60 protein-coding genes (2 of these 60 only partly in view) are annotated in these 56,573 nt (G+C 43.2%); 24 read left to right on the forward strand and 36 right to left on the reverse strand.

What is annotated here, in order from left to right; translation table 11 throughout:
• The 17 genes from SY85_RS17110 to SY85_RS17190 form a co-directional block, all read right to left on the reverse strand.
• A protein-coding gene (locus SY85_RS17110; RefSeq protein WP_066406091.1) for a hypothetical protein crosses the window boundary here: on the reverse strand, positions 1-785 show its 5' portion. Its footprint begins 178 nt before the window's first position; 785 of the gene's 963 nt are visible here — the first part of the coding sequence; its start codon is at positions 783-785; its stop codon lies off the left edge, out of view.
• Positions 763-2,124 carry an NrfD/PsrC family molybdoenzyme membrane anchor subunit gene (nrfD, locus tag SY85_RS17115; RefSeq protein WP_082886542.1) on the reverse strand — a complete coding sequence of 454 codons (1,362 nt, stop codon included), beginning with the start codon at positions 2,122-2,124 and terminating at the stop codon, positions 763-765. The genes SY85_RS17110 and nrfD overlap by 23 nt, the downstream gene beginning before the upstream one ends.
• 7 nt (positions 2,125-2,131) lie before the next feature.
• Positions 2,132-3,064 (reverse strand): 4Fe-4S dicluster domain-containing protein, encoded by a 933-nt coding sequence (locus tag SY85_RS17120; RefSeq protein WP_066406092.1) that lies wholly within the window; start codon positions 3,062-3,064, stop codon positions 2,132-2,134.
• 25 nt (positions 3,065-3,089) lie between these two features.
• Positions 3,090-3,335, reverse strand: a complete 246-nt coding sequence (locus tag SY85_RS17125) for a hypothetical protein (protein WP_066406093.1) — start codon at positions 3,333-3,335, stop codon at positions 3,090-3,092.
• A 57-nt stretch (positions 3,336-3,392) separates the two neighbouring features.
• Positions 3,393-3,797, reverse strand: coding sequence for a c-type cytochrome (locus SY85_RS17130; RefSeq protein WP_066406094.1), 405 nt, complete (start codon positions 3,795-3,797; stop codon positions 3,393-3,395).
• A 73-nt stretch (positions 3,798-3,870) separates the two neighbouring features.
• Positions 3,871-4,785 carry a DUF5777 family beta-barrel protein gene (locus SY85_RS17135; protein ID WP_082886544.1) on the reverse strand — a complete coding sequence of 305 codons (915 nt, stop codon included), beginning with the start codon at positions 4,783-4,785 and terminating at the stop codon, positions 3,871-3,873.
• 16 nt (positions 4,786-4,801) lie between these two features.
• Complete coding sequence (locus SY85_RS17140) at positions 4,802-5,191, reverse strand: hypothetical protein (RefSeq protein WP_148661230.1); 390 nt, start codon at positions 5,189-5,191, stop codon at positions 4,802-4,804.
• Between the two features lie 62 nt (positions 5,192-5,253).
• Positions 5,254-5,928, reverse strand: a complete 675-nt coding sequence (locus SY85_RS17145; RefSeq protein WP_066406096.1) for a YceI family protein — start codon at positions 5,926-5,928, stop codon at positions 5,254-5,256.
• A 698-nt stretch (positions 5,929-6,626) separates the two neighbouring features.
• Positions 6,627-7,238, reverse strand: coding sequence for a hypothetical protein (locus SY85_RS17150; RefSeq protein WP_066406097.1), 612 nt, complete (start codon positions 7,236-7,238; stop codon positions 6,627-6,629).
• A 709-nt stretch (positions 7,239-7,947) separates the two neighbouring features.
• The gene (locus tag SY85_RS17155) at positions 7,948-8,295 is read right to left on the reverse strand and encodes a GIY-YIG nuclease family protein (RefSeq protein ID WP_066406098.1); all 348 of its coding nucleotides are present in this window, start codon (positions 8,293-8,295) and stop codon (positions 7,948-7,950) included.
• Between the two features lie 13 nt (positions 8,296-8,308).
• Positions 8,309-9,220, reverse strand: coding sequence for a PLP-dependent cysteine synthase family protein (locus SY85_RS17160; protein ID WP_066406099.1), 912 nt, complete (start codon positions 9,218-9,220; stop codon positions 8,309-8,311).
• Positions 9,221-9,656: 436 nt separating this feature from the next.
• Positions 9,657-10,199: a GNAT family N-acetyltransferase gene (locus SY85_RS17165; protein ID WP_066406100.1), complete on the reverse strand. Its 543-nt coding sequence runs from the start codon at positions 10,197-10,199 to the stop codon at positions 9,657-9,659.
• A 94-nt stretch (positions 10,200-10,293) separates the two neighbouring features.
• Entirely contained in the window at positions 10,294-10,941 is a 648-nt protein-coding gene (locus SY85_RS17170) for a GldM family protein (protein ID WP_066406101.1), read from the reverse strand.
• A 90-nt stretch (positions 10,942-11,031) separates the two neighbouring features.
• The gene (locus SY85_RS17175) at positions 11,032-12,153 is read right to left on the reverse strand and encodes a lactonase family protein (protein ID WP_066406102.1); all 1,122 of its coding nucleotides are present in this window, start codon (positions 12,151-12,153) and stop codon (positions 11,032-11,034) included.
• A gap of 91 nt (positions 12,154-12,244) precedes the next feature.
• A complete protein-coding gene (locus SY85_RS17180) occupies positions 12,245-12,706 on the reverse strand; it encodes a GNAT family N-acetyltransferase (RefSeq protein WP_066406103.1) in 462 nt (153 codons plus the stop codon).
• Between the two features lie 23 nt (positions 12,707-12,729).
• Positions 12,730-13,155: an inner membrane protein YiaA gene (gene yiaA / locus SY85_RS17185; RefSeq protein ID WP_066406104.1), complete on the reverse strand. Its 426-nt coding sequence runs from the start codon at positions 13,153-13,155 to the stop codon at positions 12,730-12,732.
• Between the two features lie 80 nt (positions 13,156-13,235).
• On the reverse strand, positions 13,236-13,736 hold the full coding sequence (locus SY85_RS17190; RefSeq protein ID WP_226998867.1) for a Crp/Fnr family transcriptional regulator: 501 nt from the start codon (positions 13,734-13,736) through the stop codon (positions 13,236-13,238).
• 305 nt (positions 13,737-14,041) lie between these two features.
• On the opposite strand from SY85_RS17190, the gene SY85_RS17195 reads away from it, so the two are divergent.
• On the forward strand, positions 14,042-14,341 hold the full coding sequence (locus tag SY85_RS17195; RefSeq protein WP_066406106.1) for a GIY-YIG nuclease family protein: 300 nt from the start codon (positions 14,042-14,044) through the stop codon (positions 14,339-14,341).
• 272 nt (positions 14,342-14,613) lie between these two features.
• Here SY85_RS17195 and SY85_RS17200 read toward each other — a convergent pair whose 3' ends face one another.
• On the reverse strand, positions 14,614-15,756 hold the full coding sequence (locus SY85_RS17200; protein WP_066406107.1) for a glycosyltransferase: 1,143 nt from the start codon (positions 15,754-15,756) through the stop codon (positions 14,614-14,616).
• A gap of 218 nt (positions 15,757-15,974) precedes the next feature.
• On the opposite strand from SY85_RS17200, the gene SY85_RS17205 reads away from it, so the two are divergent.
• The gene (locus tag SY85_RS17205; protein WP_066406108.1) at positions 15,975-16,217 is read left to right on the forward strand and encodes a hypothetical protein; all 243 of its coding nucleotides are present in this window, start codon (positions 15,975-15,977) and stop codon (positions 16,215-16,217) included.
• Here SY85_RS17205 and SY85_RS17210 read toward each other — a convergent pair whose 3' ends face one another.
• Positions 16,218-17,474, reverse strand: a complete 1,257-nt coding sequence (locus SY85_RS17210; protein ID WP_066406109.1) for a pyridoxal phosphate-dependent aminotransferase — start codon at positions 17,472-17,474, stop codon at positions 16,218-16,220. It lies immediately after the preceding gene.
• A 162-nt stretch (positions 17,475-17,636) separates the two neighbouring features.
• Here SY85_RS17210 and SY85_RS17215 point away from each other — a divergent pair, with 162 nt between their 5' ends.
• Positions 17,637-18,053 carry a hypothetical protein gene (locus tag SY85_RS17215; protein ID WP_148661231.1) on the forward strand — a complete coding sequence of 139 codons (417 nt, stop codon included), beginning with the start codon at positions 17,637-17,639 and terminating at the stop codon, positions 18,051-18,053.
• 124 nt (positions 18,054-18,177) lie between these two features.
• On the opposite strand, the gene SY85_RS17220 is transcribed toward SY85_RS17215, so the two are convergent.
• Together SY85_RS17220 and SY85_RS17225 are read right to left on the reverse strand one after the other, a co-directional pair.
• Complete coding sequence (locus tag SY85_RS17220) at positions 18,178-18,792, reverse strand: ribonuclease HII (protein ID WP_066406111.1); 615 nt, start codon at positions 18,790-18,792, stop codon at positions 18,178-18,180.
• A 478-nt stretch (positions 18,793-19,270) separates the two neighbouring features.
• Positions 19,271-19,975 carry a hypothetical protein gene (locus SY85_RS17225; RefSeq protein WP_066406112.1) on the reverse strand — a complete coding sequence of 235 codons (705 nt, stop codon included), beginning with the start codon at positions 19,973-19,975 and terminating at the stop codon, positions 19,271-19,273.
• A 177-nt stretch (positions 19,976-20,152) separates the two neighbouring features.
• On the opposite strand from SY85_RS17225, the gene SY85_RS17230 reads away from it, so the two are divergent.
• The 3 genes from SY85_RS17230 to SY85_RS17240 all read left to right on the forward strand — a co-directional run bounded on the left by SY85_RS17230 (position 20,153) and on the right by SY85_RS17240 (position 23,993).
• Entirely contained in the window at positions 20,153-20,566 is a 414-nt protein-coding gene (locus SY85_RS17230; protein ID WP_066406113.1) for a DsrE family protein, read from the forward strand.
• Positions 20,567-20,599: 33 nt separating this feature from the next.
• Positions 20,600-21,664: a COX15/CtaA family protein gene (locus SY85_RS17235; protein WP_066406114.1), complete on the forward strand. Its 1,065-nt coding sequence runs from the start codon at positions 20,600-20,602 to the stop codon at positions 21,662-21,664.
• A 175-nt stretch (positions 21,665-21,839) separates the two neighbouring features.
• Positions 21,840-23,993: a patatin-like phospholipase family protein gene (locus SY85_RS17240; RefSeq protein WP_158512996.1), complete on the forward strand. Its 2,154-nt coding sequence runs from the start codon at positions 21,840-21,842 to the stop codon at positions 23,991-23,993.
• Here SY85_RS17240 and SY85_RS17245 read toward each other — a convergent pair.
• Both SY85_RS17245 and SY85_RS17250 read right to left on the reverse strand, forming a co-directional pair.
• Positions 23,929-24,825 (reverse strand): diacylglycerol/lipid kinase family protein, encoded by an 897-nt coding sequence (locus tag SY85_RS17245; RefSeq protein WP_066406116.1) that lies wholly within the window; start codon positions 24,823-24,825, stop codon positions 23,929-23,931. The genes SY85_RS17240 and SY85_RS17245 overlap by 65 nt on opposite strands.
• Positions 24,826-25,500: 675 nt before the next feature.
• Positions 25,501-25,938 (reverse strand): hypothetical protein, encoded by a 438-nt coding sequence (locus SY85_RS17250; RefSeq protein WP_066406117.1) that lies wholly within the window; start codon positions 25,936-25,938, stop codon positions 25,501-25,503.
• A 48-nt stretch (positions 25,939-25,986) separates the two neighbouring features.
• Here SY85_RS17250 and SY85_RS17255 point away from each other — a divergent pair, with 48 nt between their 5' ends.
• The 7 genes from SY85_RS17255 to glf all read left to right on the forward strand — a co-directional run bounded on the left by SY85_RS17255 (position 25,987) and on the right by glf (position 33,819).
• Positions 25,987-26,208, forward strand: coding sequence for a DUF2905 domain-containing protein (locus SY85_RS17255; protein ID WP_066406118.1), 222 nt, complete (start codon positions 25,987-25,989; stop codon positions 26,206-26,208).
• A gap of 348 nt (positions 26,209-26,556) precedes the next feature.
• Positions 26,557-28,368: a translational GTPase TypA gene (typA, locus tag SY85_RS17260; RefSeq protein ID WP_226998870.1), complete on the forward strand. Its 1,812-nt coding sequence runs from the start codon at positions 26,557-26,559 to the stop codon at positions 28,366-28,368.
• A gap of 370 nt (positions 28,369-28,738) precedes the next feature.
• Entirely contained in the window at positions 28,739-30,130 is a 1,392-nt protein-coding gene (locus tag SY85_RS17265; RefSeq protein ID WP_082886548.1) for a glycosyltransferase, read from the forward strand.
• A 75-nt stretch (positions 30,131-30,205) separates the two neighbouring features.
• On the forward strand, positions 30,206-30,433 hold the full coding sequence (locus SY85_RS17270) for a hypothetical protein (RefSeq protein WP_066406119.1): 228 nt from the start codon (positions 30,206-30,208) through the stop codon (positions 30,431-30,433).
• A gap of 125 nt (positions 30,434-30,558) precedes the next feature.
• Positions 30,559-31,662: a glycosyltransferase family 4 protein gene (locus SY85_RS17275; RefSeq protein ID WP_066406120.1), complete on the forward strand. Its 1,104-nt coding sequence runs from the start codon at positions 30,559-30,561 to the stop codon at positions 31,660-31,662.
• 61 nt (positions 31,663-31,723) lie between these two features.
• Positions 31,724-32,710, forward strand: coding sequence for a glycosyltransferase family 2 protein (locus SY85_RS17280; protein WP_066406121.1), 987 nt, complete (start codon positions 31,724-31,726; stop codon positions 32,708-32,710).
• A 2-nt stretch (positions 32,711-32,712) separates the two neighbouring features.
• A complete protein-coding gene (gene glf, locus SY85_RS17285; protein ID WP_066406122.1) occupies positions 32,713-33,819 on the forward strand; it encodes a UDP-galactopyranose mutase in 1,107 nt (368 codons plus the stop codon).
• A gap of 84 nt (positions 33,820-33,903) precedes the next feature.
• Here glf and SY85_RS17290 read toward each other — a convergent pair whose 3' ends face one another.
• A complete protein-coding gene (locus tag SY85_RS17290) occupies positions 33,904-34,821 on the reverse strand; it encodes a glycosyltransferase family 2 protein (protein ID WP_066406123.1) in 918 nt (305 codons plus the stop codon).
• 136 nt (positions 34,822-34,957) lie between these two features.
• Here SY85_RS17290 and SY85_RS17295 point away from each other — a divergent pair, with 136 nt between their 5' ends.
• Positions 34,958-35,896: a glycosyltransferase family 2 protein gene (locus tag SY85_RS17295; protein ID WP_066406124.1), complete on the forward strand. Its 939-nt coding sequence runs from the start codon at positions 34,958-34,960 to the stop codon at positions 35,894-35,896.
• Here SY85_RS17295 and meaB read toward each other — a convergent pair.
• Positions 35,856-36,764, reverse strand: coding sequence for a methylmalonyl Co-A mutase-associated GTPase MeaB (meaB, locus tag SY85_RS17300; protein WP_066406125.1), 909 nt, complete (start codon positions 36,762-36,764; stop codon positions 35,856-35,858). The genes SY85_RS17295 and meaB overlap by 41 nt on opposite strands.
• Before the next feature lie 109 nt (positions 36,765-36,873).
• Here meaB and SY85_RS17305 point away from each other — a divergent pair, with 109 nt between their 5' ends.
• The 6 genes from SY85_RS17305 (at position 36,874) to SY85_RS25700 (ending at position 41,457) form a co-directional block, all read left to right on the forward strand.
• Entirely contained in the window at positions 36,874-37,545 is a 672-nt protein-coding gene (locus tag SY85_RS17305) for an LON peptidase substrate-binding domain-containing protein (protein WP_226998873.1), read from the forward strand.
• Positions 37,546-37,641: 96 nt separating this feature from the next.
• On the forward strand, positions 37,642-38,367 hold the full coding sequence (locus SY85_RS17310; RefSeq protein WP_066406127.1) for a type III pantothenate kinase: 726 nt from the start codon (positions 37,642-37,644) through the stop codon (positions 38,365-38,367).
• Positions 38,368-38,386: 19 nt separating this feature from the next.
• The gene (locus tag SY85_RS17315) at positions 38,387-39,724 is read left to right on the forward strand and encodes a hypothetical protein (protein ID WP_066406128.1); all 1,338 of its coding nucleotides are present in this window, start codon (positions 38,387-38,389) and stop codon (positions 39,722-39,724) included.
• On the forward strand, positions 39,717-40,289 hold the full coding sequence (lptC, locus tag SY85_RS17320) for an LPS export ABC transporter periplasmic protein LptC (RefSeq protein ID WP_066406129.1): 573 nt from the start codon (positions 39,717-39,719) through the stop codon (positions 40,287-40,289). The genes SY85_RS17315 and lptC overlap by 8 nt, the downstream gene beginning before the upstream one ends.
• Positions 40,290-40,581: 292 nt before the next feature.
• Complete coding sequence (locus SY85_RS17325; protein WP_066406130.1) at positions 40,582-41,238, forward strand: phosphatidylserine decarboxylase family protein; 657 nt, start codon at positions 40,582-40,584, stop codon at positions 41,236-41,238.
• Between the two features lie 45 nt (positions 41,239-41,283).
• Positions 41,284-41,457: a hypothetical protein gene (locus SY85_RS25700; protein WP_158512997.1), complete on the forward strand. Its 174-nt coding sequence runs from the start codon at positions 41,284-41,286 to the stop codon at positions 41,455-41,457.
• A gap of 37 nt (positions 41,458-41,494) precedes the next feature.
• Here the strand turns inward: SY85_RS25700 and SY85_RS17330 are convergent, their stop codons facing one another.
• Positions 41,495-42,190 (reverse strand): YjjG family noncanonical pyrimidine nucleotidase, encoded by a 696-nt coding sequence (locus SY85_RS17330; RefSeq protein WP_066406131.1) that lies wholly within the window; start codon positions 42,188-42,190, stop codon positions 41,495-41,497.
• A gap of 181 nt (positions 42,191-42,371) precedes the next feature.
• Here SY85_RS17330 and SY85_RS17335 point away from each other — a divergent pair, with 181 nt between their 5' ends.
• Positions 42,372-43,070, forward strand: a complete 699-nt coding sequence (locus SY85_RS17335) for an SDR family oxidoreductase (protein ID WP_066406132.1) — start codon at positions 42,372-42,374, stop codon at positions 43,068-43,070.
• A 66-nt stretch (positions 43,071-43,136) separates the two neighbouring features.
• Positions 43,137-43,499 carry a four helix bundle protein gene (locus SY85_RS17340; RefSeq protein WP_066406133.1) on the forward strand — a complete coding sequence of 121 codons (363 nt, stop codon included), beginning with the start codon at positions 43,137-43,139 and terminating at the stop codon, positions 43,497-43,499.
• Positions 43,500-43,543: 44 nt separating this feature from the next.
• Here the strand turns inward: SY85_RS17340 and SY85_RS17345 are convergent, their stop codons facing one another.
• The 4 genes from SY85_RS17345 to SY85_RS17360 all read right to left on the reverse strand — a co-directional run bounded on the left by SY85_RS17345 (position 43,544) and on the right by SY85_RS17360 (position 46,668).
• Positions 43,544-44,245, reverse strand: coding sequence for a response regulator transcription factor (locus SY85_RS17345; protein WP_066406134.1), 702 nt, complete (start codon positions 44,243-44,245; stop codon positions 43,544-43,546).
• On the reverse strand, positions 44,242-45,228 hold the full coding sequence (locus tag SY85_RS17350; protein WP_066406135.1) for a sensor histidine kinase: 987 nt from the start codon (positions 45,226-45,228) through the stop codon (positions 44,242-44,244). Before SY85_RS17350 ends, SY85_RS17345 begins: the two co-directional genes overlap by 4 nt.
• A gap of 2 nt (positions 45,229-45,230) precedes the next feature.
• Positions 45,231-45,731 carry a gliding motility lipoprotein GldH gene (locus SY85_RS17355; RefSeq protein ID WP_066406136.1) on the reverse strand — a complete coding sequence of 167 codons (501 nt, stop codon included), beginning with the start codon at positions 45,729-45,731 and terminating at the stop codon, positions 45,231-45,233.
• A gap of 61 nt (positions 45,732-45,792) precedes the next feature.
• A complete protein-coding gene (locus tag SY85_RS17360) occupies positions 45,793-46,668 on the reverse strand; it encodes a YicC/YloC family endoribonuclease (RefSeq protein ID WP_193408745.1) in 876 nt (291 codons plus the stop codon).
• A 384-nt stretch (positions 46,669-47,052) separates the two neighbouring features.
• Here SY85_RS17360 and SY85_RS17365 point away from each other — a divergent pair, with 384 nt between their 5' ends.
• Entirely contained in the window at positions 47,053-47,997 is a 945-nt protein-coding gene (locus SY85_RS17365) for a UDP-3-O-(3-hydroxymyristoyl)glucosamine N-acyltransferase (protein WP_066406138.1), read from the forward strand.
• Between the two features lie 1,163 nt (positions 47,998-49,160).
• Here the strand turns inward: SY85_RS17365 and SY85_RS17370 are convergent.
• The 3 genes from SY85_RS17370 to SY85_RS17380 all read right to left on the reverse strand — a co-directional run bounded on the left by SY85_RS17370 (position 49,161) and on the right by SY85_RS17380 (position 52,354).
• Positions 49,161-50,234, reverse strand: coding sequence for a carboxypeptidase-like regulatory domain-containing protein (locus SY85_RS17370; protein ID WP_066406139.1), 1,074 nt, complete (start codon positions 50,232-50,234; stop codon positions 49,161-49,163).
• A gap of 145 nt (positions 50,235-50,379) precedes the next feature.
• Positions 50,380-51,426: an NAD-dependent epimerase/dehydratase family protein gene (locus SY85_RS17375; protein WP_099459395.1), complete on the reverse strand. Its 1,047-nt coding sequence runs from the start codon at positions 51,424-51,426 to the stop codon at positions 50,380-50,382.
• A gap of 70 nt (positions 51,427-51,496) precedes the next feature.
• Positions 51,497-52,354 carry a 3-hydroxyacyl-CoA dehydrogenase NAD-binding domain-containing protein gene (locus tag SY85_RS17380; protein ID WP_066406140.1) on the reverse strand — a complete coding sequence of 286 codons (858 nt, stop codon included), beginning with the start codon at positions 52,352-52,354 and terminating at the stop codon, positions 51,497-51,499.
• Positions 52,355-52,578: 224 nt separating this feature from the next.
• Here SY85_RS17380 and SY85_RS17390 point away from each other — a divergent pair, with 224 nt between their 5' ends.
• Positions 52,579-52,779 (forward strand): hypothetical protein, encoded by a 201-nt coding sequence (locus SY85_RS17390; RefSeq protein ID WP_066406142.1) that lies wholly within the window; start codon positions 52,579-52,581, stop codon positions 52,777-52,779.
• Positions 52,780-52,891: 112 nt separating this feature from the next.
• Here SY85_RS17390 and pheS read toward each other — a convergent pair whose 3' ends face one another.
• The 3 genes from pheS to SY85_RS17405 all read right to left on the reverse strand — a co-directional run.
• Positions 52,892-53,923 carry a phenylalanine--tRNA ligase subunit alpha gene (pheS, locus tag SY85_RS17395; RefSeq protein WP_082886550.1) on the reverse strand — a complete coding sequence of 344 codons (1,032 nt, stop codon included), beginning with the start codon at positions 53,921-53,923 and terminating at the stop codon, positions 52,892-52,894.
• A gap of 847 nt (positions 53,924-54,770) precedes the next feature.
• Positions 54,771-56,348 (reverse strand): DHA2 family efflux MFS transporter permease subunit, encoded by a 1,578-nt coding sequence (locus SY85_RS17400; protein WP_066406143.1) that lies wholly within the window; start codon positions 56,346-56,348, stop codon positions 54,771-54,773.
• 151 nt (positions 56,349-56,499) lie between these two features.
• Positions 56,500-56,573, reverse strand: the 3' end of a protein-coding gene (locus tag SY85_RS17405) for an HlyD family secretion protein (protein WP_066406144.1). It continues 1,054 nt past the right edge of the window; the window shows 74 of its 1,128 coding nt (coding positions 1,055-1,128); its start codon lies beyond the right edge, outside the window; the stop codon is at positions 56,500-56,502.

The following is a 56,573-nucleotide window of genomic DNA, read 5'->3' on the forward strand; positions in this document are numbered from 1 at the left end:
CCCCATGGCACCTTCATGACCGTTTGCATACTGCCTACCATATCATTATCATCGATCAGGGCCACTAACTCAATATTGCCACCATTATCACCAGGAAGATTGACAGGTTTGAACTCGCCTTCTGCTTTGCCCGATGAGTCGGTTGTATACGTTTCTTCGTCACTTATATTCAGGTAGCCGCCATATCTTTTCGCGGTTAGCTTAAGTTCAATATCTGGCATAGGTACCCAGGAAGTGCCTTCTTTTTTGAGAACGTGCGCTACTACCGATCTGCCAGTCTCCGTGGTAACGGTATCCAGTTCCAGTTTGGCTATCGTTACTTCTGTTGTTTTAGTGGTGGCATCAAAATCTTTGGTAGCTGCTGCATTCGCAATAAAACTATGAGCATCTGCTTCGTTCCATAATGCGGCTAATGATGGGGGCAGGCTAATAATGGATTCACCATGCGCATCTGTTATTACGTTCGCTACAAGCGCCTCCTTCACGGAATCCTTATCCAGGTAAATGCTCACCGGAACTTTTGGGGCGGACTGAAATCCTTTTTCTTCCGACTTCGTTTTGGTCTGTACTTTCAAATAAGGAACCCGGTTATTCTTTACAAAGTATTGGAGATAGACCAATGATTCCCTGGCCGAAGTTTCGGCCGAAGGATCGGCTGGTTCTTCGGCCTTTTCTTCGGCCGGTGCAGCAGTCGAATCTTCCTGGCTATACAACGCCAGCGGAAGGCCTGCCAGTAACAGGCAAAACAGATAGAAGCGCAGCTTATTGAAACGTTTTTTCCTCATTTTTTTCCATTATGGTTTCATGGATCGGAACAATAGGAAAAATGCGGGCGAGCAAAGTGATAACGAGCAAGGCCCCTGCCAGGGAGCCCATGGCGATAGCCCATTCCTCCCACGATGGGAAATAATGCTTGTAGGATTCAGGAACATCTTGCATAGGAAGAAAGGGATGCAACAAGGTAGGTGTAACAATCAGATATCGTTTAAACCACGCACCAATCACCACCATTACCCCGGCTATGAATGCCGGTATTGGCCTTCGGCCCTTTCGGAATAATAAGATCGCCATTGGGAAGATCATTCCCACCAGTATACAAAACCAGAATAAGAGGGCATACTCGCCGGCAAATAAGCCAGTGAGGTGTTCTTCCTCCGGCTTCTTCATTTTGAATGCAGGAACCAGGTACTCATTGATATTAAAATACAGGTAGATGAGCGTCAGTAAGACGACAATCCTCCCCATCTTTTCAAAATGATCTTCTGTAATATAGTTTTCTAATCGATAGTGGTTTCGGAAAACATACATAGCCACCAACATGGCTCCGCTACCTACAAGAAAGGCGCCCGATATAAAATAGGCACCGAAGTTGGTGCTGTCCCAGCCAGGCCGATAAGTGGTGGCAAATAGCCATGACGTAACAGTGTGGATCGTGAAGGCAACGGGAATGATGGTAATGCAAAGAATTTGGATAGACCGTTCGGCAATCCTGAATTGTTCAGGTGTGCCTTTCCAGAAAGAGCCTAAAAACCGGTAAATACGATTCAGAAAGGGCGTGTTCTTATTTTGATTGGCATTCAGAATTTGCAGATCAGGCAACAAAGGCAAATATAACAAGAGCAAACTAATAACGAAGTAGGTGCTAATGACAACCACATCCCAGAGTATGGGTGATTGTATACGCGGATGGGTAAATAGATGCGTGAACCGCTCGGGCCTACCCATATCTACCACAATAATGATGGAGGCAAAAATGATCGCTGATACAGCTATCATTTCCGCTATCCTGGTGAGGGGTGTACTCCACTTTGCATTGGTAAGGCGTAGTATGGCTGTAATGAGCGAGCCCACCAGGCTAATGGCAACAAAGAAGACAAAATTGGAAATGTAAATACCCCACGATACGTAATCTCTCATTTCTGTAACAACCAGTCCGTAACGGATTTGCCTGTAGTAGGCATACACACCTACAGCACAAATGAGTAAGAGTCCGAATGTCCAGATCAGGCCAGAGGTCCCGAATTTCTTTGGATAGAGATCGGTCGTGATCTGCTCATTAGCTTTTGTATGCAGTGCATTGGAGTGTGTGATCGGGTCAGTGATGTGTAGTGATGATTCTTTCATTACTATGCTACTTTTCCGAAGGTTCTTGAGGTTGACTATTTTCTAATCCTGATTCAAACGGGAAGTTTCTATTTACAGGTGGTAAATAATAAACACTAGGCTTGGTACCCAAATCTTCCATCAGGCGATAACCGGCTTTGTCTTTGATCAGCTCACTAAAGCGAAACGTTTCCGCGCCATTGGTTACCGTGTCTTCATTCATATCACCAAAGAAGAACACTCCATTGGGACAGGCTGAAACGCAATGGGGGAGCTCGCCCTTTCTGGCCATATCTGGGCAGAAATCACATTTGCCAACAGTGCCTTTCTTCTGCGGCTGACTTGTTTCGCAAGAGTAATGTTGGCTGGCAATGGGTTCTGGAACGCCCGGATCCTCCCAGTTGAAAACCCTTGTTGAATAAGGACAAGCTGCCATGCAAAACCGACAGCCAATGCAACGATCACTATCGATCAATACAATACCATCCTGCCGTTTGAAGGTGGCATCAACAGGACAAACCTTTACGCAAGGTGGTTCATCGCAATGCATGCAGGTGGTGGGTTGCCAGTAAGGGGCTGTATGCACACTATCCTGCATTTGATAGATCTTGATCCAGTTATGATCGGGATGCAGGTTGTGTGCATGATTACAGGACTCCCTGCATTTTCCCACATTCTTGCATCTGGAAAGATCGATCACCATTACAAATTTCTTTCCCTCAATACCTTTTCTTTCCTCTTCATTGCTTGGCTGTGGCAGATCAGGAACGGGTTTTAGAAAGGCCCGGTCCACTTCGATCACTTCGCCATTCATGGACAGCAATTTTACTTTTTCTCCAGAGGGTTGTACTTCCTCGGCTGTAACATGATGATGGTCCTTACCGCAAGAACAACTTGCACAGGCTACCGTGGCCAGGGCACCGGCGATAAATTCTCTCCTGCTATTGATTGGTTCATCCATAACGGGTTGACTTTTTAATGGGTTATCACTTACGTTTTACCCAGCCCTGTATCTCGCTTGTATTCAATTTTCGTCGTTGCCCTTGCAGGTGCTTCATATCCACTTCTACAAGCCGACCATCTTCTGTGAGCATTTTCACGGGCGCTTCTTTTTCCTGCTTTTGTGGAGCGCGAGGCTGCAGCTTCCAAAATAGCAATGCAGAAAAAGCGCCAGTTAGCCAGTATAGGACAGTCCGCCGATCCCGCATATTGGGTCCAGGTGAAATATTCATTTTCTTTAGTTTGAAATACTCGCCGCTATTATTTACAATCGAAATAGAAAAGGCCGATCATTTCAGCGTACGTATGTAATTAACAAGGCTCCATATATCATCCTGATCAGGGATTTTCTTTTTAAAGCTTGGCATATCTTTTCTTCCTTCCATGGTCTTATAGAATATAGAACCATCAGGTTGAGACTGGAATGCTTCCTTATGAAAATCGCCTGGATGTGTTTTTAATGTGGCGGCTTTTGTTCCATCGCCTGCTCCTGTTTTTCCATGACAAGAAGCGCAATGTTTTGCCCAAAGCGATTTACCTGTTGCTATAGAAGTGGCATCTGCTTTTACTGGGTTAGCCATCTTCATATATTTTTCAGGTACTGGCCAGGGATCATTCACTTTATGGAAGCTGAAGCCCGTAAAGAAAAGAACACCAGCCACAAGGCAGCAGATAATTGAAAGTTTTCTTTTCATAATTAAGATCTTTTTTGTGAGATATATTTTGTGTCTACTTGAGCAATGCTTATCTGTTGATTCACCCAAAGGGTCAATAATTCCAAAGCCTTGTTATATTAAATCCTATCAGCCATTGATTACTCTGATAATCATTTCGGTTATACATGTTGTTTTGCTGTGGGGATAGATAATAATACTGGCCAACAAAAAACTGGAACGCGTGAGCACTGGTACTGATCTCCAAACCAAAGCTTAGGTTGGGATGCGGGTTGCCAGATTTGTGCTTGGTAATTGGTTGATCGTAATTGGCCAGGATAGACATGGCCTCCTTCACCTTATATCTACCGCTTACAGCCACGGCAAAATGGTCGTGCTTCCGTTCTTCGCTTACTTTTCCCGGTTCACTGTAATAGCCGTTCACCACGTTAGTATGCGAAAGGCTGGGGGCCACCTGTACAGAGAACTTCTCGCTTACCTTCCGGGCAATAATGATCTGGTTAAAATAAGTCAACCGGTCACTGAAGTTTTGAAAGTTATCTGCGGGGCGGCTGTCAATGGCCATGTTGCCGTAATAGGTGATGCTTACGGGCCAGTGGTTGTCTGTCATTTGTTGTACAATGGCATACTTGGCATTGGCATCCCAAAGCATATTGTACTTGGTTATGCCTACGCCTATATACAGTTTCGGGATCGGCGCATAATTAGCGCCCAGCCGGATGTTGGAAGAAGCAAAGAGCCCGAAGAAATCCTCATAACCGTTCTCCCATGTGCCGAACCGGTGCTGTATATCCAGTTCAAACGTACCTTTTATGGGTACCATCACGGTTTGGTTATCAATGATCCAAACGCTTTCAAAAGTGTTCTTAACTGGTTTGGGTGTGGGTTTTTCAGTTCCTTCTGCAGCGGCACTATCCTGGCTATAAACAGGGCTCACGTAAAACGTGACCAGCAAAAACCAAATCACACCATAGATCCGCGCCTTATTTTTTGGGTAATTTGACTTCATGAGTTTGATTTTGGCGTTAATTATTGGGTGCTCCGTTTCGGATCCAGTCCAGGATCTTTTGCGTATCGCTCGCCTTCAATGCGCCTGTTGGTGGCATTTGTGCAGTATAACACACTACATAAATCGTACTTTGATTGGGCACTGCTGTATTCACAAATCCTCCTGATAAAAGTGCGTTATAAGCTTTGTCCGGAACCAGTGAAGGAGCATGCGCGGGTACCGCATCATGGCAGCCGCTGGTATTGCAATTGGCATTGAAAATCGGGATAAGATCGCCGCTGAAACTCACAAATTGTGGGGGCCCGTTTGGGTCTGAGCCTGGTTTGATTACGTCTTTGTAACATCCAGATATAATAACCGTTATTACAATAATCATAATCAGGCAAATTCCGATTTGTCGCTTCATACCTAATAATTTGATCGGTGTAGGAGAAATCGTATAAACATAGATTTCATTTTCTTGACTTCTTATGGAGCTATTCTGAAAGTGGCATTACATTTTACTGTTGCATTATCCCCAACATTGGTGGATACAATCAGGAAATCTGTCTTGGCCAGAAAAGAAAATTGATAGTCGAATCCTAAAACCTCTGTTGTGCCGGATAATGTTTTTCCGACATAATTCATTTTTCCAACTACTTCTTTCGTTACGCCATGGAAAGTCAGGTTGGCCTTTACATCGTAGCCCTTATCGGTAGTGCTTAATGCTACGGATGTGGTTTTAATAACTGCCAGGTTTTCAGGCTGTGTTGTATTGGTGTTATTGGTACCAAAGGTCTGTAATAAACAGCCGTCGTCGCGGCCCGGCTCGCTGGTATTAACAGTATTCAGCCATACCCAGGCTTCGAAGTTGATGCCAGCTGCATTTGATTCATCAAAATTGAAGGAGTTAAAACCAAAGTTGTCGAACCGGCCGGTCAGTAATGCCGTGGCGCCCAAATAGGCTGATGACCAATTCACGTTGGAGTGGGCCTTATCAAAGGTGTGTTTGGGATTGGTTAGCGTAAGCTTTTGTTCTCCACGCTTAATATCGGTTCCACTACTTGCCAATACTTCATCATCGTGAGTACATCCCACAACATAACCAGTAAGGGAACAAACTACAATAAGCAATCCAAGAAGCCCGTCCTTATATTTTCTCATGATATATCAATTATAGTTTTGAATAACGATACACAGTCAATAGTATATTGGTTAGCATCACCAGTTTGAAAGTTTAACTGATTAATGCAGATAGGAATTGATGGATTGTACCTGAAAGGCTTCTCTATTGGTAACAGAATATCGTTTCGTTAATACGCAGGAGATTAACGGCAGAAACAGAATGGCGATATACAACTAGTGGGCAAGCTTCAAGGAGACTGATCTGAGTTCGGATGAGTAATGAAAGCTCATCAAAGAAAGCTTCAAGGAGACTGATCATTGATTGAATGAGCGATAAAGCTCATCTGCGACCTGTAAGAATTGTAGGTGCGAAGCTAGTATTTATTTCATCAATACAAAAAATAGGTCTGCAAAAAATAAATGGTAGTGCCACTTTAAATGCGCTATGCGGGGCGTTTAGCCACATAGCTTTGTAAGTAGGGTAGAACCACTTGCATGTAAAATATTTGCTTGCCTACAGTAATCTTCGGTTGTTGACAAACGATGCTTTTACCTCATTGTTGACATTGAAGCAATGGGTATGCGTTTATACTATCAACAACTTTTGATATAGAGGTAAATGATCCAGGAACAACCCAACTGGTTTAGTTGGTAAAGCCGTCTCATCTTTTATCAGATGACTAACATCCATAACCTACTAACCTAAATGGATTATTACAGGTGTGCATATCCGGTAGTTACCATCCGCTAAACGACCAGGTACTATAATACCCCTGGGTAGCATAAAAGCTAGAGCCGCTATCTTGTTGAGTCACTGTTGCTTTTGGCTTTACCACTTCTTTCTGTAATTGTCCCTGCTCACTCACCTGCCAGGACGATAAGCGGCCAGTAGTAAGCTTTTTGCTTTTGCGTTTTGGTTTAGGTGGAGTATAAGTTGGTGGTGAAACCAATTTGGGTGCATTATCTGTTTCTACAGTCATCGTAGGGATAGTCTGTTCAACAGTTGGCTTCACCTTTCCAAACTCCTGCACCAGCAATCGCTTTATTTCATCCTCCGCCACCCCTTTGCGCAACAGTCGTACAGCCTTGCCAGTCAGTGTTCCAAACAGCCCTTGTTTGCGCACCGTCTTGGGCAGGGTATAGTACCACTTCCTTACCATTTTAGACGCCTCTTTGAACTCGCGTTTGCGCAGGCACAGCAAGGGGTAATGCTCGTCCTGGCTCATGCGTTTTTTGGTACTGGGGGTGGGTTCGCCTTTTAGGCGCATGTAGTATTTGTCGCCCATTTTGTAAAATACCATATCATCAATCGTTCCGGTAATAAAGAGGGGTCCTGCCTGTCGTGCCATAGGGTAGTTCTTTTAAGTTTAATACTAAATTATTTAGTAAAAATAACCCTTCCTTTTTATCCTTACAAGCCGCAGCCTCTTTAGTTATACACATGTAAATTGCCTTGAATGTCACACGCCGGCCCCCTCGAAGAGCAGCCCTCTTGCGCGCTCCATCCGGATGCCGGCTGTAACGCCTCTTGCTTTTGGCAGGCGTAATTTATTTCAGCAGCTGCTCTCCCTCTCCAATCAGCCATCAGCCATCCTTACATCAGCCATATTCCCGCAAATCCTTAAATCTCCCCCAATCCCGGTTCAGACATCCTCCACCTTACGTCATACTTCCTTCATAGTAACGTCTATGAAACGTCCTATAAGTCAGTAGGGAACGTGTGGGTTCACCCGTACCTCACCCGTACATCAGCCCTTCCACAGCCCTTCCTTGGCCTGTACAACGCCACCTGGCAACCGCTAAGAGTTCATTAGAGATAGTAAAGAAAAGAGGAATAAATGGAGTAGAAATAACTCTAATAGAGAAGACACTAAAGATACAAAAGCCTCCTTGCTTTCTAATCAAATTCTGATCATAAGTTCCCAATTTGCGTAATCCATCCAAATACTTTCATCTGCGATAAAAAAAGCACCCGATTGGGTGCTATAAAACATTTAATTAATTCTAGTTACTATAGGTTAGCTGTGCCTGTTAGCTTATACAGCGGCTTACAGTTGCTTAATTATACCCCTTGTCTGCAAAGGGTTTTAATTCTTCCAAATACATGGCTTTTAGCTCTTTTAATTCCGCCGTGTAGTTTATATCCTCATCTTCTTTTTGCTTGATCTCAGAGAGCACTTCAAACGAAAAGCTTTCTTCACCAAACTCTTTCCATTCCTTTTGCAAGGTTTCATTGCGGCTACTACCAAACTTTAATTCTGTACGCATGCGGTTCCAGATAGCGTCCAGGTTGGTGCTGCTGTCTATATAGATCTTGCCGTTTGCCGTGTTCTTAATTTGAAAGATGCCCATCTTCGTTTTGGCAGCTTTGTAATCGTTCTTTAGCTCTTTTTGTGTTTTCATCATTGATAACTATCTGTCATTTATACAATTCACCATTCAAATACTTAAGACCTGAATCGCATACAATAGTAACGATCTTTTTACCGCGACCAATAACTTTAGCACGTTGCATAGCGGCCCATACGTTGGCGCCGGAAGTAGCACCACCAAAAATACCTTCCTCACGGGCCAGCCTACGCGCAGTTTCATATGCATCTTCATCCGATACAGGCATAATCTCATCGGCTAGATCCATCCTGCAAATAGAAGGTATGAAGTTAGAGCCAATACCTTCCAGTTTGTGGGTGCCCGAAGTGTCGCCGCCAGAGAGCATACGCACGTTAAAGGGTTCAAGGGCAATACAGCGGATGCGTGGTATCTCCGTCTTCAAAATTTCGGCATTACCGGAAAAAGAGCCGCCAGTGCCTACACCCGTTACAAATTCATCAATATCATTACCCAAGGCATTCATGATCTCCCAGGCCATGTGGTGATAAGCGTTGCGGTTGTCTACATTGTTAAACTGGTCGGTCCAGAACGTGTTGGGCTGGGTGCTGAGCTCTTTGGCTCTTGTTATCAGCCGGTCTATAAGGTTGGCCGTGATCTTACCGCCATCTGGGTTGATCAACTCCAGGTGGGCACCAAAGGCCCGCATGGTTTGCAGCTTCTCTTTGGCAAATGCATCAGAGGTTACAAAGTGCGCCTTGTATCCTTTAACGGCACATACCATGGCTAGTGAGCCGCCGGTACTGCCGCCAGTATATTCTACTACAGTACCGCCAGGCTTCAGTTGCCCGCGGCGTTCCGCGCCTTCAATCATGGAAAGGGCCATACGGTCCTTCATGCTGCCAGTGGGGTTGCCACCTTCATACTTTACATAGATTTCGGCCCAACCGGGCTCGGTTAGGTGCTTTAATTGAATCAATGGGGTATTGCCGATTGCTTGCATAGCTTTAAAGTTAGGGCGTGTTGGAGGGAAAGTGAATGGTAGAGCTAAGATTAATAAGCTGCAAGCAGCGCGCGCCAGGGGCGCGGAGAGAGGGGAACCACAGAGGCACAGAGGGCAGGGAGGGGCACAGAGGACCGCGGATTAGCAGGATTTGAATTAGCTGATGTGAGGATGGCTGATGAAGAGAGAGAATATTGAACAAGGAATATTGAATGAAGCAGGAGGAGGGGAAGGATGAATGGGAAGTGAGGAATGAAGAAGGGAGAAGAAATTGGGACTAGGAAAAAGAAAGGGAATGGTTTATATGTGATAGAGCTGTTTAAAGGGATAAATACTAAACAGGCTACAATAATCTCCAAGATTATTGTAGCCTACGACTAGTCATATTAAGCGAGAAAAGAATTAATGCGAGACTGTGATATAAACTTGTTGCCTATCAGCCTTTGTATTCCGACCGGAGCAAGGAGAATAATACGGAGTCAACGATTTGCCCATTATGGTTATAGTGTTGTCTTAGATAGCCTTCCCTTGTAAAGTTTAATCGTTTTACCAATTGCAATGAAGCTGTATTCTCCGGGCCAATGAGCGCTTCAATTCTATTCAGGTGCATGGTATTGAATCCATAATCAATAATGGGTAGAAGGGCTTCTGTCATTAGTCCCTTGCCTTTATGCTGTTCCTGGAAAAGTCCATAACCTATTTCTGCTCGGAAATGATCGAGATACCAGGTATGATAGCCACATCCACCAATAACCGTATCGTTGCTTTTATCAATGAGCTGAAAATAAAGGAAGCTTTTGTTGTAGGTAGCCAATCCTTTTTCATGTTTTATTCTTTCTTTCTCCAATTCTTGTTCTGTGCTTAGGCCGAAGAAAGTTTTTAATTCTTCGTTAGTGTAGTTGGTAAAAACAAAATCAAAAACCTCAGGTGTTAGTTTTCTCAGTTTTAGTCGACTTGTTTCCAGTATTTCGAATGTCATGGAAGTTAGTTTGGTATAAAGCTTACCAATAGCAAACAATAAGCCTCACTAAAACAGTTTGCTGGTTGAATAAGCTTTACTGAAGATAAATGAACTATTTTATAGTGATGGAGTATGGCCACAATTTGTAGCTTCTACAACCTGGACATGTTACAGCTAAATCTTCAAAAACTAACTTGTCTCCACTTGATAATTCTTTGATAGCGTTCATTTGTTGATCTGTCAATTGGTTTCCGTCAGTAATATTAAATGCGCGACTAGCTAGGTCAGTATAAATAATAGTGAGCTTAAAGCGCATTATTACAGAGCTGTTCGTATATCCGCTATTTGGGTAGACTACATGCAGCTGAGGATTTGCCAGTATTTCAGCGATTGTTAAAGTACTGTCTTTTGTATAGCCGATACGTGCTTCCGGATCAGGAATTACCCGGGAGGTAAATGTCTTTGATAAAAGGAGTTCTCTTGGTGATTTGCTGTAATCATAAACCTCAAAGAGTGTATTGCCTATAGTGGAAACATGAATTACATATTTGGTATTGCTGAGCTTAAAAACCGATGCTTTAGGAGCGTATAAACGTAGATCCTTTTTAGTGTCTGTAGTTTTTAATTCTAAGTAGTTGTCAATTCCAATGAAAACAATATTCGAGTCGGGATGATTTACATTTAAGCTTCTTAACATTATCTGCCCGATTCCGGGAAAAGGCAGAAGTAAAAGCAGGTTTGGTAAAAGAGCTTTAAGCATTGTTAAGGGTTCTCAAACCTAAACGTTTGTTTTAATTGCTTAGTATGCAGGGAGTGGCTGAATAAAAGCAAGCAATCGTTCTTTAGCTTCTCAATATTGTTTGATCTGCACGCAAGACACATTTTTGACCTTCAGCTCCTGGCCGGTTGGGCTAAGAAGCCCTGTAAGCCCGTTTCTTTTAAAGACAGTGACACTCTCACTTACCACGTTAGTAACTATTAGAAACTGACTGCTGGGATCAATGGCAAAGGTGCGTGGGTGTTCTCCTAAAGTAGGCTGATAACCGATGTTTTTCAGCTTGCCATTTTTGGCAATAGCAAAGATGGCAATGTTATTTTCTTTGCCACGGTTAGTAGCATATAAGAACCTGCCGTCGGGGGAAATATGAACATCCGAACTTTCAAATCCTTCTTTGTATTTATCGTTATGTGTGTCGATCCGTTGAATGCTATCCAGCCTTCCTTTATCATATTTATAAACGCTTACTGCGCCACCCATTTCTTCAATGCAGTAGGCAAACTTACCATTTGGGTGAAATGTAAAATGGCGAGGGCCACTGCCTAATACTGCTTGAACAAAAGGCTTCTCTATGGCTTTAAGCGGTGCTGTTTGCGTGCTGTCAAATTGATAACAGCGTATTTTATCGGCACCCAGGTCGGGTAGGAATAGATAATCGGCATTAAGTGAGAATACAGTGGAGTGAATATGAGCACGGTCTTGGCGTTCTTTATTGATGCTGCTGTCTGTATAAGCCATGTGCTGCGTGGCAGGAAGTATTTCGCCACTTGCTGCAAGTGGGTACACCGATACGCTGGCTTCTGTATAGTTTCCATTCACCAGCCATTTACCACTTCTGTGTACCGATACATAAACGGGGTTTTCACCACCGCTTTTCTGGCTGTTTATATATGTGAGGGTTTGTTGTTGTGGGTTAAAGGAAAAGCTGCTCACACTCCCCGCATTGGGTGTTTTGCTTTCCGTGCAGGCGTAAACAAACTTGCCATCGGGCGATAGGGTAAGAAAAGAAGGGTTGTATACATCTTTTACTGATGTTGCTTTAGTAAGAAGACCCGTTTTTGTGTCTAGCTGATACACATAGATCCCCTCTGTTGTTTTGTCCCAGTTATAGGATCCGAGAAAGACAAAGGTCTTTTGTGCAAAGAGATGGAAGTTTGTAAGAAGTACGAGTGCGAGTGGTAATAAGCTTTTCATCAGGTAAGTGGGCTTCTGAAAGAGGTCTTAAAAATAGATATCCCATTTCTTGAAGAAATGGGATATCTAGTGTCTTATGGTTATAGCTTTTTTAAAGTGTTATCCGATAAACAAAAAAGCCTTCTTCTGGCTGTTGCTTTACAAAACCAATTGTTTCATAAAGGCGTTGGGCGTTATGATTGTCTGTGGCTGTTTCCAGTTGAACATACGTAGCATTGTCAGCTTTGGCAAACTCCATAGCGGCTTGAATCAGCTTTTCGCCTATTCCTTTCTTTCTGTGATCAGCGTCTACATACAGGTCGTTTAAGATCCAATTCTTTACGGCGCGTACAGATGAATACGTAGGATAGAGTTGTGTAAAGCCAACAGGAACCACATTGCCGTCTACATTTTCTAACGCTACAAAAATGGCAGACTCGTTGTTCTCTAAACGTTGTAGAATATAGTTGTCTGCTAATTTCTTATCGGATGGTTGGTTGTAAAAGACGCGGTATTGGTCAAAGAGGTCTACTACTAAATGATGTTCCGTGTGATTGATTCTCTTGATGTGCATAAGGGCTGCAAATTAGCCTTTCTTCAACTATGAAGGTGCTCATTATTTTGTTCAAATAATTTCATGTCTCTTGTATTTTTCTGAACAGCAATAGCAGCGAACAGGCTGAGGGTAAAAGCCATTGCATAAAAACCTTTTTCGCTTTTGGTAAGTGTTGCGTTCCATAGGCCAACGGTGAGTAGTATGATCGCTAAAACGGTGGCAAACCATGAAATACCATAATAGAGATTCGTTACCGGTATCCCCTCCATTTGGTCCCGTACCGCTTTTTGTACAGAGATGGCAGAAAATAAACCAAACATTAATACAGTGAAATAATATCCCTTTTCATTCAGTTCCATTTCTGCGTTCCATAGACCAATGATAAAAGCAGTAACGCCAATGATTAGCGCCATCCATGAGGCACCAATAAAGGCTGCAGAGGGTTGTCCAATTTGTTTTTGTTCCATCGTAATTATTTAATAAAACAAACCTATTGGTGGCGGCTGAGGACTTATTTGACAAATGTCAAATAATGGGATTGCCATTGTTAATACCGGCTGCGAATGCGACTGAGTGTTTCCTGGCTAATACCCAGGTAGGAAGCAATAAAGCCAAGCGGCACACGCTCTATAATATGGGGTCTTTGCTGCAATAGCTCCTGGTAACGCTCTGTGGCGGTTTTAAACTGCGCGTTTACAAAGCGCTCTTCCAGGCGGATATAATATTTTTCATACGCCGTTCTTACGAAGGTTTCTATTTCATGGTATTGTTTCATCAGGCGCGACAGGTTGTCTTTAGAAATAGACCAAAGGATACTATCTTCTAAGAGCTGTATGTTTTCTACAGCTGGCTCTTGAGTAATAAAGCTGTGAAAAGAAGTAACAAAATCATCTTCGAAGGCAAACCAGTGTGTGACAGTTTTGCCTTCCAGGTTGTAAGAACCGCGCAGGGCACCTTGTTGTAAAAAGTACAACTGCCGGCAGATCTTTCCTTCTGTGACCAGGAATTGATTTTTGGAAAGCACTACTTCGTGCAGACATTCCTGCAAGGCTTGCTGCGCTTCGGCGCTAAGCAGGCGGTAAGCGTTGATATGCTTGAATAATTGTTCGATGGGTAGGTCAATTGAGAAGTGGCTAAATTAGTAAAGGCAACCCGGTTTATTGTCATAGTCTCTGAGATCCTTTACTGCGTTAAGGATGAAGAGGTAAGAGATAATACAGATTGGAGGTTTTGTTCATGGTGTGAGATCAGATGCTGAAACAAGTTCAGCATGACAGCGACGAGTAAAAGCATTTGGGTACAGACTTTCAATAAAAGAGGCGTAGAAAAATAGCGGCTAGTTATCTTTATTACATGCCCAAACTAACAAGCTATTCGGTTTACATGCTAAGTAATGTGCATCGAAGCGTATTCTATGTTGGTGTCACCTCTGATCTAATGCGCAGAATATGGCAGCACAAAAGCGGTGAAGGCGGAAAGTTTACGTCCAGTTACAAGTGCCACCTCCTTCTCTACTACGAAGCGTATGCTCATATCAGCCGGGCCATTGAGAGGGAAAAGAACCTAAAGAACTGGCACCGAGAGTGGAAGATCAATCTAATCAAGCAGGAAAACCCCGAAATGAAAGACCTGGCAGCTGACTGGTATAATTAAAAGGGCACAAATTCTTTTCTACTATTCATGCCGCCATAGGGTGGTTGCCTTCAATAATGCATCGTCGCTGTCATGCTGAACTTGTTTAAGCACCTGATGATTGTATTGAAAGTGTGTTAGAATCTATATAGTTTTTGTAAAATAATATGAATGATGTATGCTTTCGTTAGACCGACTTTCATTATTGCAAAAGCAGATGCTGGCCCGCTTGAAAATATACTCTTTGTCATTCATCACTTCTGCAGGCATCTGCACAATCTGCTGGAAATGGATTACAAACTCTTCTCTTCCAGCTTTTCTTTTTGAGCAACTACCTGCTGCACAAACATTGTCACCGCTTGTTCTAGCAAAGTACTGGTAACGGGCTCAGAGAAATAGTAATTGAACTCTTCTGCCAATGCCAAGGCGGCTGTCAAATCAAACTGCTCCTGCTCTATACAAAGCGCCTTGCCTTGCGTGGTTAGGTGCGTGGCCAGGTATTCTTGTTCGGTTTGTCCGGGTGTGGGGATAAGAATGCTTTTCTTTTCCAGTGCCATCAAATCCATCACGGTGCTATAGCCACAACGAGCTACTACATAGGTGGCTTCTTTAATCGCTTGTTCCAGATCGGCAGCCGAAAGGTGATTTACAACCGTAACATTGGCCGGTGCGGTAATAGTAGCAGCCCCTTCGCCAGGTAGTCCTCTTACCAATAAAACAGGACCGTCATATTGGCTTGCTTGCGCTAACAGTTTCTCTTCTAATAAAGAACGCTGCGGTTCTGGTCCAGAGAGTAAGAACAATAAGTGCTTGCCTGTTTGGTGATCCTCCGCACCTTGAAAGCGTGATAAAGGCCCGATATAGTGTACGGGCACTTTGGGCTTTACGGCCGGGTGCGATAATTCGCCCGCCAGGTTAATGATTTCATCTTCCACATCGGGCACCCAGCAAGCTGTATAGTCGTTTACAAAATGGTAATTGAACTTTTGCAGAAAGCGATCGGCCTTCTCGCCCAGGTTGGTTTTAATTAATAGTTGGTGTGTGATAAAAACGGAAGGAATGCGATCGCAATACAAACCATAGCGGTTGTCGGAGATCACTGCATCTATTTGATGGCGATCTATGGCCTCTTCTAACCATTCGTTTTCCTGGTGAATGGCATCCAGGATCTTTGGTATTTGTAATAGCAGTTTGCCATATACTTCCCATTTCGTTTTGCCATAGTAAATGTTGTAACCCTTTAGGGGGATACAAGGCAATTGAGGGAACTCCTGTTGCAAAAGCGTGAGTGTTTTGCCTTCTCCCGCCAGCCATACATCACAATTATTTGTTAGTAATGTATTGATGATCGGAATGCAGCGTGTGGCGTGGCCTAGACCCCAGTCAAGTGGCGCCACCAAAACGCGTGGCTTCACCGAAGAAAAATTGGTACTCATCTAAAATTTCGTAAGTTTTTTTAGGCGGTATACTAAATCGCCCGTAAAATAGTTAATTTAGAATCATAGTATGGCAAAGCGAAATTTATACATGGCATTGTTCTTGACTTTGGTTGTGATAGCTACCAGTTGTCAACGAAATTATTATTCCGGTACAGGCAAGGGCAGCAAGTGTGGATGTCCAGGCTCTGTACGATAACAGGCTAAATTGGCGAGAAATGGAAAACCGAAATAGAGATTTATTAGTTTTACTTAAGACCCCATCACTGAGTGGTGAGGCTTTTGAAAAGCATATAGAATGTTTGCACAGTATCCTGATCCGGGTAGAAAATGAGAATGCTTTCTGCCAAGCACATGAATTAGTAGCCCGCAACAGTATTACCTCCAACAAGAAAAAAATAATAAAGGCCTCAGCACATGATGAACTGAAGCCTTTCTATTTCTTAATCAACAAGAATTAATTACTGTACTTCACGCAGGGCGGTTCCCAGTTTGTTTAACATCAGGTCGATCTCTTCTTTCTTACAAGTACCTACGCTAAGGCGGTACCAAGGTGAGTTATTGGAAGCACCAAAGGCGTAGAATGGTACTACGGCCAAGCCAGCAGCTTGTAATACATAAGAGGTTACATCGGCTTGTGTAGACAGTACGGTACCATCTTTCAGCTTTCTGCCAGCCAGATCTATTTTGATGGTCAGGTAGATAGCTGCTTCTGGTGCTACGGCATCAACAGGGAAACCTTCTTGCTTTAAGTCTATAAAGCCGGTATAAATACGGCGTAAGCGCTCTTCTACTTCTTTTTTAAAGTGCGCCAGGTAAGACTTGATATTGTCGGTCTGCAGCAGGTATTTAGCAACCGCTTTCTGCTCAGCCATAGGAGCCCAGGCGCCTACGTGCGAAAGAATGGCCTTCATTTTATTTAAAATACTGGCAGGCCCCATTGACCAACCCACGCGCACACCGGTAGCAGCAAATACTTTACTGATGGCATCAATAAATACAGTATAAGGGCGCATCTCTGGGTTAAGCGTTACCGGATCGTAATGCTCAATACCATCGTAGGTCAGCTGCCAGTACATCTGGTCGTACATAACATAGAGCTTTTTCTCACTATCACCGCGGCGTTTGTTTTCTTCCACTACCAGGTCACAGATAGCTTTCAGCTCTTCTTTACGGAAGGTAGTGCCGGTTGGGTTTTGAGGAGAACACAAGGCCAGGAAAGTAGCCGTTTGAATGTGTGGACGCAAGTCATCGGCTGTAGGCATAAAGTTGTTCTCTGCTGTAGCCTCTACTACTGTATGCTCACCTTCTACAAAATGTACATAGTGGTTGTTATTCCACGAAGGCACCGCATAAATAATCTTGTCGCCTTTGTCACAAATGGCGCGATATAAAGCATAGATCAATGGGCGACCGCCGGAAGCCACCAGGATCTCATCTGTACTATATTCTAGTCCCTGGAACGTTTTTGAGTAAGATGCAACAGCCTCACGCAGGTCCAGGTTACCCTCACCTAAGGGATAGTTGGTAAAATGCTGGCGGTAGGCCTCAACAATAGCATCTTCCAGTTCCTGTGGAATGGGGAAAATCTTGGGGTCAAAATCACCAACTGTAAAATTGTAAATCGTTTCGCCCTGGCGAATACGTTCACGGATTTCACCACCAAGCTTTACTATTTCAGAACCAATCAAGGTATGAGAAAGATGCGATAGTTTCATTGTAGACTAAATGATTTGAGCCGCAAATTTAATCTGAATGGTTTAGACGCGAGTTATAAATTATCATTAGGTCGTCAAAAAAAGGATGAGATTTATCAACAAGTGAATGCTTTTTTACGTCAATGCTAGTAAAACTATTGATTGAAAACAAAGCGTATGACTATGAAAAGACTTTTGTTGGCTGCCATACCTGTTATTGCACTTTATGCTTGTTGTAAGGAAGTGTGTGAAGATCAGAATTTACTGGTCCGTACGCAGAATATGCAGGCGGTAGATACTGATACGGTTTTTCTTATCCGATACAAACCCTATTCACGGTTCAGCGAAAAAATAGATACGGTAAAACGCTATAGTCTTGTGCCTGTGGGCGGTACTACACAGCCTTCTGCTTTTTTCGACTACCTGGATTTTAATTATGACTGGAAAATTGTAATTCCTGCTTTGAACAAGGAGTACTTTATTTCCTATATCGAAACTGAAAAGAAGCCTTGTCATTGCGAGGGTGGGAAATATAGGGCAGTGAAGCGTTTTGAGTTAAACAATGTAAAAGTAGAAGGCAGTACTGTTGTACTGAATTAAAAGCAGAAGCACCGCTTGCAGTAACGGTGCTTCCTGTTAACCTTCAACCATTCTTTTACGGCAGATCAGTAGAAATGCAGCACATGAAAAAGACAACTATAAGACCTTGAATCGCTGCATGGGTTTAATGGATTGTTTCAATATTGGGGGCAGCGGTTGTACCATAGGACAGGCGGAAAGACTGGCGGTGATATCTGGATGGGCCAAAACTGTCTAGTGCTACCTGGTGGTCTTTAGTACCATAACCCTTATTCTGTGCCCAATTGTATTGCGGGTGTTTTTTATGCAGTTCAATCATGTATTCATCGCGATAGGTCTTGGCCAATACAGAAGCTGCTGCTATAGAAGCATACTTTCCATCTCCACCTATAATGCACTGGTGCGGAATTCTTTTATAAACGGTAAAACGGTTACCGTCAATGAGCAGGAGCTGGGGTACTACACTTAGCTTCTTAATAGCCAGGTGCATGCTTTTAAAAGAGGCTTTTAAGATGTTGAGTTTGTCTATTTGCTTGTTGCACAGGTTAGCTACGGCAAAACTGATGGCGTTCTCTTCAATATAGGGGCGCAACGCAAAGCGTTGTTTTTCATTCAATTGTTTGGAATCGTTCAGCAGCGGGTGGTAAAAGTCTTTGGGAAGAATAACGGCGGCGGCAAACACTGGTCCCGCCAGGCAGCCACGCCCAGCTTCATCGCAGCCGGCTTCTAATAGCTCTTCTTGAAAATAAGGGTGCAGCAAATTTTTTTTCCAAAAATACTGACCGCAATGCTATTCCATGGGTTAAAGGCGTTAAGCCTGTTTTAAAAGCTAAAAAAATAGGAGACAGCGTCAACAGTGGCGAGGAATCGTGAAACGTGAAACGTCAAACGTGAAAGGGGAGTCCAGTGATACAGGCATCCCTTCAATAATTATTGATTAGTAATCATTGATTATTGAACGTTGAGCATTGAACATTTCCTCCTTATGCCTTGTCCCTTTTCTTCCTCCCTTCTTCCTTCAACATTCCTTGTTCCTTGTTCAATATTCTCTCTCTTCATCAGCCATCCTCACATCTGCTAATTCAAATCCTGCTAATCCATTCTAAATCCAGCCAATCCGCGGTCCTCTGTGCCCCTCCCTGCCCCCGTGCCTCCGTGGTTCCAATTCTCCGCGCCCCCGGCGCGCGCTGCTTGCAGCTTCTTCTCGCAGCTCACAGCTCATGGCTCACAGCTTTCTCTCAGCCCGCAAATACATAACCGCATCCTTTTTCCTGCGCGCGGCCCAGTGCCCATACGCCGGATGGTACTACCTGGATGCCGGGTATCAGACCCGCTGTCCAATCTTTTTTCACGTCTTCTGCCTTCATGTTCATTTTTTCAGCCATAACTGCGCTATATACTGTTAGCGCCATATTGCAGGCCAGAAACTGAACGCCGCTTTGTTGCAGCTCATTGATACCGATGGCCACATTACCAATACCCGGAACTTTAAAATCGCCAGCTTTTGGCTGCCAGAAAGGATTGCGTACGGCAGGGGCCTTGGTCATCATATCATCTGCCTTAAAGAACTCACCAAGTTTGTACTTAGCCCACATCTCATCCTTTAAAGCATAAGGAATGCCGTCGTGGCGCAGCACTACCACTACGCTGTTTTCCTTTTCAGGAGTGCCGGTTTGTTCATTGGTAACTAAAAAAATGCGGGGCCAGGCAAACGGCAACATGTCATTGGGGCGGGTAACATCAAATACCACACGGTGTTTTCCATTCACTTTTTTCATCCAGGCTTCCGGATCGTCGGGGCTGGTTTCCATGTGTTCGTTTACAGCTTTTGCGCCAGCAGAAAGGGGAGAGGCAATGGAGGCCATGCTAAAAGCGGCTGTACTGCCAGCTAAAACTCCTAAAAATGTACGCCGGGAGGTATGGCGTTTTTCATCGTGTTGCATAAAGCATTAGTTGAGGTTAAGAAATAAAGAACTGTCTCTATTAAGTTATGAAAAAGGCGTGAAAGAAGTAAGTGTTAACCGCTAAAATATCTGTAGTTGTTAATGTAATAGCGGCCTGTAACTAGGCCTGTTTCTGTGCAAATATTTTCGTAAACTTTATACTAAATATTGGAAGCCATGAAACACCTTACATTGCTTGTTGTTTTTGGCTTGGCAACACTATTATTGCAAGCCCAAACCGTTCCTTATAATGTGGTTTTTGATTTGACCAGCAAAGACACCAACGATCACAAAACGGTACTGCGGTGGATCGATGCCATTACAAAAGAACATCCAGATGCGCAGTTGGAGGTGGTATTGTATGGTCAGTCGTTAGACATGGTGCAAAAAGACAAATCAATTGTATCAAAGCAATTGCAGGATCTGTCCACAAATAAGAACGTTAGTGTAAAAGTGTGTGCAGCGGCCATGAAACGCCATGGCATAGAACCTTCTGCCTTGCTGCCTTCTGTAAGTACGGTGCCGGATGGTATTTACGAAATTATCAGTAAACAACGGCAAGGATGGGGGTATATTAAAGTTGCGCATTAAGTAATAAGCATTCCCGCGTTACCTTTGCGGGGCATGAATCGAAAAACATCTTCTCGGCCAGTGGCGATATGGTTGCTGATAGGGGTAGCCATGCTTATAGTGCAAATTATTTTAGGCGGTATTACCCGTCTAACGGGTTCCGGTTTGTCCATCACCGAGTGGGATGTGATTACAGGTGCCGTACCACCGCTGAACCAACAGCAATGGCTCAATGAGTTTCATAAATACCAGCAGACTCCACAGTATCACCTGATGAACTCCGACTTTACGTTACACGATTTCAAGTTCATTTTCTTTTGGGAGTGGTTTCATCGTTTTTGGGGCCGGTTGATCGGGGTTGTGTTTGCTATACCGTTTATCATCTTTTTATTTCAGCGCCGCTTTCGTACCGATATGGTGAAGCCGCTGATCATCCTCTTTATATTGGGCGCCTTGCAAGGTGCCGTGGGTTGGATCATGGTGGCGAGTGGACTTACCGGTGATGCGATCTATGTAAAGCCTACACGCTTAGCCCTGCACTTTGTATTTGCCATGGTGCTGCTATGTTATACGTTTTGGTTTGCGCTGAAACTATTGGTAAAAGAAAGAGAGTTTGTAACGGGTCCACGGTTACAGAAGTTTGCCTGGGGGACCATTGTGGTTTTATTTATACAATTTGTATTTGGTGCCCTGATGGCTGGTCACCGGGCAGCACCAGCAGCGCCTACCTGGCCCGACATTAATGGTAGTTTTATCCCAGATTATTTATTCAATCGTCCGCTGACATTGGTGAGTATTTTAGAAGACCGGATTGTGATTCATTTTATTCACCGTATGCTGGCGTATCTGCTGGTATTATTGGTACTGGTATGGACCGTGCAGGCTTTCAGAAAACGCGGAGGGGCGCTGTATGCTACAGTACGCACCCTGCCATTGGTTTTTGTATTGCTGCAAACAACGCTTGGCGTACTTACGGTGCTGACATCTATAAAAATCAGGGCAACAAAGTGGAACGAGTTTGAGTGGATGGCGCAACTTCATCAATTCGTGGCACTATTATTATTGCTTTCTTTAGTGTTTGCAGCGTTTCTGCTACGCCGGCGCTCTTTATATAAGTAGCGAGCTATCCGCTGAAGAAGTTGAATTAAATCCTTAAATCCAGAAACTATTGATGGCTTATTTAAGAGGCATATTTTATTCGTTACCCGTACAACTCCTCTTTCTTCATTTTCGGAAATACCAAATATTGCTTGTTTTTTGGTTGGTGTTGTTTGCGGTGGTTAACGGTTCGCTAATGAAAAGCTTTGGCGCCAATGCCCTATTTCTGGCCCCGGAGTATTTGGGAAATGTGAATGCTCTTAGTACCGCTATTGTGGGGGCTTCCATTGGCGTATTTATCATGTGCTGGAACATTACTACGTTCATCTTATTCAGCCAACATTTTACTTTCCTTGCCGCTACGCAATACCCTTTTGTAAAGTATTGCGTAAACAACAGCGTTTTACCGATCTCCTTTCTAACCTATTTCCTGATCAAAAGTTATTCATTTGCACACTACAAAGAATTGATTCCTAATATAGAGATCATCTTTTTGACCCTTGGTTTCTTAGTGGGGCTGTTGCTGATGTTAACCATTTCGTTCTTTTATTTTTTTGGTGCTGATAAAACCATCTTACGATCACTGCAGCCATTATTTAATACCACCAAGAATGTGATTTCCCATCTGCAGCCAGAGCATGTGCCTACGAACTCTAAAGTGCTGATCAACGCGGAATGGTTCCTGGATTCATTCAGGAAAGTGCGCCGCTGCCGCGATGTGTCGCACTACTCGCGCGAGTTGATGGAGACGATCTTTAAGCGTCACCACTTTGCCGCTGTTGTGTGTATGGTGCTGGCTTATTTATTCCTGATCATCATTGGTTTTTTCCTGGACTATAGAGTATTTCAGATACCAGCAGCAGCCAGTATCATTTTATTCTGTTCTATACTGATTGGGGTGTCTGGGGCCTTTGCTTATTTCTTTCAAAGCTGGAGTGTGCCAGCCCTGATTATTTTTTTGATCGTCTTAAATACGCTGTTTGAGTCTGGTTGGATTGATCCACGCAACAAGGCTTATGGCCTGGCCTACGATAAAGCCAATTGCCCTGAATATTCATTACATAGCCTGCAGCAATTAGCTAATCCTGCAGCTGTGGAGGCCGACAAGCAGAATATGTTCCAGATACTGGATCGCTGGAAGGCTAAACAAAAAGAAGACAAACCGCTGTTGGTACTGATCACCACCAGTGGGGGAGGTACCCGCAGTGCCACCTTTACCATGAATGTGCTGCAACGACTGGATAGCGTTACCAATGGTAAGATCATGGATCAAACCTTCCTGATCACCGGGGCTTCTGGTGGTATGATCGGCGCTACCTATTTCCGGGAACTGTATCGCCAAAAAATAAAAGGCACTTACACCAACCTGCAATCAACCGAGTATGTAGATGCCATAGCACAAGACCTGTTGAATCCTACGTTTTCTTCTTTTGTAGCTCGCGACCTGTTTGCACCGGAGCAAAAATTCAAAGTAGGCCCTTACAGTTATTTAAAGGATAGAGGATATTCTTTTGAATTGGCATTGAACGCGAATACCAAAGGTGTTTTAAACAAGCGCTTAAAAGATTATGAGCAGGATGAACGGAATGCTAAAATTCCATTGATCTTTTATCACAACGTGATCACCCGCGATGGTAAAAAGCTTTTGATAAGTACGCAGCCCCTGCGCTTTATGATGCAGCCGCTATCCGATAGTACACGCCCCATAAATCCGGATGCTGTTGATTATACAACTTTCTTTGCCAGCCAGGATCCGCACAACCTACGCATGTTGACAGCATTGCGCATGAATGCTACCTTTCCTATTGTACTACCCAACGTGTGGTTGCCAACAGAGCCGGTGATTGATGTGATGGATGGAGGCCTGCGCGATAATTACGGTACCGATAATGCACTGCGCTTTATGTCGACCATGAAAGGCTGGATTGAAAAGAATACCAGAGGGGTGCTGATCATACAGATCCGTGATCGTATGGATGGTGGCTGGGAAAATCCATATGAGACCCAAACCATGACAGAGAACGCTGTAAAGCCTTTCTTCCTGCTACAACACAACTGGTATAAGATGATGGAGTATGGCCAGAGTGATATGGCCTCTTACTTAATAGGCAACAGTAACTTTTCTATTCAGCAACTAACGTTTCAGTATATCCCAGGAAAAGAAGAAGACAAGGCTGCCTTGAATTTTCACTTGACCCAACGTGAGAAGCAAGATATTGGAGCTTCTTTAAACTCGCAGCAAAACGCGCAAAACTTTGGTAAAGTGGCCTTGTTGCTCAACACCTCTAAGGACAAATTAGCCGAAAACAAGATTTCAGTATACGGATCTCCAGGTGCTGCGCAGCAGTAACGGGGTCTCCATCAATATGCATGGGTGCACCACCTGCATTGCTAATGGTAAGCGATGGGGTTTGAAAATAAAGAATGCCTTTATTGGCTTTAGCTAGTTCTGGCTGCACTAAGCGATTAAAACCGCCTACCTGTAAAATGGTTTGCGCCAGCATATTCAGCTTGTTTTGTTTGGTTACTACCACAATGTCCAACAGACCGTCGGTTAAACTGGCCTTTGGTGCAATGGTAAAATTGTTGCCAAACTGATTGCTGTTAGCTACAGAAATGAAATAGGCTTCCTTTTCTAATACACTGCCATCCATAGTAAGGCTAAAGGGATAGGCTTTGGCCGAAAAGAAATTGGAAACTGTTTTTTGAATATAGGTATTCAGACCACGCTTTGGCGCCTTAGCAAAATCATGCGCCACCTGGGCGTCGAAACCAATACCACAGAGCATACAGGAAAAAGCGCCATTTACCAGGAAAGCATCCGTGAGTTGGCTTTGTCCTTTAAAAATAATAGCCAGGGCCTTTTCCAGGTTTTTGGGTATGCCAGCACTAAACGCCAGCCCATTTCCTGAACCACAAGGCAGAATACCAAATTGTACATCCAGATCTTTAAGCCCGTTGATCACCTGATTTACCGTACCATCACCAGCAGCAATGATCACATCGGTTACCTTTTCTTCTTTGATAAAGGGGTGCAGGAAACTGTAATCGCCACCAGCTACAGAGTGCTTGATGGTGTAAGGCAGGCCGGCAGCTTTTGTTTTTTCTTCAACTAATTGTTGTACAGAACGCTTATTGCGGGTACCGGATATAGGATTAATAATGTACAGAAGGTGACGCATAAACTAGGAGATTGAAAGAGGGGAAGGAGAAAAGGAGATTATAGAAAGACTCTTATCATTCCTGTTCTTAACCCAACAAGCTGCAAATGTATTCTCTTCAAAACATAATTGGGAAGCTGTACGTATTAAATCGTGAAACGTGAGACGTGAGGCCCCTCCCGGCCTCCCCGAAAGGGAGGAGTGCCAACGCACAAAACCAGAAGAACAAAACCTCTTATAAAAGAAATGCACTCCTAAAGTGGAGTGCTTTTCTTTTTAAATTGATTCTTTTCTTATTGTTTATTGAATATTGAGCGTTGAGCATTGAGCATTTCCTCCTTGTGCCTTGTGCCTTGTGCCTTTTCTTCCTCCCTTCTTCCTTCAACATTCCTTGTTCCTTGTTCAATATTCTCTCTCTTCATCAGCCATCCTCACATCTGCTAATTCAAATCCTGCTAATCCATTCTAAATCCAGCCAATCCGCGGTCCTCTGTGCCCCTCTCTGCCCCCGTGCCTTCGTGGTTCCAATTCTCCGCGCCCTTGGCGCGCGCTGTTTGCAGCTTCTTCTCGCAGCTCACAGCTCATGGCTCACAGCTTTCCTTCCCTCCCTGTCATCTGTCCTCTATCAACTGTCAGCAAACAACAGTTCACTAGTGTTGGATCAACCTAAGTTCCCCCTTCGGGGGACAGGGGCCGCTACTCCTCCAATGTCACCGTACACAAATGCATTCTTTTAATGCGAATACGGGAGGCCAGGTCAGGGTCTGTTGGTAATGCCCATGTGTAGATCTTTAGGGTTTTGATGCCTTGGTTGCGTAAGTCGCGTAGTTTTCCATTGCCGATCTTAAAGGAACTGCCACTATAGTTGATCAGTTCGTTGTCCTTGGTGTCAAAAACAGCAAACGTACGCTTCCAGTCTTTCAAAGGCTTTTCTTCATGGAAGTTTATATAAAGCTGGCCTTCTGCTTTCAGGTCGGCATCCTTGATCACAAAACTGTTCTTGGTCTCGCTCTCGCTGGTAGCCTTCAGGCGTACTACTTTATTGTGCTCTATCGTCCAGGTATTACCCTTGGGCGTTTGTGCTGGTATTTGAAAAAAGCCCATAAGGCTAAGCATAAGGAACAATATTTTCATATTAAATCGGTTAATAGTTTGACTTCAATCAATAGTACGAGTTTAAATATGCAAGGTCAATGGGGTAAATACATCATTTTGCTGGGTGGTTTGATCATAATCATTGGCATTATTGTGTATTTCCTTGGCGATAAGCTGCACTGGATAGGCCGCCTGCCTGGTGATATCAGGGTAGAAAGAGACAATTTTCGCTTTTATTTTCCCATTACCACCATGATACTGGTTAGTCTCATCCTTTCATTCTTGCTTTACCTGCTACGCCGTTTTTAGGTTTAATCTATTTCTATTCTCCGCGCTGTCTTGTTTAAAACTCACCCTTATAAAGAGACGAAATATATGTGGCATAAATAAGCCTGACAGGGGGTGAAAAAGCAAAAGTTAGGTGAAAGTAATTCGGAACCCATCTTTAAAGATGCATAGCCGATGCTCCTCTACGGCTATTTTCCTAAGCTCTTCAGTTGGTCCTTCTCATCAAAAAGTTTTTGTAAAGTCCACCATTTTAGGCCTCTGGCGGTCAGGAATAGCTTACATTTGCGCCTCTTAAAACAGCTACAAGCTGCAAGCTACACGCTAAAAACTGCGTGAAGCGTGAAGCGTACAGCGTTAAGCACGAAAATTATGGATATCAGAAATATTGCGATTATCGCACACGTTGACCACGGAAAAACAACCCTCGTTGACAAAATCTTACACGCAACTAAAGTGTTTCGTGAAAACCAGGATGCAGGTGAACTGATCATGGATAGTAACGACCTTGAAAAGGAACGTGGTATCACCATCTTCAGTAAAAACGCTGCTGTAGAGTACAATGGTGTAAAAATTAACGTGATTGATACCCCAGGCCACGCCGACTTTGGCGGTGAGGTAGAGCGCGTATTGAAAATGGCCGATGGTGTTTGCCTGTTGGTAGATGCTTTTGAAGGCCCAATGCCTCAAACTCGTTTCGTATTGCAAAAAGCTTTGGCCTTAGGTCTGAAGCCGATTGTTATCATCAATAAAGTTGATAAGCCAAACTGCCGTCCGGACGAAGTGCATGACGCAGTATTTGAGCTTTTCTTTAACCTGGATGCTACCGAAGAGCAGCTGGATTTCCCAACTTATTATGGTTCTGGTAAAAATGGCTGGTTCAACGATAGCCTGACCCAGATCGATAATATCAATCCTTTGTTGGATGGTATCCTGAAGCATGTACCGCCGCCAGCTGTTGGCGAAGGTTCTTTGCAGTTGCAGATCACCTCTTTGGACTATTCTTCTTTCCTTGGTCGTATTGCCATTGGTAAAGTAAGCCGTGGTTCGATCAAAGAAGGTCAGCCAATCTCTTTAATGCAGACAGACGGTACAATTAAGAAATCAAGAGTACGTGAGCTGTATGTGTTTGAAGGAATGGGTAAGAAGAAGGTGAGCGAAGTAGTAGCGGGTGATCTTTGTGCAGTTGTAGGTTTAGAAGGTTTCAACATTGGTGATACTATTGCTGATTTTGAAAATCCAGAAGCTTTACCGGTAATCAGCGTGGATGAGCCTACGATGAACATGATGTTCTCTATCAACAACTCACCGTTCTTTGGTAAGGATGGTAAGTTTGTTACTTCTCGTCACCTGCGTGATCGCTTAATGAAGGAAACGGAGAAGAACCTGGCCCTGCGTGTTAGAGACACCGATAGCGCTGATAGCTTCCTGGTATACGGTCGCGGTATCCTGCACTTAGGCGTATTGATTGAAACGATGCGTCGTGAAGGATATGAGTTGACTATTGGTCAGCCGCAAGTATTGGTGAAAGAAATTGATGGCAGAAAATGTGAGCCATTTGAAACCCTGGTAGTAGATGTACCACAGGAATATGCTTCTAAAGTAATTGACCTGGTAACACGCCGTAAGGGTGAGATGCTGATCATGGAAACAAAAGGCGACATGCAACACTTAGAGTTTGATATCCCTTCTCGTGGTTTGCTGGGCTTGCGTACCAATATGCTAACCAATACTGCAGGTGAAGCTGTAATGAACCACCGCTTTAGTGAATACAAACCTTGGAAAGGACCAATCCCTGGTCGTAACAACGGTGTGTTGATCGCTAAAGAAGCGGGTTCCACTACTGCTTACTCTATTGATAAATTACAAGACCGTGGATTCTTCTTTGTAGATCCAGGTGAGGAAGTATATAAGGGTATGATCATCGGTGAGAACAATAAGCCTGGTGACCTGGTAGTGAATCCAAACGAAGGAAAGAAACTGACCAACATGCGTGCCAGCGGTAGCGATGGTACGGTAAGCCTTCCTCCTAAGCGTTTAATGACCCTGGAAGAGTGTATGGAATACATTCAGCAGGATGAGTGTATTGAGGTGACACCGAACAACATTCGTATGCGTAAGACCATTCTGGATGAAGAAGAGCGTAAGAAGCAGCAGAAGCGTATGAGCGCTGAAGCGATCTAATTCTCTTTTAGATAAATTTTTAAAGCCCCGCGTTAGCGGGGCTTTTTGTTTCACGCAGAGGCGCCGGGGGCGCAGAGAAAAGGAGAAGAATTAGCTGATTAGCTTATGTGTAGATTAGCTGATGATATTGGTTGACAGGTTGATAAGTTGACAAGGAAGGAAGAAGAGTGAGTGATGAATAATCAATAATGAGTAATGAATAATGAGAGGGAAGTGTTGGAATAAGGGCTTATTAGATTGATTCCCTTGACCAGGGAAATCCATCGTTCTTGCCGGTTCATGTAGCAAAAAAGCCAATTAATGCCCCTCAGTCTTTCATTGGGTGTTTAGGGTTATTAATCTTGTGTCCGATACTTTAAACATTTTTGCAATGAATAACACCCTTTCTACTGTTATTGACCATACCATCGCATCGCAAATAAAACCCGGCACCAAAATATTATTTGCCACCTTCCCTGCAGATGGGCATTTTAACCCGCTAACCGGGTTAGCCATGCATCTTAAACAGATTGGATGTGATGTGCGTTGGTATACCGCAAAGAAATACGCAAATAAATTGCAGCAACTGGATATACCTCACTATGATCTGGTACGTGCGCTGGACTTTGCCAGTGGTGAGCCTGATGAAATATTTCCAGAGCGGAAACAACACAAAAGCCAGTTGGCCAAACTAAAGTTTGATATCATTAATGTGTTTATAAAACGTGGGCCTGAGTTTTACGATGATATTAAGGAGATTCACCAAACCTTTCCGTTTGAGGTGATGATTGCCGATGTGGCTTTTACCGGCACTCCCATGGTAAAGGAAAAGATGAATATTCCGGTGATCACGGTGGGCATATTGCCGCTGCCGGAAACCTCAAAAGACCTGGCACCTTATGGACTGGCCATTACACCCAACTATTCATTCTGGGGTAAGAAAAAGCAAACCTTCCTGCGTTTTGTAGCCGATCAGGTACTGTTTCGGAAACCTTACCTGGTTATGAAAGAGATGCTGGCAGACTATGGGATAAAACCAGATGGCAATTTGTTTAGCACACTTATCAGAAAATCTTCCCTGGTGCTGCAAAGCGGTACGCCGGGCTTTGAATACTTCCGTAGTGATCTTGGACACAATATTCGCTTTGCCGGGGCATTATTGCCGTATACTACCCAAAAGCAAACAACACCCTGGTACAACAAAAAGTTGGAGCAATACGATAAAGTGATTTTAGTTACACAAGGAACTGTTGAAAAGGATGTAGAGAAGATCATTGTGCCTACCCTGGAAGCTTTTAAAGACTCCGACTGCCTGGTGGTGGTAACCACGGGTGGCTCCAGAACGCTGGAATTGCGCCTGCGCTATCCGCAAAACAATATTATCATTGAAGATTTTATTCCTTTTGGTGATGTAATGCCATATGCGGATGTATATATAACTAATGGCGGATATGGTGGTGTAATGTTGGGTATAGAAAACCAATTGCCAATGGTGGTGGCAGGTGTGCATGAGGGCAAAAACGAGATCTGTGCACGTGTTGGATACTTTCAGTTAGGCATCAACCTTAAAACGGAGCAGCCTATTCCTGCACAAATCCGTAATAGTGTAGAAGAGATCCTGAGCAATGTTGTTTACAAGAAAAATGTGGTGAAGCTGAGCAAAGAATTTGCGCAATACAAGCCAAATGAGCTGTGTGCCAAGTACGTAGCGCAATTGGTACAACAAGAGTCATCGTCTCAGAAAGTAAATGTGGCAGCCGTCGAGGCGGTATTGGAGGCATAATGTTATTTCCCCTCAGACGTTAAAATTCCATATCCTGTCGGGTATGGAATTTTTGTTTCCTACCTTTGCTGTGCTATGAAAAAATTGCTTTTTTTGTTTTTGCTGCTGGTAAGCTTATTTGCAGTTACAATAGATGCAACAGCACAATGTTCTATTTGTACAAGAACAGTAGAGCAGCTAGGCGAAAAGTCTGCTAAGGGATTAAACGCTGGTATCATTTATCTGGCCATGACACCATTAGCTATTATTGGTTTTATTGGTTTCAGGTGGTGGCGGCGCAACCGTGATGCGTTTGGCGGCTAAGACTTTATCCAATATATAATTCTAATAACAAGCATTAAGAGATGTAACAAGAAAAGTCGAAGTATTGTCCATCTCTTTTTATTTTAATACGCCTGCTTTAATCTATTTAGGAAAAAACCAACCCGATGAAAATTAATATTCTGTTACCAGGAATTTGTCGTGTACCGACCGGTGGTGCGAAGGTAATGTTAGAATATGCCAATCGATTAGCTGCTGATGGAATGGACGTGACTTTGTTTTATCCAATAGAGCCAAAAGTGAACACTGTAAATAATCTTTCCTTGAAAAGAAAGATAAGAATGTACAGGAAGGTATTTACGAAGAAGCTTAAACAAAAATATTCCGCTCGTATTTGGTTTCCCTTACGAAAGGAGATCAAGGAACGGTTGGTTCCTTATTTAGGAGAACAATATATGCCTGATGCCGATTTTACATTTGCTACGGCATGGGAAACAGCAGAATGGGCAGTACAGTACAAAGAAGAAAAGGGAGAGAAGCTCTATCTGATTCAAGGCTATGAAGATTGGTCAGGCACCAGGGAAGAAGTTGACAACACCTGGAAGATGCCTTTAAAAAAGATAGTCATTGCTAATTGGCTAAAGAAACATGCTGACGCTTTAGGGCAAGAAGCTGTATTAATAAATAATGGGCTTGATTTTAATCGCTTTCATATTACGCAGCCTATTGAACACCGCCAACCTTTCTCTGTATTAATGTCTTACCATACCTTAACTATAAAGGGTTCTAAGGATGGGATCGCCGCTTTGGAAATAGTAAAAAAAGAAATTCCGGAACTTACCGTTACGCTCTTTAGCATTTATAAGAAACCAGAGTCTATACCTGACTGGATACGATTCGATCATAATCCTGTTTATCTTAAAGAGCTTTATAATAATTCAGCCATTTTTATTTCGCCAAGTCTTAGCGAAGGATGGGCGCTACCTCCAGCAGAAGCTATGCAGTGCGGATGTGCAGTGGTTGTAACGGATATTGGTGGCCATGGCGATTATGGTATAAATGGAAGAGATTTACTACTCACGCCTTCTGGTGATATAAAAGCTATGGCAGACCAGATCATTCAATTAATTAAAAATAATGACCGTCGTATTGCTATAGCAAAAGCAGGCAATACAATTATACAGCAGTTTACATGGGAAGCTGCTTATACCAAGCTTAAACAGGAAATGGATATAAAACAAAAGCAAAAAGAAATACTCTTGGTCCAATAAATCGTTTCAAGACGTACTTTACAGTAATAAATCTAATTGTTATCTACTTATTATTCAGTCTATGAAGAAAGGCTTGTCCATTGTTATTCCGAACTATAATGGTGTGCAGCTTTTCACTCATACACTGCCTACCGTATTTAAGGCGCTGGAACATGTGTCGCTACCATCTGAAGTGATTGTAGCAGACGACTGTTCAACGGATGATTCCATAGCGTACTTGCAAAAAGAGTATCCACAGATCCGGATTGTACAGAATACTGTAAACAGCGGCTTTTCTATAACCGCCAACAATGGTATAACAGCGGCCAGTTATAGCTATGTGCTTTTGTTAAACAGTGACGTGAAGTTGGAGCCGGATTATTTTCACAGCTTGTTCTCTTATTTTGAAGATCCTACAACGTTTGGTGTAGTTGGACGCATTGTAGGGTGGGAAGATAATATTATACAGGATGGCGCCAAGTATCCTTCCTTTCATGGTGTAAAGATTAAAACATCTGGCAACTATTTGCTGGAAGATGAGAAGGCCATGCAGTATGGTTTGTTCTCCATGTATCTTTCCGGAGCTTGTGCGCTACTGGATAAAGAAAAATTTCTGCAGTGTGGCGGGTTCAATGAATTGTTCTCACCCTTTTATGTAGAAGATTATGAGTTGTCGCTTCGAGCCTGGCGATTAGGCTGGAAGTGCTATTATGATCATCGCTCTGTATGCCGGCACAAAGTATCTACATCGATCAAATCAAAGAATAAGAAAAAATATGTGGAAACCATCTATAACCGTAACAAGATGTTTCTACATGCCATTCACCTTTCTTCCCCAAAACGTCTCTTGTGGTTTCTGCAACTAAGCGTTGAAACCTTGGCACGTTTTTTTACATTACGTTGGAGCTATTTACGATCTCTTTATCTGTTTATCAGTAGTTATCAAAAAGTAAGAGACTATCGCAAAAAGTTGCAGCGCTTAAATGGAAGTGTACCCCTGTTGTCTATTGATGAAGTGACTGCATTTATATTGAATTCAATACAGGGAAAAAAGATCAGACGATTTTAGGTATGAAGCAGTACGACTATCTCATTGTAGGCGCCGGATTGTTTGGCGCTACGTTTGCACACCAGGCAAAAAAAAGAGGAAAGAAATGTTTAGTGATTGACAAGCGCTTTCATGCGGGCGGTAATATTTACTGTAAAGAGGAAGAGGGTATTAATGTACACTATTACGGTGCACACATCTTTCACACTAACGATAGAGACATTTGGGAATTCGTAAACTCCTTTGTTGAGTTTAACCGGTATACGAATTCGCCCCTTGCTAATTACAAAGGCAAGCTGTATAACCTGCCTTTTAATATGAATACGTTTTACCAGCTTTGGGGTGTTACCACACCAGAGGAGGCGCAGCAAAAGATCAATGAACAGATTGCTTCATTGAATATTGGTGAACCACAAAACCTGGAAGAACAAGCATTAAAGCTAGTGGGCACTGATATTTACGAAAAGCTCATCAAAGGCTATACGGAAAAACAATGGGGCCGCAAAGCAACGGAACTGCCGGCTTTTATTATCAAGCGTTTGCCCGTGCGGTATACATTCGACAATAACTACTTTAACGATAAATACCAGGGTATTCCTATTGGAGGTTATAATAAGCTAACAGAAGGGTTATTGGCTGGCATAGATGTTCAATTAAACACGAACTTCTTTGATGATGTGGAGCATTTTAAATCATTAGCTGAAAAAATTGTTTATACGGGACCGTTAGACGAGTATTACAATTACCAGTTTGGTGAGCTGGAGTATCGCAGCCTTCGCTTTGAACACAAGCGTTTAGAAACACCCAACTTCCAGGGCAATGCGGTGGTAAACTATAATGAAAGGGAAATCCCTTACACCCGCATCATTGAACACAAGCACTTTGAGTTTGGTACGCAGCCACACACTATTATTACCTACGAGTATCCGGCAACCTGGGAAAAAGGTATGGAGCCTTACTATCCTTTAAATGATGACAAAAACTCTAAGCGTTTTAAGCAATACCAGGAGCTAAGTGAAAAAGAGTCGAATGTTATTTTCGGTGGTCGTTTGGCGGAATATCGCTACTACGACATGCACCAGGTAATAGGATCAGCACTGGTAAAAGCCAAACGAGAACTAGGAGATTAAATCCGAAGCGTTTGGTATATACCAAATTCCAAATACCAAGTCTTAAAGCGAGTGTGATAAAAGCTTTGTTGGTTTCCTTCTCTTTTAGGCCAAAGTTTTGCGGTGTGCAAACTTGTAGGCATACTTAAAATAAGAAAGTGAGGGGAACCGTCTTCTCTTGTAAGCAAAGACTACAGCACTATGTTTTAACAGAAAAAGGAATAGCGGGAATGAAAAGCGCTTTTCGGGGAATTCGCGATAAAGCTGTAACAGCTTTTCGCCGAATGCTTTTGCATCACCATTAATGCCTTTAATTTCAACGAGGTTGCTTAACGTAACTTGTTGCTGTTTGTAATAGTTTACCTTAGGCTTTGCGGCACCCGTAGCATTAGTGGCATGCATGCGATGCCATACCAGGATTTTATCTACAGCCAATATTTTTCCAACAACACAAGCATTTGCTACCAGCCACCAGTCGTAGTAAACAGCTGCAGGGAAAGGCAGTGCCTTTTCTAGCAAATCACTTCGAAACAACATGCTATGACCCGAGATCACATTCTTTAAATAGAAGTTGCGGATATCGTTACCGGTATAATTATTCAGGTATTTTAAGCTGCGCAAATGGGGGGCATGATTTCCTTCAAAGCGGGCAGAAATGCCGTGCACCATTACAATAGTCGGGTCGGCTTCGATAGCTTCAACCAATAATTCTATTTTACCAAGCTCCCATATATCGTCCTGATCGGCAATGGCAATATAAGTACCTTGGGCTTTTTCGCAGGCCTTGCTAAAGTTGACATTGTAACCTACATTCCGCTCGTTTCGGTACAGGAGTACTCTTTCATCATTTGCATAACGCTGCAATACCTCAAACGTGTTATCCGTAGAAGCGTCATCGGCAATAATTACTTCAATTGCCTTGTAGGTTTGATTTAAAATTGAATCGATCTGTTCCTCTATATACAGACCGCCATTATAGGTACAAACTACCACAGAGACCAATCCGCTTCTATTTTCACTCATAATTTTACACGCATGGGCGTTCAATAATATTATTGGCAAACCACTATTTATTCAGCAATTTGCAGTGTTCTCATTGATTTAGAACAAGAACGCTTTACACAAAGATATACGTTCAAATAACCTGTCCATAATCTCTATGAAGATTGTTGCTGTTGTCAATACACATAATCGACTGGCCCTTTTGCAGGAATGCATTCAGAAAGTAAAGAAACAAAGCTACCCGGTCGATAAATTAATTGTAATCAACAACGGTTCTACTGACGGAACTGAAGAATGGCTCAAAGCACAATCAGGCATCATCACCTTTACACAACCTAATCACGGAGGGGCGTTTGGGTTTCACAGGGGTATCAAAGAGGCGTATCAACTAGCGCCCGATTGGATATGGATCATGGACGATGATACTATTCCAGGAGAAAATGCTTTAGAAGCACTGGTGCAAAAACTGCAACAACTGGGCTCGCGTGAAAACGAGTTTGGGTTTCTTTCCAGTAATGTAATCTGGATTGATCAATCAACTCATAATAAGAACCGCTTACCCTTTGAGGAAAAACCCTATTCTTTCAACGGTACACCTATCAATAATTTGCACCCGGTACCTTCGGGAACGTTTGTTTCTTTGTTAGTATCGTATAAGGCGGTAGATAAAGTAGGTCTGCCGATCAAAGAATTCTTCATTTGGTACGACGACGTAGAATATACAGAAAGAATAGTGCGGTATGGGTTTAAAGGCGGTTTTGTAAAAGACAGTCTTGTATTACATAAAACAGCCGATAATCTTAATAACAATGTCTTTTCCGATGATGTGCATGCACACTGGAAATACTACTATGGTTTTAGAAACGGCCTTTACTTACGCAAGCTTCGAAAGGGTAGCGGCAGCTATTATCGTAATGTATTAAAACACTTGCTGGTTTGGCCCTTCCTGATTTTTAGTAAGCGTACTAATAACCGCTGGCGTTTTACCAAAGTAATGTGGCTGGGCACGGTAGCTTCATTAACCTTTCGTCCTAAACATGAGGTGTTTACAGGCATTACGACAGGTAATGCTGCTGAACAAAGCGGTATAAATTAAAGTTGCTGGTAGCACTTTGGTTTTTAATTGCTACCATTAGCGCACCCTTGTCTATATCGCGCATGCGCTCTTTTTGAATTAGCTGGAATGCTTTTTCTGCCAGTAGCCAGGCTTTCTTTTCATTAAAGTTTTCTTCCTGTTGGTGTTTTAAAACGGCTGTCACCAGATCATTCAGGCCTTGGTGCTGATGCGCGGTTGTTTTTATAATGGGTATTTCCTGTTTGTGTGTGGCAAAGGCTGGGGCCAGCATCAGACGTAAGTTTTTGACGAAGACATCGGCATCGGGGCGGTCGCTTTTGTTGACCACAAAGATGTCGGCAATTTCCATCAGGCCGGCCTTCATGGTTTGTACTTCATCGCCGGCTTCGGGAACTACCACTACCACAGTAGTATCTGCTAAACCGGCAATTTCAATCTCGCTCTGGCCTACACCTACTGTTTCTACAATGATAAAATCGAAAGCAGCAGCTTTCAGCAAATCGGCAATTTCTATGATCTTGGGGTGTAATCCACCCATGGAACCCCGGGTAGCCAGGGAACGAATATATACCTGGGGATGTGTGTACCAATCGCTCATGCGGATGCGATCGCCCAGAACAGCGCCCAGGTTAAAAGGAGAGGAGGGGTCTACACAGAGCACGCCTACCTTAAAACCTTGTTGTACTAACTCACGGATCAAACCATCTACCAATGTGCTTTTGCCGGCACCGGGAGGTCCGGTTACGCCAATGATCCTGGAGGCAGGGTGTAGCGGGAGCGCCTGCAAAAGTTGCTGGTAGCCGGGTTGCTCATTTTCAATAAAGGAAATGGCCCTGGCTAATGCCCTGATTTCACCTTGTTGTAACTGCTCTAGCAAAGAAGACCACATGTAGATTTAAAATTGATGGCGCACAAAAATAGCAGATTGCTTCACAGATTTAGCTGGTCATTGAAAGTCGTCATTTTCTTACGCAGAATAACAGGCGCGGCAACCGAACGTGCATCAAATTTGTGGTGGTTATTTAGCTATGACCAACTTTATTCCCATCTTCCCCCTAGGCATTGTTGTATACCCACATGAAGAAGTAAACCTGCACATTTTTGAGCCGCGCTATAAACAATTGATCAATGAATGCCATGAAACGGGTCATTTCTTTGGGATTCCCACTGTTATAGAAAACAAGTTACAAGATTATGGCACCTTGGTTTCTATAACGGAAATTACCACGGTGCATGAAAACGGCGAAATGGATATTAAGACGGTAGGTGATAAAGTGTTTCGGATATTGGAAGTGATTACACAAGTGCCAGATAAGCTTTACAGCGGCGCTATTGTTAATTATCCCAACAATCCAGAGCAGGGCAGCCCGGAGGTGATGCGGAAAGTAATGAGCAGCTTACGTGAACTGTATAAATTGCTTAAAGTGAGTAAGGATTTTAAAAAGCAGGATGAGGAGTTGCAGAGTTATGATGTGGCACACCATGTAGGTTTTACGATAGAGGAGGAGTATGAACTGCTTCACCTGCTGCATGAGCGTCAACGCCAGGAATACTTAAAACGCCATCTTATTAAAGTGCTGCCTTTAATAGCAGAAATGGAAAATCTCAAAGAAAAAATAAAACTCAATGGCCACTTTAAGAACCTCTCCAGCTTTAACTTCGACTTTTAATACGGTTGTGAAACGTGAAAGGTGAAACAATATCCGTTCTCACGTTTCACCTTTCACGTTTCACGGAATGGCCCTTATTATTATCTAGCATTCACTATGACCACTCTCTGCCTCGACTTTGGAAATACCCGCTTGAAAGCTGCGCTTTTTAAGGAGCACCAGTTAGTGCAAACCATTACACTCGCTGAAAATCCGGTAGAGCACCTGGAAGCAATACTAGAGGAATACTGTCCAACAGCATCCATTCTTTCTTCCGTTATCGATCATGCTGCTGAAATAGAAGCGGTTTTGCAAAAACATACCAAGTTTCACAGGCTTTCGCACCAATCCAAGCTACCGTTTACCATACCAGTAGGCAAGCCGGAAACGGTAGGGACAGACCGGTTGGCCATTGCGGCGGCGGCAGTACACCTTTTCCCAAGTCAGCATAACCTGGTTATAGCCTTAGGCACTTGTATCACCTACAACTTCATTAATAAAGACCACCAGTTGGTGGGCGGTTCCATTTCGCCCGGTTTGGAAATGCGCTTCCGTTCCATGCATGAGTATACGGCTAAGCTGCCGTTGGTAAAAGGCGACTGGAATGTGCCGCTGATTGGCTATGATACCGTAAGCAATATGCAGTCCGGCGTTATTTTAGGCATGGCAAAAGAAATAGATGGAATGATTGATGCATACAAGGAGCGCTTCAGTAACTTTAACGCTGTTTTAACCGGGGGCAATTTGCCCTTTTTTGAGTCCCATTTAAAAAACGAGATATTTGCAGACCCTGATTTAATCTTTAAAGGTCTGTATGCTATTAGCAAAGTCAATTATGCTTAAGAGAAAGTGTGCTAGCAGAATGGTTCAAGTCCTGTTTACAACAGCAGGATTATTATCGGTTCCTCAATTGTTTGCCCAGGACAACTCACCTTATTCCCGTTTTGGACTAGGAGATGTTGTACCTAACACCAATATTTCCAACAGGGCAATGGGAGGGATCCAGGCAGGTTATGCAGATCCTCTTTCTGTGAACTTCAGCAACCCGGCTTCATACTCCAACTTTGTTGGATATGTAACGCCTGGTACGAACAAAATGCAAAACGGCCGTGTGATACTAGATGCCGGCATCAACCTGGAAAGCCGCACATTGCGTAATCCAAACCAGGCTGATAAGTTCTCCTCTACAAACGGTCTCTTCTCCTATTTACAGGTGGGTATGCCGCTGCGAAAAGGCTGGGGTCTAAGCTTTGGTCTTCGCCCGGTAACACGCATCAGCTATAATGTAGTAGAGCGCTCCCGGATTCCAAACGAAGACAGTATCCTTACCGCAAATACCGGTAATGGAGGTTCTTACCTGCCTTCTATTGGTACCGGTGTGGCAATTAAAAATTTAAGCTTAGGCGTTAATATAGGCTATTTGTTTGGTGATAGAGAGCGCTCGATCCGACGTGCGATCATCAGCAACGAGGTAGAATATAAAAATGCCAATTTCACCACTCGTTCTTCTTATGGAAACCTTGTTTTCAGTGGTGGCGCCCAGTATAAGATCAACCTGGTAAAAACAGCAACCCGGACCACGGTGCTTCGTTTAGGCGCTTCGGGTAATATTAAACAGACATTAAAAGGTTCTCAAGATATCATTACCGAAACCTTTATGCGCGACCAGAATACGGGTGATATCCGCCTGGATAGCGTTTATGATAAAACCATCAGAAACGGAAAAGTAGAGTTCCCTGCTTCTTATACTGCTGGTTTTGTAGTAGAAAATCAGACACAGAAAGGCGGTGGATGGATGGCAGGTGCCGACTTTGTACAGACAAAATGGAGCGATTACAGCTTTTTTGGTGAAAGCGGTTCGGTACAAGACAGCTGGCAAATCCGTGCGGGTGGTCAAATTCGCCCAGAGCCAACACGTGCTTATTTTAGCAACGTAGCTTACCGCGCTGGCTTCTTTACAGGTATCGACTATATTACCTCAGGTACTAAAGACCTTCCTTTATGGGGTGTTTCCATGGGTATGGGTTTACCTGTTTTCAACTACAACCGTTTAAGTCCTGGTCAATACTCGGTGGTTAATCTAACGCTGGAGTACACCAAAAGAGGTAATAACGACAATATTTTAAAGGAAAACCTGTTCCGTGTATCAATTGGCCTGAACTTCAGTGACCTTTGGTTTACTAAACGCAAGTATGATTAATACCTCCCTATTGATAAAATATTTAGGTCAAGCAGCTATCTTTTGTAGCTGCTTGTTCATTTTGGGCTGTGAAAATGATGAGAAGGCTATTAACGCCCTGACTGATAAGGCCGTAATGGTAGAAAAAGCAAAAGACATTGATGTGCTATTTAGCCAGAGTGGTCAGTTGCGTGCCCGCATGAAATCGCCATTAATGCTCCGCTACCAGGAAGATACCCTGCGTACAGAGTTTCCCAACAGCCTCCATGTAGATTTTTATGACTCTACCCGGCATGTAGAAAGCTGGCTCGATGCACGCTTCGGGATATATTACGAAAGCCTGAACCGCGTTCTTTTAAGGGACAGTGTAAAAGTGGTTAACGTCAAAGGCGATACGCTTACAACTCCTGAGCTTTGGTGGGACCAAAATGCGCGTAGCTTTTATACAGACAGTACTGTTCGCATTACTACCAAAGACAAACGCATAAATGGTGGGAAGGGCTTAGTAGCTGACCAGGACTTAAGCGCATATACTATCCGCCAGCCAACCGGTACCGTGCTGGTGGGGGAAGAGATTAAGCTGTAAGACCAGCACACACCCCCGGCCCCTAAAGGGGAGCTCCCCCGCACAGAAGAGCAAACATTCTTTATATAACAAAGCACTCTTTATTGTAGGGTGCTTTTGCTTTTATAGTTTAATCCTTCCTGGTGACTTTGCGTGAAATTTATCCTTGTCCCTTGTTTCTTGAACCTTGTGCCTTGCATCTTCCCTTCTTCCTTCATCATTCCTTGTTCAATATTCTCTTTTTCTTCTTTCTCTCCTTTAATCTCTTAGCCTTCCACCCGGATTTCCTAAATTTGCGCCTTACTAATTGACAATGAAAATTCACAAAGAAGGCTACGCTTCCATTTTTATCTCTATTGTGGTAGTGGCCATTATCAACCTGCTAACCCTGTTTTTTGTAAGTCCAGCTTATCCCGTACTTGGATCAATTGTTACTGTTATTACGCTGGTATTGCTCATTTTTATTCTTTCCTTTTTCCGTATTCCTAAGCGTATTCATGCCGAAGGAGAGGACATCATTGTTGCTCCCTGCGATGGCACCGTAGTAGTAATTGAAGAGGTTCAAGCCGATGAATACTTTCCTGACAAACGCTTGCAGGTGTCAATATTCATGAGTCCACTTAACGTACACGTAAACCGTAACCCTGTATCAGGGGAGGTGCTGTACAGTCAATACCATCCAGGTAAGTACCTGGTGGCCTGGCACCCCAAGTCGTCTACCGACAACGAGCGCCACTCAGTAGTATACCGCCAGAATGGAAAGGAAATGCTGGTGAAACAAATTGCTGGTGCCCTGGCAAAGCGTATTGTGAACTACCTGAAGCCCGGCGACCAGGTAAAGATGGGTGAGGAAATGGGCTTTATTAAGTTTGGTTCTCGCGTAGACCTGCTGCTACCATTAGACACAGAAATTGATGTAAAGATCAATCAGAAAGTAAAGGGTGGAGTAACCGTTCTTGGAAAGTGGTAAGTTACGCAAGCATTATTGCGTAACTTAAAGAATAAACGCTTAACCATGAAAAAGTATGTATTGGTCGCTGCGGCGGGCTTACTCACCACTATTGCTGTAACAGCAACGGTGCTCTCTACGAAGGAAACCAAGAAGAGTGAAGTGAAAAAAGAGGTGAAGAAAGTAGAGAAGAAAAAAGAATGTACCCGTATGAAGTCCAACTGCTTCTTCAGTAGTTAATGAATTAAAAAGCCCCGCTTCAGAGCGGGGCTTTTGCTTATAGAATATCTTTTAGTTCTTTTAAGGCATAGACGGTGTAAGTGGGTTTGATATGTTGGTCTATGCGGTTGAAATTAACGTGTATTTGATCCATACCTACGTTCATAGCACCAAGTATATCTATATCCAGTGCGTCGCCAATCATAATGCTTTCCTTTACAGAGGCACCTGCTTTTCCTAAAGCATATTCAAAGATTTCCTTTTCTGGTTTTAGGCAGTTACTGCCTTCCGATGTAATGACTTCTTTAAAAAAGACATCAAGGCCACAGCTGCTTAACTTGCTGTATTGCGTTTTTACAAAACCATTGGTGATCAAGTGTAGATGATAGCCTTTCTCTGTCAGGTATTGTAATACTTCAATAGTATCGGGGAAGATTATCGTTCGTGTGGGAAGGAGTTGGACAAATGTCTCTCCCATTTCACGGGCCAGTTCTTCGTCGCCAATTTTAAAATCCAGCAGCGCTAATCGCATACGCTTCAAACGAAGCTCGTCTTGCCGGATCTGGCCTTTGCGGTAACGCTCCCACAGCCGTTCATTGTGTGCCAGGTAGTTGGTGTGAAAGAGTTCAAAGTCGTGCACGCCTCTTTCAGCAAGATTCAGATCTTGGTGCATTTGGTGCAGGGTAGCACGTGCATTCGCATCAAAGTCCCACAAGGTATGATCGAGATCAAAGAATATGTGTTTGTACTTCATAAAGGGCGGTAAAGTTAAGCAATGAGTAAGGAAGAGATCGTTAAAAGGCTACACGCTGCAAGCTATACGCTATACGCATTTAGACTATCTGCGTGCAGTGTGAAGCGTATAGCGTGCAGCTATACTTAAGATGCTTGACTACTCTTTCCCCCTTAGCTTTGTAATAAACAAACCATAACAAATGAATGCGATCATCACTGGCGCTTCTCGAGGAATAGGATTGGAAGTAGCAAAGATCTTTGCCCTGCATGGCTATAATTTATACCTGTCGGCCCGTAATGAAGAAAAGTTATTACAGACAGTAGAAGAACTAAAAACACAGTTTCCACATGTGACCATTGATACGAAAGCATTTGACTTAGGCAACAAACAACAGGCGCAGCTATTTGGTGAGTGGGTAGTGAATAGTGTTGATACCATTGATGTATTGGTTAATAATGCCGGCACCTTTATTCCGGGTAACATTTCAGACGAGCCGGATGGCGCACTGGAAAAGATGCTGGAGGTAAATCTTTTTAGCGCTTACCATGTTACGCGTTCGGTATTGCCTAAGATGATGGCTCAAAAGACTGGCCATATCTTTACGATCTGCTCAATTGCAGCCTTGCACGCCTATCCCAACGGAGGCGCTTATAGTATCAGCAAGTTTGCTTTACTAGGGTTTACCAAAAACCTGCGTCAGGAACTCATGCCACACAACATCAAGGTCACAGCTATTATCCCTGGTGCAGTGTATACCGACTCCTGGAAAGGTTTTGTAGAACCCGAGCGTATCATGCAGCCGGAAGATATTGCAACGCTTATTTATACCACCAGTCGCTTATCGATACAGGCCAATGTAGATGAACTGCTCATTCGGCCATTGTCGGGCGACTTGTAAAGTCATTAGTCAGTAAGTCATTGGTCATTAGGTTTTAGCTCAGTTCGTACTCCTAAACCGTAAACTATGATACCTCTTAATGAATTGGTAGTTTATAAAACAGCTATGGAAATAGGGGAGGTTGCTTGGAAGTTGACAGAAGAATGGACGCAGTTTCAAAGAGATACATTAGGAAAGCAAATAGTTAGAGCTGCTGATTCTATAGCTCTTAATATCGCCGAAGGTTATGGCCGGTTCTCCTATAAAGAAAACAAACAGTTTTGCTATTATAGCAGAGGGTCAGCATTTGAGACATTTAGTGGTCTAAACAAAGCTTATGACAGAAAGTTAATTTCTGAAGAAAACTATGTTTCTCTAAAAGTTAAGTTTGAGCAGTTCTTTAAACTGTTGAATGCCTACATCAAATCAATAGGAAATGGGGGCACTTAATTAAGTGACTAATGACTTATTGACTCAATGACTTATGACTATCCCTACTCCGCATATTTGTAACCCACACCTCTAACCGAATGGAAGTGTTTGGGGTTGCGGCTATCTTCTTCAAAGTACTTGCGGAAGTTGAGAATAAAGTTGTCGATAGTGCGGGTGGTAGGGTATACGTTATAACCCCATACGGCTTGCAGGATCTTTTCGCGAGGTACTACCTCGTTTTTGTTTTCAATCAGCAGCTTTAGCAGCATTATTTCTTTTTTGCTCAGGTCAATCTTTTCGCCTTTAGACGTAGTAGCTTGCTGGGCCTTAAAGTTGACGGTGTGGCCACCGAATGTATAAGTGTCGCCAACGGTAGAGCGATCCTGAAGTCGCTTATTCTTATTAATTAGTTTTTCTACGCGCAGTAATAACTCTTCCAGGTTGAAGGGTTTGGTTAAGTAATCATCTGCCCCCTTTTTCAAACCCAGCACACGATCTTCACTATTATTCTTGGCACTTAAAATCAGTATGGGCACTTCCGTGTGGGTTAGCCGAATGGTTTGGATAACTGAAATGCCATCTATTTCTGGCAGCATGATATCCATGATGATCAGATCGAAATATTCTTCCTGGACGGCTTTCAGGGCAGCAGCACCATCGAAGGCTGAAGTAATGGAGTATCCTTCCAGATCCAGATTTAGTTTCAGGGCTTCGTGTAGATTTTCTTCGTCTTCAACTAATAGAATAGAGGGCTTTGTGCTCATGCGGTAAAAGTTACAATAAAGGTACTACCCTGCGGCACATTATCTACAACTTTGATATCGCCTCCATGGCTTTGTGCAATCTTTTTACAAATGTATAAGCCTAAGCCTGTGCCCTTGGTGCGGCGTGTTTGTTCATTGCCCACACGGTAAAACTTCTCAAAGATCATTTTCTTCTCTTCGTCTGATATGCCTATGCCTTCATCGCTTACTTCGAGCACGATCTTATGGTCTTTTGTATGCAGGCTACACGTGATGTTGGTTTGCTTTCCGGAGTACTTATTGGCGTTCTCCAGCAAGTTGCTCACAAGCAGTTTTAAAAGCAGCGGATCGCCATAAATATGAATGCCTGCATCTATGTTTTCTATTACTTGTTTATCCGCATAGCGGTGTTTTAAATCTTCTGTAAGCTGCCGGGTTATTTCCGATAAGCTAACAGCTTCTTTGTGGGCTTTATAACCGTCATGGTCAAGTTGAGAAGAGATCAGGATGTTATTAATTAATGTATCCAGGCGTAGTGTTTCCTGTAAGGTTTTATCTAAAAGTTTTCGTTGGCGTTCTTCGTCTAACTTATGCTTTTGAATGGTCTCCAGGCTTAAGCGTGCCACCGCCAAAGGAGTCTTCAGTTCATGGGTGATGGCCATGGCAAAATTTTGCTGCTGGAGTTGTAGTTGGAATTGCTTGCGCACCAGCCGGTAGATATAAACGGCACCAAAAAGAATAAGTAATAAAAATGTAGCACCTTCTAAAAGGTATTTGGCCGAGTTCCGATTGCGCGAGCTTTCAATTGCTCCCCACTGCTTTAAGGCTACTGCTTTTGTGACAGGGTTAGTGGTATCAACTTGTGCTTGTTGCAGATCGTGTATAGCATGACTTTGTTGTTCTAAAGAAATAAGCCACCATACCAGAGCAGCAATGATATAACAAAGGAGTACCCAAAAGACAATAGTTGCACGCCGTAATTGTTTTTGGGTGGGCGAGGTCATGGTTAAGGTGTTTTTTTCTCGATGCGGAAGCCGATGTTTAAAACGTTTTGCAAGGGCTCTTCTCTCATTACATGTTCCAGGCTGAAGGTATATATACCAGCCTTTTTAAAATAGAACTGTTGGTTAACTGGGGTTAGGGCAATGCGGTGCTCATAGAGGTCGTCCATGCCGGTACCTAGCCAGCCCTTTTCGTTAGTGGCCAAAGGGAGTTCGTATTGCGCTTTTGATACTGTTCCATCGGGCGACTTCGTATGCAAGTTCACCCAAATATTATTGTAGTTATACTTTTCATTGTGGCGAAGGATAACATATAATTGATAAGGAACAGTAGTATCTTTTATTTCAAAGGAAAAAGTGGGGCGGAAAGAATTCTTCCACTCATGGTCTGGTATCGAAACGACTTTTTCGTACAGGTTAATCCGGGTACAAGAAGATATCCATACACTGCCTGCTAACAACAATAGGCCAATAAAAAATCGAAAAGTTCTTGATGATCCAAACATGATACAAATCTAAAACGGAATAACGAATACAGGTTAGTCTTACAATCAGGTAGCTCTCAGGTTACAGTACGTTCAATACCTGCTCTTTTGCTTTTTCCAATTCATCTTTCATCAATACAACACAACGTTGAATGGACGCATCGTATGCTTTAGCCCCAGTGGTATTTATTTCTCTTCCGATCTCCTGCAGAATAAAAGAAAGCTTTTTACCTTTTGATTCTTCACCTTCCTCTAGCACGCTTGTAAAATACTCACAGTGATTTTTTAGTCGCACCTGTTCTTCAGTGATATCTATTTTTTCAATGTAGTAGATGAGCTCTTGTTCCAGGCGGTTGCTATCGTAGTTTTCTTTACCTACATTTTCTTCTAACAGCTTAGTGATGTTTTCACGAATCTTTAGTTGGCGTTGTGGCTCCAACGAAATAACGGTTTGTTGTTGTTGTAAGATGTTGGCGATACGCAATTCCAGATCTTTCTTTAGTACTTGTCCTTCATTCAGGCGATGCTGGTTGAGGTCTTCAATAGCCGCCTTGATTAACTCTTCAAACTGGTTCCACTCATCGTCGGTTAATGTTTCACTGCTAGGTGTGATCACTTCCGGCAACTTGATAATAGTACTTAGTAAATCGCCTGTCTCTAAGTGCAACTCTGCTGCAAGTTGTTGTAGGGGTTTGTAATATGCCCTTGCTAAATCAGTGTTGATCGTAACAGGTTTTGCATTGCCTGTTTCTTTGAGGTTGATCATGCAGTCTACAGAGCCGCGACCCAATCCTTCTGATAATGTTTTTCGAATATTAAATTCAAAAGGCTTTAAGAAGGCCGGCATTTTTAAGTTCAATTCAAACTGCTTTCCGTTCAGCGATTTGATATCTATTAAAAAAGTTTTATCACCAACAGCTTGTTCTGTTCTACCAAAGCCCGTCATTGATTTGAGCATGCAAAGAAGTTTTAGAGATGCGTAAAGGTATTTGAAATCTTGCTTTAAACCTGCATGGGCAAAGCGTTTTGAAAAAAACAAAAGCCCCGCATTTCTGCGAGGCTAATATGTATATGGGTTAGTAAGTACAGGAAATAAAAATTTCCTTACACAATATTAAAAAGATTTTTTTCGAACTAGAAAATTTTACTCCACTTTTTATTCACATTTTTTTCTTTCTCTAAAAAATTGAGTATATCATTCTTGATGAATTGCATCGTTTTTGATGAACCTTCTCGGTGACGATTATTCACTGAAGATAAGATCGTGTTGCCTTTGATCTTTGCAAGATCTTAATAAAATGCATGTGCTTTCACTGCTACCTTTGCTTATCAAAAATTTACTATGCGCTTTGAACGTCCTGTGCCGCTTACAGAAATAGCTAGCCTAATAGGTGCTACTATTATTGGAAATAAAAATAGTGCTGCTACTGGTATCAACGAAATCCATAAAGTAGAAGAAGGCGATTTGGTTTTTGTTGATCATCCGAAGTATTATCAAAAGTGTATTGACTCTGCGGCTACTTTTATTATCATTAATCAGCCCACAGATTTTCCTTCGCATAAAGCTTTGTTGTTAGTAGAACAACCATTTGAAGCGTATCAAAAAATTGTACAACACTTCCGTCCTTTTATGCCATCCATGAAGAACGTAAGTGACAGCGCAATAATAGGAGAGCAGACAGTGATCATGCCCGGAGCCTATGTTGGTAACCATGTAACTATTGGTAACAACTGTATCATCTATCCCAACGTGGTGATCATGGATCATTGCATTATTGGTGATAACTGTATTATACAAGCAGGCACCATAATTGGCTCGGATGCTTTTTATTATAATAAGAAAACAAACCGCCCAGTGCATTATAAGAAAATGCTGAGCTGCGGGCGTGTGGTTATTGAGAACGATGTAGAAATAGGAGCGGGTTGTACTATTGATAGAGGTGTGAGTGGTGATACGTTGATTGGGGCGGGAACAAAGATGGATAACCTGGTGCATATTGGTCATGATACAGTAGTAGGAAAAAATTGTTTGTTTGCTGCACAAGTTGGAATCGCAGGTGCTACCACATTAGAAGATAATGTCATCCTATGGGGGCAAGTGGGGGTAAGTAAAACATTAACCATTGGCGCGGGAGCTGAGGTGTATGCACAAAGTGGTGTGCCAGCCAGCTTAGACGGCGGTAAAAAATATTTTGGTTCCCCGGTACAGGAAGCAGCTGTTAAGATGAAAGAGATTGTATGGATCAAACGTATTCCGGAGCTATGGAAAAAAGTAACGGGTGAATAATACAGCCATCCTTTTTTAGCTAAATAATTATAACGATACACTCAAGTGTCAATTCGCTAGACTGCTTCAATACTCTATTCTTTTTTATAGAAGCAGCAGTAGTAGACAAAAGAATCCGGAAGGACATGTTCTTGCTATTGCGTATACTTTCTTTTCAGAAAGGGTTTTTCGTTTTTCTTTTCTCCTAAAAGAGATTTGTGTATCTGTTTATTGATGAGCTTATAAGTAAGCAGATCGATGCGAACAGCGTAAAGTCCATTAAGCGAATGCCGTAGTTATTAAATAGAATAGTTATTGGGTAGGAAAGGTAAAAAGCATTGCAGGGTTCCAATTAGGATCGGCCATTTTTAATGGGGTATCCTTTCTAAAGCCAGAAAAGAACTCCTTCTTACTAAATATCCTCTCGCCAAAGGGCATCTCAAGCCTTAGTGTAGTACAATGGTTTTTTTAGAGCATCAGTTATACTTCTAATATGTACCTAAGGGAAGCCCTTAGTGACTCAAGAAAGCCCGGGCGAAAGCTTTTAATTCTGTTGGAGTCGGAGTATCTATGCTTATCCAATTTTTTGAAAGACCAGATATTCAATTTCCGAAAAACCATTATGTCCTAAATCCTATGAAAAGGCGACCATTCCATTCCGTCCAAACAATGGATTGAGCCCCGCTTCTGCGGGGCTTTTTATTGCGCTAAACCGTTATTTGGTATAGTACGTTGAACGAAACTTTATCAGCCTTTACCGACAGAAAAAAAGCCTTTGGCTACAGTGCGTTTTTTAACTCAAAATCAGATCTCAACTTTGCATCTTCTAGAAAAACACCAACCAATGCAAAAACTCTTTTCTTCTGATGCGCTGCGCAACGCTATTCGTGTACTGGCTTTAGTAATCATGCTTTTTGTGCTTGTGAATCTGTTTGGGTAAAAGCCCTACCCGGCCTCCCCGAAGGGGAGGAGACCGGCCCCGAAGGGGGAGAACACCGTCGCACAGAGGCCTGCTTAACTACGATACTTTCATTTTGCAATGAAATCAATAAACAAAAAAGCACTCTTTTAGTGGAGTGCTTTTGTTATGTAGAATAAGATTATACTGACAGAATTCCTTTCACGGTTGACGTCTCACGTTTCACAATTGCAGTCCTCCCTTCGGGAGGATTTAGGAGGGCCGCTTACTTCGGCTTGTAATCATAAGGCAATTGATCGGCGAGATTTTTCCAGCTCCAATAACCTTGGTTGATCCAGCTGCGCTGATCCAGGAAATAGCCATTCTCTTTTATTAAAATAGCATCCTTTAAATCCACGTAAGAGATCTGAACCGGTACATCTAAGGGTAGCTTCATTTGCTGCAGGTATTCCTGTTCTGGTTTGACCTTGGTATAAGTAACGCTAATGCGGTTAGGATACCACATTTCTATATCTCCGGTGGAGTCATCCACTAAATAAAAGCTGGTGTCGTAAGGATTGGCCAAGCGGTTGAACTTGTTAGGGTCATTTTGAGAAAGCATATCAATGGTAAAACCTTCCTGCTTAATGGTGCTATCGTAATAGGCATGTAAAAAATGCAGGCGGGAACCTTTATAGGTAGCCAGGCGTGTGGCCTCCCAGGCCTTTTGCTGCGCAGAATCTCCTTCCATTGGAAGATAAAAACAGTTGCCGCGATAGGTGTTAACATCCGTTTTATAATGATAGACAAACGAGTCCAGTGTATACTGGAGCGTGTAGCCTAGCGCGTTGTTAGTAATACGTAATGGTTCGGTAGCCATTACCTTCAAACGGTCTGTACGCTTGTAATAAAAAAACTTCAGGGCCTCTGGGTTTTGTAAAACAGTTTGGGCAGCATTAGGGGTAGTGCCGATAAAATGCTGAATAAAAAAGCTACCATACTTTTCCCAGCCGTCTGCTACTTCACTGGTACTTTTAATCACTACTTCACCCAGGCTTTTATCTTCTTTCTTTAACTCAATATCAAAGTTCTTATCGGCTGATGCGTCTACCGTAATACGCTCACTATTATAACCCGTAAAGGAGATGACCAGTTCGTATCCTCCGCGGGAAATAGAAAGTTTAAAACTGCCATCTGCCTTTGTAACAGCACCAATGGTAGTATTTTGAGCAAAGACGGAAGCACCTTCCAGTGGCTGCTTAGTTTCGGAATCCAGTACACGACCAGTAATAGTACTTTGCGCAAAGGCAACGATTGTAAACAAAAGCGCTGCAGCAGTAGAGAGAAGTTGTTTTTGCATAGAGATTGGTTAAGATCGAACCTGGTTCGATGAATTGACTGAAGTCATATATCAGACTACAAAAGTGTGACCTTGAAGTTGAACCTTTTCTAGAATAAAACTTTTGTAGTCTTCTTATCCTTCCGAATAAAGATACTAAAGCTTCTTACGACAAGTATCCTTTGGCCATTGCTTCCTTATATTTTTCACACGAGTTTTGGATTACGGTATCCAATGGTGTGAATTGAAAGCCAGGTAAGGCCTCCAATAAGGCTGAATTATTAAAGCGGGTTTTGCTGTGTGCTACGCGGGCCGATTCTTTAGTGAGTAGGGGCTGTCCGTCGGCAAAAAGGTATTTAAGCTTTTCTAATCGCCAGGCCAACTCGCCTAAGAAAGGAGTGGCTTTACGATAAGGCTTTCGCTTTTTAAAATGGATAGCTATTGTGTTGAACAATTCCTGGAAACTCCAGTTGTCTGCATTCACAATAAACCGTTTCTCTATAATATCTGTATTTAATAAAGCAACAACCGCCGCAGCTACATCTTCTACACCCACAAAGCCATTAACGCCTTCAGTATACCAAGGGAACTCTTTGTAAACATTTTTAAAGATGGCACTGCTGGAGTGATGCCAATCGCTATAGCCTAAGATGGTGCTGGGGTTAATGATCACGCCCGGTAACCCTTCAGCAAAACCACGCCATACTTCCAATTCAGCTTGATGTTTGGTAATGGCATAGTGTGTATTGTTAGTAGAAGGCTGCCATTTTTTTTCTTCAGTAACTTCTTCGTTGTGTGAGGTTCTGCCAAGCGCGGCTACAGAACTCACATGCACAAAGCGGTCAATATTATTTTCCAGGGCTACATTCACCACATTTTCGGTGCCTTCGATATTGGTCTGGTACATTACGCCGCGCTGCTTGCGATTAAATGAAACTACCGCAGCTGCATGAATGACCTTGTTGACGCCCTGCATGGCATCGTGCAAGGAAACGACATCCATCACATCGCCCTCTATCCATTCTACTTTTTCCCAAATGGAAGAGGGAATGAAAAATGGTGTTTTAACAGAGCGGCGTAAGGCACGAACAGGAATGTCTTGTTCTACAAGGTGTTTAATAATATATGCTCCTAAAAAGCCAGTGCCGCCTGTGACTAAAACCATGCCCCCAACCCCTAAAGGGGAGTTATTGTTGTGCGAAGTATCTTCCATTGATTTGTGCTGAATTCAATTTAACGATTTATAGAAAGCGATCTAGCTGTTCTGAAATATATACTCCCCTTTAGGGGTTGGGGGTATATTTATAGTAGCCCTTTCCTGTTTTTTTACCTAGCTCGCCTTTTTCTACTTTTTCTTTTTGAATGTAAGAAGGTTTCAGGCGCTCGGGTTGGTTTAATTGGTCGTACACGGAGCAACTTACTGCATAGTTAATATCGTTGCCAATCAAATCCATTAATTTGAAAGGTCCCATTTTAAATCCTTTGCTTTCTAAAAGTTGGTCAATGGTGGCCAGATCAACCTGACCTTCTTCCGCTAAGCGCAAGGCTTCAATATAATAAGGGCGGGCAACGCGGTTTACAATAAAGCCAGGAGCATCTTTACATACTACGGGTGTTTTGCCCAGACGTTTGGTAAAATCAACCAACGTAGTAATAACAGCATCATCGGTTTGTTCTCCTTTTACCACTTCTACCAACTTCATTAAAAACGCCGGGTTAAAGAAGTGAAGACCAGCAATTCGCTCTGGGCCTTTAACACCTTTGGCAATGGCTGTAATAGAAAGCGATGATGTATTGGAAGCAATGATGGTGTGCGGAGCATTGATGGCAGCCAGTTGGTTAAACAGGTTCACCTTCACCTCCACTTTTTCTACGATGGCTTCAATGACAATATCAGCAATGCAATCTTGAAGCTGACTGGTAAATGTGATGCGACCTAATGTAGCTTCTTTATCTGCGGCTGAAAGCTTGCCTTTTTCTACAGCGGTTTGCAGGTTGGCTGCGATACTGCTCTTTGCTTTTTCCAGTACCGTTTCATTCAGCTCGTAAAGAATGGTGGTAAAACCAGCCGTAGCTGCTACTTGTGCAATGCCGCTACCCATAGTGCCGGCGCCACAAACAGCAATGGTTTGAATTGTCATAAGCGCAAAGGTAACCGCAGATGGTCATGATTAATGACGGATTATCAGGATTATTGCCAGATCGGTTTTAAGCAGGGAAGAGAAAAGGAAGTAGTTTGGGTTGGTATTACAATCTTTCCATCTCGTCACAAGGAAATTTGTCAACAGATGTTGATTTGCATAACAGGAAAGACAATGTATAAGCTGGACTCATTTTTGCAACAGCTAGCAACAACAAGTTTGATATGAAACAGAAATTCCCCCTTCCGCTTGTAGTCGGTGTTCTGTCTGCATTGGGTGCCGGCTTAGCGTTATTGTTTGTAACCCGGAAAAAAAGTAAGCACATAGCAGAACGCCCGCCACGGAAGGCGCCTCAACTACATATTGAAAACCCTGGCACACAGGATGAATTTCCTAAGCCACCTATGGAGTCAGAAATTGGCTAGACATGTTGCTGAGAAAAGTGCATCTACTGTAAAAGTTTATTGCAAAGCGTAGTATTACCCCAAATAAAAAAGACACTCCGCAGAGTGTCTTTTAATGTATTGATGAAAGGCTTTAGACCGCCCCTTGGAATTGTCGTAAGAAACGAATATCGTTTTCACTAAATAAGCGCAGGTCGTTAATGCCATAGAGCAGCATAGTGATCCGTTCGATACCCATACCAAACGCATAGCCCGTATATTTCTCGCTATCAATTCCACAATTCTCCAACACCTTAGGGTGTACCATGCCACAACCCAGTATCTCTACCCAGCCGGTGTGCTTACATACACGGCAACCTTTACCTCCGCAGATAAAACAGCTTACATCCATTTCTGCACTAGGCTCAGTGAATGGGAAGTAAGAAGGACGGAAGCGCACTTTTACATCTTTGCCAAACAATTCCTGTACAAAGAAGTAAAGGGTTTGTTTCAGATCGGCAAAGGATACATGCTCGTCAATATAAAGACCTTCTACCTGGTGAAAGAAACAGTGCGCGCGTGCTGAGATCGTTTCATTGCGGTACACACGGCCCGGACAAATAACACGGATCGGTAATTGACCTTTTTCCATTTCCCGGATCTGTACGTTTGATGTATGCGTACGAAGTAGCCAATCTGGATTCTGGTGAATATAGAAGGTGTCCTGCATATCGCGGGCAGGATGGTTCTCCGGCAGGTTCAGTGCGGTGAAGTTGTGCCAGTCGTCTTCTATTTCCGGACCGTCGGCCACAGCAAAACCAAGACGGTTAAAAATGTCAATGATCCGCTTACGCACCGTGTTGATGGGGTGGCGGGTACCAAACTGCGTGGGGTTGCCCGGCAGTGATAGATCTATTTGGCTAACTGTAGCAGCTTCGCTACTTACAGTTGTTTCTTTTGCAGTATTGTATTTTTCTTCAGCAAACTGTTTAAAGTCGTTTAATACCTGGCCAAACTCCTTACGTTTATCGCCCGGCACGTTTTTCATTTCTCCAAACAAGCCCTTTACCAAACCCTTTGTTCCCAAATACTTGATACGGTATTCTTCCAGTTGTTGGGCATTGGTAATCGGATAGGTGGCAATCTCCTGACGATACGCCTCCAGTTGACTTAACAATTCTTCCATGCTGCAAAGGTAACCGCCGCGGACGAAATAGCCGTTTTCATATTTATACCTATTTACGTTAGCCCTGTGTATAGTCGATGACGGCTGGCAGCTGGGAGTTGTCAGTCTGTAACAGGTTGCAGTTCAATACTGTTCGGAAGGCTTTGAGCTTGGCTTGGGCGTGGAGACTCCGCTTGTGATAAGAAGTGATTAGTTTTCTATTGCAAGTGGTCTTGCACGATTTATCTTTTCCCCTTTTTTTCTTGATAAAAAAAGGGGAGCAAAAAATCAATCCCGCATGTGCGGGACCGCCAATGCGCCTCCGGCTGCCGGGCCACCCACGCACAGCCACACTCCAACATTTTGATCAGTGTCTAGGATGGGTGGGTCATTTTCCGCGTACCCTTCCCAACGGTGGGTATAGGGAACAAGAAAGGTAGATAGCGCTGCTAGGCGGAAATACTGCAGGCGCTGTATATTCTGCCCGCCTCTGATTGTACAGTGAGTGTTTAAGTACGGGGCACAATATAAGGCGCTGGACCACCCAAAGAAAATGGCTGATTTCTGAATTTGGGATTTTGCGTATGGGGTTTGAAGGGGTGCATTTAAGGTGGGTTTTGTTTTATGGGACGAGGGAGGGGAACCCTTATAAGGGCTGTGAGTAGCAATTAAAATATTTGAACACTTGAAGGCGTTGTCAACTCAATAAGCCCACCTTTATTGAAAACAGTGTTATGCTACTTTCTGGATTTAAAATTTGTTTAGCAATACGAATGGATAAGGAGGTGCGGCTAGTTAGTTATGCAAAACCCAAATAAAAAGCCCGCATCTAGATAGATGCGGGCTGTAACTATAATCATAGAACTTTTTAGTGCATAGCTTCAGAAAGGTCTACTTTCTTGCCTTTGTTTCCTTTAACCATTAGTACAAAGGGAATACAAAGCAGGAACAATACACCCAGGTATAGGAAGGCTTCCATGTAGGAAAGTACGGCGGCTTGCTTCATCACGGAATAATCCAGCATTTGATAACCTGCCTTCAAGGCATCGTTAGCAGCCTTGCCCTTGGCCATAAACATGTGCTGCAAGCCTGCTATGCGGTTTTGTACATCAGGGTCATTGACATCGAGCTTTGATACCAGGTCACTGCGATGCACCATGTTGCGATGCGCAAGGAAGGTGGTTACACCGGCCACACCAAAAGAACCACCCAATTGGCGCATCATACCGGTAAAGGCAGCACCCTGGCCAATTTGCTGGCCTTTCAAGGAAGAGAGTGCCAACGTGGTTACCGGGATGAACAACATTGCCATACCGATACCCCGCACAAGCAGCATCCAGAAGAAAGCTTCTTTGGAGGTGTCGGGTGTCATGATCTTATAGCCCCAAAAGCTATAAATGAAGAACATGAGCATACCGCCCGCTACCAGGAACTGCTGCTTTACGCCTTTCTGGATCATGCGGCCAATAAAGGGCATCATAAAGGCTGTCATCAACGCGGCGGGTACCAGCAGCATTCCCGATTGTTGCGCTGTCCAGCCCAAGCTGGCCTGGGTATACAAGGGTATGATAAACGTAGAGCCGTAAAGACCCACACCCATGATAAAGGATAATATTGTACCCACCCTTAGGTTCCCATTCTTCAATACGCGCAATTCTACAATAGGGTTGCGGAACGTTAGTTCACGCCAGATAAAGAAGAACAGACCAAATACCGCTGTAATAGTAGTAATGATAATAGAGGTGTTATTAAACCAGTCTTCTTCCTGCCCTCTTTCCAATACGTATTGTAGGGAGCCTACGGCCACGGCTAAGAATAAAATACCAAACCAGTCAATATCGCGGGGGGCTGTTTTTTCCGCATACTTAGGGCTGCGTACAAATTGCAGTGTTAACAAGGTAGCTATTATACCTAATGGTATATTGATGTAAAAGATATAAGGCCAAGAGTGATTAACCACAATATATCCACCCAGCGGAGGACCTAATGTAGGACCTACAATTACACCTAGGCCATAGATAGCTTGTGCCATACCGCGCTTTTCTGGTGGGTAGCTTTCGGTGATAATGGTTTGTGAGGTAACCAATAAGGCACCGCCTCCAAGGCCTTGCAAGAATCGGAATAACACCAGCTCCCAGATACCAGTTGCATTGCCACATAAAAACGAACAGATGGTAAATATGACAATGGATGCGGCAAAGTAATTTCGGCGGCCAAACTGCTGGGAGAGCCAGCTGGTCATGGGTACAATAATAACGTTACCAATGGCGTAGGCGGTAACTACCCAACCTACTTCCGCCATAGTAGCGCCAAGGTTCCCCCGCATATCATTCAGCGCCACGTTCACGATAGTAGTATCTACTATCTCCAGCAACGCACAGATAATGGCCGTAACCGTAATAATCACGCGGCGGGAACCATATTCAACTAAAGATTGTTGTTGCATAAATATTTTAATCGTTTACACGGTAATCCATTTTCACTATAATAGGACGTATAAAGTTGATAGTTGACGGATGACAGTTGACTGCGTTCTACTATCAACTTTCATCTGTTATCCGTCATCGTATAAACGTACCGAATAGCTTAAATTGGTATTAGTCTAAGTTCACATCTACATACACGTTCATACCAGCTCTTAGATGTTTCACATCCGGATCATTAGGATTGT

Source organism: Flavisolibacter tropicus, assembly GCF_001644645.1.
Classification (GTDB): domain Bacteria; phylum Bacteroidota; class Bacteroidia; order Chitinophagales; family Chitinophagaceae; genus Flavisolibacter; species Flavisolibacter tropicus.

Bases quoted from the DNA above. Each gene is read 5' to 3' on its own strand.
- SY85_RS17150 (WP_066406097.1), bottom strand. From the start codon at position 7,238: ATGGCACGACAGGCAGGACCCCTCTTTATTACCGGAACGATTGATGAT.
- SY85_RS17145 (WP_066406096.1), bottom strand. From the start codon at position 5,928: ATGAGAAAATATAAGGACGGGCTTCTTGGATTGCTTATTGTAGTTTGT.
- SY85_RS17170 (WP_066406101.1), bottom strand. From the start codon at position 10,941: ATGCTTAAAGCTCTTTTACCAAACCTGCTTTTACTTCTGCCTTTTCCC.
- SY85_RS17310 (WP_066406127.1), top strand. From the start codon at position 37,642: ATGACCACTCTCTGCCTCGACTTTGGAAATACCCGCTTGAAAGCTGCG.
- SY85_RS17125 (WP_066406093.1), bottom strand. From the start codon at position 3,335: ATGAATATTTCACCTGGACCCAATATGCGGGATCGGCGGACTGTCCTA.
- SY85_RS17355 (WP_066406136.1), bottom strand. From the start codon at position 45,731: ATGTTTGGATCATCAAGAACTTTTCGATTTTTTATTGGCCTATTGTTG.
- SY85_RS17265 (WP_082886548.1), top strand. From the start codon at position 28,739: ATGAATAACACCCTTTCTACTGTTATTGACCATACCATCGCATCGCAA.
- SY85_RS17345 (WP_066406134.1), bottom strand. From the start codon at position 44,245: ATGAGCACAAAGCCCTCTATTCTATTAGTTGAAGACGAAGAAAATCTA.
- SY85_RS17380 (WP_066406140.1), bottom strand. From the start codon at position 52,354: ATGACAATTCAAACCATTGCTGTTTGTGGCGCCGGCACTATGGGTAGC.
- SY85_RS17215 (WP_148661231.1), top strand. From the start codon at position 17,637: ATGAAAAGACTTTTGTTGGCTGCCATACCTGTTATTGCACTTTATGCT.
- SY85_RS17200 (WP_066406107.1), bottom strand. From the start codon at position 15,756: ATGAGTACCAATTTTTCTTCGGTGAAGCCACGCGTTTTGGTGGCGCCA.
- SY85_RS17240 (WP_158512996.1), top strand. From the start codon at position 21,840: ATGAAAAGCTTTGGCGCCAATGCCCTATTTCTGGCCCCGGAGTATTTG.
- SY85_RS17400 (WP_066406143.1), bottom strand. From the start codon at position 56,348: ATGCAACAACAATCTTTAGTTGAATATGGTTCCCGCCGCGTGATTATT.
- SY85_RS17230 (WP_066406113.1), top strand. From the start codon at position 20,153: ATGAAACACCTTACATTGCTTGTTGTTTTTGGCTTGGCAACACTATTA.
- SY85_RS17155 (WP_066406098.1), bottom strand. From the start codon at position 8,295: ATGATGAAAACACAAAAAGAGCTAAAGAACGATTACAAAGCTGCCAAA.
- SY85_RS17280 (WP_066406121.1), top strand. From the start codon at position 31,724: ATGAAGAAAGGCTTGTCCATTGTTATTCCGAACTATAATGGTGTGCAG.
- SY85_RS17235 (WP_066406114.1), top strand. From the start codon at position 20,600: ATGAATCGAAAAACATCTTCTCGGCCAGTGGCGATATGGTTGCTGATA.
- SY85_RS17335 (WP_066406132.1), top strand. From the start codon at position 42,372: ATGAATGCGATCATCACTGGCGCTTCTCGAGGAATAGGATTGGAAGTA.
- lptC (WP_066406129.1), top strand. From the start codon at position 39,717: ATGATTAATACCTCCCTATTGATAAAATATTTAGGTCAAGCAGCTATC.
- SY85_RS17250 (WP_066406117.1), bottom strand. From the start codon at position 25,938: ATGAAAATATTGTTCCTTATGCTTAGCCTTATGGGCTTTTTTCAAATA.
- SY85_RS17180 (WP_066406103.1), bottom strand. From the start codon at position 12,706: ATGCACATCAAGAGAATCAATCACACGGAACATCATTTAGTAGTAGAC.
- pheS (WP_082886550.1), bottom strand. From the start codon at position 53,923: ATGGAAGAATTGTTAAGTCAACTGGAGGCGTATCGTCAGGAGATTGCC.
- SY85_RS17390 (WP_066406142.1), top strand. From the start codon at position 52,579: ATGAAACAGAAATTCCCCCTTCCGCTTGTAGTCGGTGTTCTGTCTGCA.
- SY85_RS17130 (WP_066406094.1), bottom strand. From the start codon at position 3,797: ATGAAAAGAAAACTTTCAATTATCTGCTGCCTTGTGGCTGGTGTTCTT.
- SY85_RS17365 (WP_066406138.1), top strand. From the start codon at position 47,053: ATGCGCTTTGAACGTCCTGTGCCGCTTACAGAAATAGCTAGCCTAATA.
- SY85_RS17195 (WP_066406106.1), top strand. From the start codon at position 14,042: ATGCCCAAACTAACAAGCTATTCGGTTTACATGCTAAGTAATGTGCAT.
- SY85_RS17140 (WP_148661230.1), bottom strand. From the start codon at position 5,191: ATGAAGCGACAAATCGGAATTTGCCTGATTATGATTATTGTAATAACG.
- SY85_RS17245 (WP_066406116.1), bottom strand. From the start codon at position 24,825: ATGCGTCACCTTCTGTACATTATTAATCCTATATCCGGTACCCGCAAT.
- SY85_RS17175 (WP_066406102.1), bottom strand. From the start codon at position 12,153: ATGAAAAGCTTATTACCACTCGCACTCGTACTTCTTACAAACTTCCAT.
- SY85_RS17360 (WP_193408745.1), bottom strand. From the start codon at position 46,668: ATGCTCAAATCAATGACGGGCTTTGGTAGAACAGAACAAGCTGTTGGT.
- nrfD (WP_082886542.1), bottom strand. From the start codon at position 2,124: ATGAAAGAATCATCACTACACATCACTGACCCGATCACACACTCCAAT.
- SY85_RS17270 (WP_066406119.1), top strand. From the start codon at position 30,206: ATGAAAAAATTGCTTTTTTTGTTTTTGCTGCTGGTAAGCTTATTTGCA.
- SY85_RS17330 (WP_066406131.1), bottom strand. From the start codon at position 42,190: ATGAAGTACAAACACATATTCTTTGATCTCGATCATACCTTGTGGGAC.
- SY85_RS25700 (WP_158512997.1), top strand. From the start codon at position 41,284: ATGAAAAAGTATGTATTGGTCGCTGCGGCGGGCTTACTCACCACTATT.
- SY85_RS17325 (WP_066406130.1), top strand. From the start codon at position 40,582: ATGAAAATTCACAAAGAAGGCTACGCTTCCATTTTTATCTCTATTGTG.
- yiaA (WP_066406104.1), bottom strand. From the start codon at position 13,155: ATGGAACAAAAACAAATTGGACAACCCTCTGCAGCCTTTATTGGTGCC.
- SY85_RS17375 (WP_099459395.1), bottom strand. From the start codon at position 51,426: ATGGAAGATACTTCGCACAACAATAACTCCCCTTTAGGGGTTGGGGGC.
- SY85_RS17290 (WP_066406123.1), bottom strand. From the start codon at position 34,821: ATGAGTGAAAATAGAAGCGGATTGGTCTCTGTGGTAGTTTGTACCTAT.
- SY85_RS17295 (WP_066406124.1), top strand. From the start codon at position 34,958: ATGAAGATTGTTGCTGTTGTCAATACACATAATCGACTGGCCCTTTTG.
- SY85_RS17135 (WP_082886544.1), bottom strand. From the start codon at position 4,785: ATGAAGTCAAATTACCCAAAAAATAAGGCGCGGATCTATGGTGTGATT.
- SY85_RS17225 (WP_066406112.1), bottom strand. From the start codon at position 19,975: ATGCAACACGATGAAAAACGCCATACCTCCCGGCGTACATTTTTAGGA.
- glf (WP_066406122.1), top strand. From the start codon at position 32,713: ATGAAGCAGTACGACTATCTCATTGTAGGCGCCGGATTGTTTGGCGCT.
- SY85_RS17120 (WP_066406092.1), bottom strand. From the start codon at position 3,064: ATGGATGAACCAATCAATAGCAGGAGAGAATTTATCGCCGGTGCCCTG.
- SY85_RS17370 (WP_066406139.1), bottom strand. From the start codon at position 50,234: ATGCAAAAACAACTTCTCTCTACTGCTGCAGCGCTTTTGTTTACAATC.
- typA (WP_226998870.1), top strand. From the start codon at position 26,557: ATGGATATCAGAAATATTGCGATTATCGCACACGTTGACCACGGAAAA.
- SY85_RS17350 (WP_066406135.1), bottom strand. From the start codon at position 45,228: ATGACCTCGCCCACCCAAAAACAATTACGGCGTGCAACTATTGTCTTT.
- SY85_RS17210 (WP_066406109.1), bottom strand. From the start codon at position 17,474: ATGAAACTATCGCATCTTTCTCATACCTTGATTGGTTCTGAAATAGTA.
- SY85_RS17315 (WP_066406128.1), top strand. From the start codon at position 38,387: ATGGTTCAAGTCCTGTTTACAACAGCAGGATTATTATCGGTTCCTCAA.
- SY85_RS17160 (WP_066406099.1), bottom strand. From the start codon at position 9,220: ATGCAAGCAATCGGCAATACCCCATTGATTCAATTAAAGCACCTAACC.
- SY85_RS17340 (WP_066406133.1), top strand. From the start codon at position 43,137: ATGATACCTCTTAATGAATTGGTAGTTTATAAAACAGCTATGGAAATA.
- SY85_RS17275 (WP_066406120.1), top strand. From the start codon at position 30,559: ATGAAAATTAATATTCTGTTACCAGGAATTTGTCGTGTACCGACCGGT.
- meaB (WP_066406125.1), bottom strand. From the start codon at position 36,764: ATGTGGTCTTCTTTGCTAGAGCAGTTACAACAAGGTGAAATCAGGGCA.
- SY85_RS17205 (WP_066406108.1), top strand. From the start codon at position 15,975: ATGGAAAACCGAAATAGAGATTTATTAGTTTTACTTAAGACCCCATCA.
- SY85_RS17255 (WP_066406118.1), top strand. From the start codon at position 25,987: ATGCAAGGTCAATGGGGTAAATACATCATTTTGCTGGGTGGTTTGATC.
- SY85_RS17165 (WP_066406100.1), bottom strand. From the start codon at position 10,199: ATGACATTCGAAATACTGGAAACAAGTCGACTAAAACTGAGAAAACTA.